Genomic DNA, 56783 nt, shown 5'->3' with positions numbered 1-56783 from the left:
GAAGCCCGGGCGGCGCAGCAGATGGGCGTGCGCCTGTTCGAGCACTCGGCCGTCACCCGCATCGACTACGGTCCCGAGGTCAAGGTGCACAGCGCCCGGGGCAGGGTTCGCGCCAAGACCCTGGTCCTGGGCTGCAATGCCTACCTCAACGACCTCAATCCGCAACTGGGGGGCAAAGTGCTCCCGGCCGGCAGCTACATCATTGCCACCGAGCCCTTGAGCCCGGCCCAGGCCCGGGAACTGCTGCCTCAGAACATGGCCGTCTGCGACCAGCGCGTGGCCCTGGACTACTACCGACTCTCGGCCGACCGGCGCCTGCTGTTCGGCGGTGCCTGCCACTACTCGGGACGCGACCCCAAGGACATCGCCGCCTACATGCGGCCAAAGATGCTGGCGGTGTTCCCGCAACTGGCCGCAGTGAAGATCGACTATCAATGGGGCGGCATGATCGGCATCGGTGCCAACCGCCTGCCGCAGATCGGCCGCCTCAAGGACCAGCCCAATGTGTATTACGCCCAGGCCTATTCCGGCCACGGCCTGAATGCCACCCACCTGGCGGGCAAACTGCTGGGCGAGGCCATCAGCGGTCAGCACGGCGGTGGCTTCGACCTGTTCGCCAAGGTGCCACACATCACCTTCCCCGGCGGCAAGCACCTGCGCTCGCCGCTGCTGGCCCTGGGCATGCTCTGGCATCGCCTGAAGGAGCTGGTCTGACGGCCAGCGCCAGCCAAGCGCCGCCGGTCACAGACGCCAGAATGGCTTGAGGCCCTCGGCCCGCGCTTGCTCAGGGTTCAATCCGACATCGCGCAGCTGCTCGGCGGTCAGCTCCAGCAATGCCTTGCGGGTGCGCAGCCGATGCCAGTACAGCCCCCAGGTGCTCAAGCCCGATGGCGCGCTGCGCGGCAGAGTCGCCGCCGATCCTTCATGCTCCGCCTCCAGCTCCTGACCGCGTAACGACAGCCGCACATCGCTCAAGCCGTTCATCTGCATCGCTCCTGTTTGCTCAAATTGCCATGAGCAGACATGATGCGTGGCGCCACAAAACCATTACAGACTCAAAACAGCGCTATTAACTCCATACAGTTTTGCCAGAAATAGCGCTGAATCCTGTATTTTTGCCCCATCTGTACTGGTTCTTAGCCACCGTCACTTCGAGCCCACGCCATGACCCTCTATGTGAACCTCGCCGAACTCCTGGGCACCCGCATCGAACAGGGCTTCTACCGCCCGGGAGATCGACTGCCCTCGGTACGCGCCCTGAGCGTCGAGCACGGGGTCAGCCTGAGCACCGTGCAGCAGGCCTATCGCTTGCTGGAAGACAACGGCTTGGCGATGCCCAAGCCCAAGTCCGGGTATTTCGTGCCGCCCAGTCGCGAGCTGCCCGCCTTGCCGGCAGTCGGGCGTCCGGCGCAAAGGCCAGTGGAAATCTCGCAATGGGACCAGGTCCTGGAGCTGATCCGCGCCGTGCCGCGCAAGGACGTGGTGCAACTGGGCCGCGGCATGCCGGACATCACCACGCCGACCATGAAGCCCCTGCTGCGGGCCCTGGCCCGGCTCAGTCGGCGCCAGGACATGCCCGGCCTGCACTACGACAACATCTACGGCGTGCTGGAGTTGCGCGAGCAGGTGGCGCGGCTGATGCTGGATTCCGGCTGTCAGCTGGGGCCCAACGACCTGGTGATCACCACCGGCTGCCACGAAGCCCTGTCTTCCAGCATTCGCGCCATATGCGAACCGGGGGATATCGTCGCCGTTGACTCGCCGAGCTTTCACGGCGCCATGCAGACCCTCAAGGGCCTGGGCATGAAGGCCCTGGAAATCCCCACCGACCCGATTACCGGGATCAGCCTGGAAGCCCTGGAGCTGGCCCTGGAACAGTGGCCGATCAAGGCCATACAGTTGACCCCCAACTGCAACAACCCGCTGGGCTACATCATGCCGGAGTCGCGCAAGCGGGCCCTCTTGACCCTGGCCCAACGCTTCGACGTGGCGATCATCGAGGACGATGTGTATGGCGAGCTGGCCTACACCTACCCGCGCCCGCGCACCATCAAGTCCTTCGACGACGACGGCCGGGTGCTGTTGTGCAGCTCCTTCTCCAAGACCCTGGCCCCCGGCCTGCGCATCGGCTGGGTCGCGCCCGGGCGCTATCTGGAGCGGGTGCTGCACATGAAGTACATCAGCACCGGCTCCACGGCGCCGCAGCCGCAGGTGGCCATCGCCGACTTTCTGAAAAACGGCCATTTCGAGCCCCACTTGCGCAAGATGCGCACTCAATACCAGCGCAATCGCGACCTGATGCTCGACTGGGTCAGCCGCTACTTTCCGGCGGGCACCCGGGCCAGCCGGCCCCAGGGCAGTTTCATGCTGTGGATCGAACTCCCCGAGGGTTTCGACGCTCTGAAGCTCAACCGCATGCTGCTGGATCAGGGGGTGCAGATCGCCGTGGGCAGCATCTTTTCCGCGTCGGGCAAGTACCGCAATTGCCTGCGGATGAACTACGCTGCCAAGCCAACCGCGCAGATCGAAGACGCGGTACGCAAAGTCGGCGCCACAGCCATCGAGCTGCTCAGCGAAACCCAGGACTGAAGCCCGGCCCCGACGCCAGCCACACCCTGCCAACCCGTGCCGTGATGCGAGATGACCTGACTTGAGCCGTATACAGGCGTTTTTCCTGCCGCTGATCCTGAGCCTCGGGCTGGGCGGCTGCAGCACCCTTGACGTGCCCTACGAGCCGAGCCAGGCACTGGCCGCCAACGACTCCAGCTTCGCCCAGTCCATCCGCGCCCAGGCCGCCCCCTACCAGGGTCGCTCGGGCTTTCGCTTGCTGCCCAACAGCACCGAAGCCTTCATGGCCCGCGCCGAGCTGATCCGCAACGCCCAGAGCAGCCTCGACCTGCAGTACTACATCGTCCACGACGGCATCAGCACCCGGATGCTGGTGCATGAACTGCTCAAGGCCGCCGACCGGGGCGTGCGGGTGCGCATCCTGCTGGACGACACCACCAGCGACGGCCTGGACCAGATCATCGCCACCCTGGCCGCCCACCCGCAGATCCAGATCCGCCTGTTCAACCCGCTGCACCTGGGCCGCAGCACCGGGCTGACCCGGGCCATGGGGCGCCTGTTCAACCTGTCGCAACAACACCGGCGCATGCACAACAAGCTGTGGCTGGCGGACAACAGCGTGGCCATCGTCGGCGGACGCAACCTGGGGGACGAGTACTTCGATGCCGAGCCGAACCTGAACTTCACCGATATCGACATGTTCAGCGTCGGCCCCGTGGCAGAGCAGCTGGGGCACAGTTTCGACCAGTACTGGAACAGCGCCCTGAGCCGGCCCATCGGCGAGTTCCTCCGCCACGCCCCCTCGACCAAGGCCCTGGACAACACGCGCCAGCGCCTGGAGGAATCGCTGCAGGACAACCGTCGACAAAACCAGGCGCTGTACCGGCAACTGAAGACCTACCAGACCCAGCCGCGCATGGAGATCTGGCGCAAGGAGCTGATCTGGGCCTGGAACCAGGCCCTGTGGGACGCACCGACCAAGGTCCTGGCCAAGGGCGATCCCGACCCGCACCTGCTGCTGACCACCCAGCTGGCGCCGGAGCTGCAAGGGGTCAACAAGGAACTGATCATGATTTCGGCCTACTTCGTGCCCGGCCAGCCAGGCCTGGTGTACCTCACCGGGCGCGCCGACGCCGGAGTGCACGTGAGCCTCCTGACCAACTCCCTGGAAGCCACCGATGTGCCGGTGGTGCACGGTGGCTACGCGCCTTACCGCAAGGCCCTGCTGGAGCACGGGGTGAGACTGTTCGAATTGCGCCGCCAGCCCGGCGACCACCGCGGCAGCGGCCCGCACCTTTTGCGCGGCACCTGGCGCGGTTCGGATTCGAGCCTGCACAGCAAGGCGATGATTTTCGACCGGCAGAAATCCTTTATCGGCTCGTTCAACTTCGACCCGCGCTCGGTGCTGTGGAACACCGAAGTCGGGGTCCTGGTGGACAGCCCGGAACTGGCCGAACACCTGCGCGCGCTGGCCGAGCAAGGGATGGCACCGGCCCTGAGCTATCAAGTCAAGCTAGAGGACGGCCGACTGGTCTGGGTCACCGAAGACCAGGGCCGACTGCACAGCCTGAGCCACGAGCCTGGCAACTGGTGGCGGCGCATCAACGCCTGGCTGAGCACCCGCGTCGGCCTGGAGCGCATGCTCTGAACGCTACTGGGGCTGCGCCTGGGCCGTGCCGAAGGCGCCCTGGCGCAGCAGCAGGAGCAACAGGCCCAAGGCGCCCGCCGCCACCAGCAGCAACATGGCGTGACCACTGACCCACTGACTTCCCGCCCCGGCCACCAGGGGACCGATCAGGCAGCCGATGCCCCAGAGTTGCGCCACATGGGCATTGGCCCGCACCAGCGCATCATCGCGATAACGCTCCCCGATCAGAATCAGCGACAAGGTGAACAAGCCGCCGGCGCTGGCGCCGAACAGCACCCACAACGGCCAGATCAGCACGCTGTCCAGCAACAGCGGAATGGCCAGGCTGGAGCCCAGCAGGATCGCCGCGCAACCGGTGAACAAACCGCGCCGGGAAATGCGATCGGCCAAGGCTCCAATTGGCAACTGCAACAACGCATCCCCCACCACCACGGTGCTGACCATGGCGAGAGCCACGTCCTCGGTGAAGCCCTGGCTCAGGCAATAAACCGGAAGCAGGGTCAGGATCAGCGCCTCGAAAGTCGCGAACAAGGCCACCGCCCAACCAATGGCCGGCAGCGCCTGACAGAAACGCCAGAGATCGATCAGGGTGACATTGCACGACTCGGTGCTCGGCGCGCCATTGCGTCCCAACAGCAGCAGAGGCGCCGCCACTAACAGCCCCACAGAAACCCAGAAACCGTAGTCCTGCTGGGTGCCCAGAACCCCCAGCAGCAGCGGACCGGCCAGCTGGCTCAGGGCATAGCCGCTGCCATACAGCGCTACCAGCCGCCCCCGCCACTGCTCCACCACCAGCTGGTTGATCCAGCTCTCCCCCAGAATAAAGATGATGGTCAGCACCACACCGAGGAGCAGGCGCAGCGCCAGCCACACCGGATAACTGGGCAACAGCGCCAGTAAACCGATGGAAATCGCCCCCGCCCACAGACACAGACGCATCAGGTTGGCGGTGCCGAAACGGGCCGCCAGGCGACTGGAAATCTTCGCGCCGAGTAACACGCCAATCGCCGGCATCGCCGCCACCACGCCAATCGCAAAGGGCCCGTAACCCCAGCTTTCCAGGCGAAAGGACACCAGGGGCATGGTCATGCCCAGGGCCAGCCCGACACTCAAGACAGCGGATAAAACGGCGAAATAGGTCGCCCAAGGCATTCCCACGCTCCTGTGGATGATTGTTCTGCAAGGCACAGACAACACAGCCGGACTCCCCTGGCGGAAAGTCCGGCTGCGCTGTGGATCGAGGGCTGTCGGCGAAAGCGCCCCTGGGGGCGCCTGGCCTCAAATCCGAAGGCTCAGAGCTTGATCCAGGTCGCTTTCAGCTCGGTGTACTTGTCGAACGCGTGCAGCGACTTGTCACGACCGTTGCCCGACTGCTTGAAGCCGCCGAAAGGCGCGGTCATGTCGCCACCGTCGTACTGGTTGACCCAGACGCTACCGGCCCGCAGGGCCTTGGCGGTCTGGTGGGCCTTGGAGATGTTCGCGGTCCACACGGCGGCCGCCAGCCCGTAAGGGGTGTCGTTGGCAATCTGGATCGCCTCTTCCACGCTGTCGAAGGCGATCACCGACAGCACCGGGCCAAAGATCTCTTCCTGGGCGATCTTCATGGCGTTGCTGACGCCATCGAAAATCGTCGGCTCCACGTAGGTGCCGCCGGTTTCCTGAAGGGTGCGCTTGCCACCGGCCACCAGCTTGGCGCCATCGGCATGACCGGCCTCGATGTAGGACAGCACGGTGTTCATCTGCTGGGTGTCCACCAGGGCGCCGACGTTGGTGGCCGGATCCAGCGGGTTGCCCGGCTTCCAGCCCTTGAGGGCCTCGATCACCAGTGGCAGGAATTTGTCCTTGATCGAGCGTTCCACCAGCAGGCGGGAACCGGCGGTGCAGACCTCACCCTGGTTGAAGGCAATGGCGCTGGCGGCGGATTCGGCGGCGGCCTGCAGGTCCGGGGCATCGGCGAACACGATGTTCGGGCTCTTGCCGCCGGCTTCCAGCCAGACACGCTTCATGTTGGATTCACCGGAGTACACCAAGAGTTGCTTGGCGATCTTGGTGGAACCGGTGAACACCAGGGTGTCCACGTCCATGTGCAGGGCCAGGGCCTTGCCCACGGTGTGGCCGTAGCCCGGCAGCACGTTGAACACGCCGGCCGGAATCCCGGCCTCGACGGCCAGGGCGGCGATGCGGATGGCGGTCAGCGGGGATTTTTCCGAAGGCTTGAGGATCACCGAGTTGCCGGTGGACAGCGCCGGGCCCAGTTTCCAGCAGGCCATCATCAGCGGGAAGTTCCACGGCACGATGGCCGCGACCACGCCCACGGGCTCGCGGGTGACAAGACCCAGCTGGTCATGGGGGGTGGCGGCGACTTCGTCGTAGATCTTGTCGATGGCCTCGCCGCTCCAGCTCAGGGCTTGCGCCGCGCCGGGAACGTCGATCTGCAGGGAGTCGCTGATGGGCTTGCCCATGTCCAGGGTTTCCAGGAGCGCCAGCTCCTCGGCGTGCTGCTTGAGCAGGCCGGCAAAACGGATCATCACGGACTTGCGCTTGGCCGGCGCCAGGCGCGACCAGACGCCGGAATTGAAGGTGGCGCGGGCATTGTCCACGGCGCGCTGGGCATCGACGGCGTCACAGCTGGCAATGCTCGCCAGTACACGGCCGTCAACCGGGCTGATGCACTCGAAAGTGTCGTTGGAAACGGCTGCGGTGTATTCACCGTTGATGTAGGCGCGGCCTTCGATTTTCAGGTCGCGGGCACGTTGTTCCCAGTCGGCACGAGTCAGGGTGGTCATACGAGTGTCCTCCTCTTATTTGAATACAAGCGCCACGCGAACTACGCCGGCACTCATGAAGAATTCTGCCCGGCCAGCCTGTTTTCGGCCAAAGGCACCCGCCACCCTAAACCAGCGACACCTGTACTTTCAATATATTTGACAAAGCCCGGGCAAACGCCATTGCTATGTGCATTTTAATAAACATAGACTTTGGCCTTCATAGCCACTCGCGCCGCAATCACGGGGGATTACAAGAATGAGCATCCACAACGTCGTCGACTTCAGCCAGGCCAACACCGAGGGCGAACGCTACCGCCCCGCTCCAGAGAAAGTCCTCAAGGGCGATCCCGAGCAAGCGGTGTTCAACCATTACGCCAGCCCCTGTGGGCAACTCAATGCCGGGATCTGGGAAGGCGCCGTGGGCCAATGGACGGTGAACTTCACCGAGCACGAATACTGCGAGATTCTTCAGGGTGTGTCGGTGCTGCGGGACCACGATGGCAACACCAAGACCCTGCGTGTCGGCGATCGCTTCGTGATCCCGGCCGGCTTCAAGGGCACCTGGGAAGTGCTGGAGCCCTGCCGCAAGGTCTACGTGGCCTTCGAACAGAAAGCCTGAATCCCAGGCACAAAAAAACCCGCTTGAAGGCGGGTTTTTTTGTCAGAAGAAAAATCAATTACTTGATTTTGCCTTCCTTGTAGATCACGTGCTTGCGAACAACCGGATCATATTTCTTGATCTCGATTTTGTCCGGAGTAGTACGCTTGTTCTTGTCGGTAGTGTAGAAGTGACCAGTACCGGCGCTCGAGATCAAACGAATCAATTCACGCATGATTAGCTCCCTTAAACCTTGCCGCCATCGCGACGGATTTCGGCCAGCACGACATCAATGCCGCGCTTGTCGATGATACGCATGCCTTTGGCAGATACGCGCAGACGCACAAAGCGTTTCTCGGACTCAACCCAGAAGCGGTGATGCTGCAGGTTCGGCAGGAAACGACGACGGGTTTTGTTGTTTGCGTGGGAAATGTTATTCCCAGTCACCGGACCCTTACCGGTAACTTGACAGACTCTAGACATGCCTCAGCCCTCTAAAACCACATGCCCAACCCGGCATGGGTTGGCCGCTTAATCTCTCAGTCATTTGGCGCCAGGCGCCGCGTTTCTTTAGGGTCTTACCGGCTACACCTACAAGCGAAGGAACCGGGCCCCTAGAAAAGAGCGCTGCTTTATACCAGAAAGACCCCATAGCAACAACAGCCGCTGTGCGCAGGATGATGAAAAGTCCTGATTTTCTCGCGCCGGACGCCTGCGGCAAAGGCTACCGCAGAAATCTACCGCTCGTCGCAGAATATATTGGCGACCTTCGCCAACAGAGAATTCGCCACGCCCAAGGCGCCGAATCGGCCAGGAATTGCCTGCGGGGCGCAGGCGCCACTCCAGGTTTTGGCCCCGGATACAAAAGGGGATAGTCATTTGATAAAGAGGTCACTAGGGTAGGGCATTTCCAGACTGCACTCGCAGATGGGCCTTCGATCTGCACAAGGAACCCGACCATGCGTCTCGCCGCCCTCCCGCTCCTGCTCGCCCCTCTTCTGAGCCCATTGGCCCAGGCCGCCGCATTGAGCGTCTGCACCGAAGCCAGCCCGGAAGGCTTCGACGTGGTGCAATACAACTCGCTGACCACCACCAACGCGTCCGCCGACGTGCTGATGAATCGCCTGGTGGAGTTCGATGCCGCCAGCGGCAAGGTGGTCCCCAGCCTGGCCGACAGCTGGGAGGTGTCCGCCGATGGCCTGAGCTATGTCTTCAAGCTGCACCCCAAGGTCAAGTTCCACCGCACCGACTACTTCAGCCCCAGCCGCGAGTTGAGCGCCGAAGACGTCAAGTTCAGCTTCGAGCGCATGCTCGATCCGGCCCACCCGTGGCACAAGGTCACCCAGAGCGGCTTCCCGCACGCCCAGTCCCTGCAACTGCCCAGCCTGATCAAGAGAATCGACGCCCTGGATCCGCTGACCGTGCGCTTCACCCTGGATCACGCCGACTCGACCTTCCTTGCCACCCTGAGCATGGGCTTTGCCTCGATCTACTCTGCGGAATACGCCGACCAACTGCTCAAGGCCGGCACCCCGGAGAAGCTCAACAGCCAGCCGATCGGCAGCGGCCCCTTTATTTTCGGACGCTTCCAGAAAGACGCGTCGATCCGCTACAAGGCCAACCGCGACTACTTTGCCGGCAAACCGGCAGTGGACTCGCTGATCTTCGCCATCACCCCGGACGCCAACGTGCGCCTGCAGAAGCTGCGACGCAACGAGTGCCAGATCGCCCTGTCACCCAAGCCCCTGGACGTCCAGGCTGCCAGTGAAGACCCCACGCTGAAGGTCGAGAAAACCGCGGCCTTCATGACTGCCTTCGTCGCGATCAACAGCCAGCATCCGCCCCTGGACAAGCCCGAAGTGCGCCAGGCAATCAACCTGGCCTTCGACAAGCCCCATTACCTCAAGGCCGTGTTCGAAGACACCGCCGAGGCCGCCAACGGCCCGTATCCGCCCAATACCTGGAGCTACGCCAAGGAACTGCCTGGCTATGCCCACGACCCGGAAAAAGCGCGCCAGCTCCTGGCCAAGGCCGGCCTGAAAAACGGTTTCGAGACCACCATCTGGACCCGCCCCTCCGGCAGCCTGCTCAATCCCAACCCCAGCCTGGGCGCCCAACTGCTGCAAGCGGACCTGGCCCAGGTGGGGATCCAGGCCGAGATCCGGGTGATCGAATGGGGCGAGCTGATCCGTCGGGCCAAAGCCGGCGAGCATGACCTGCTGTTCATGGGTTGGTCCGGCGACAACGGCGACCCGGATAACTTCCTCACACCCCAGTTCACCTGCGCCGCCGTCAAATCCGGCACCAACTTCGCCCGCTATTGCGACCAGAACCTGGACAAGCTGATCACCGCCGGCAAGACCACCAGCGAACAGGGTGTGCGCAGCAAGCTGTACCAGCAGGCCCAGACCCAGATCCAGCAGCAGGCGCTGTGGCTGCCCCTGGCCCACCCGACCGCTTTCGCCCTGACCCGCCAGCAGGTCGAGGGCTATCAAGTGAGCCCCTTCGGCCGTCAGGACTACTCGAAGGTCAGCGTGAAATGAACCGCAGGCGCGCCTCAAGGCCAGCAACGGCGTTGAGGCGTGCCACGCTCAGATCCAGCCGTACTCGGCCATGGACAACGGATCACCCTCGCCAACGATGAAGTGGTCCAGCACCCGGACATCGATCAACTCCAGCGCCTCCTGCAAGCGCCGGGTGACGATCCGGTCAGCCGGGCTGGGCTCACAGATGCCCGACGGATGGTTATGACAGAGAATCACCGCCGCCGCGTTATGCGCCAGGGTGCGCTTGAGCACCTGTCGCGGGTAAACCGTGGTGCTGTCGATCGACCCCTGAAACAACACCTCAAAGGCCAGGACCCGATGCTTGGTGTCGAGAAACAGACAGCCAAACACCTCGTGCGGCTGGTGCCGCAGCATCGACTTCAGGTAATCGCGCACCACCAGCGGGCTCTCCAGCGCGGACTGCCGGTGGAGCCTTTCCGCCAGATGCCGGCGCGCCATCTCCAGCACGGCCTGCAGCAAGGCGTACTTGGCCGGGCCTAGCCCCAGTTGCCGAGTGAAGGTCATTTGATCCGCCTCCAGCAGCCGCCGCAGGCTGCCGAAACGCTGCAACAAGTGCCGCGCCAGGTCCACAGCGCTTTTTCCGGCCACCCCGGTACGCAGGAAAATAGCCAGCAGCTCGGCGTCGGAAAGACTGACGGCGCCCTGCTCCAGAAGCCGCTCCCGCGGGCGCTCTGCCGCGGGCCAATCACGAATACTCATCACACCTCCCTGTGCATGGCGCCGCTGTTCCACAGCGGGCGCTGTGCTATCTTAGCCACCCTCTTTTTGCGTGGTATTTCACCTGGGGAGGGGGCATGCCACGCAGCAATCACTGAACGGAAAGACAGGCCTATGCAGCGGCTGTATCGGAAACGCATCGTGCTCGGCGTCGGCGGCGGCATTGCCGCCTATAAGAGCGCGGAGCTGGTTCGCCGACTCCTCGACCAGGGCGCCGAAGTGCGCGTGGTCATGACCCGGGGCGGCAGTGAATTCATCACCCCGCTGACCATGCAGGCCCTCTCCGGGCACCCTGTTCACCTCGACCTGCTGGATCCGGCCGCCGAAGCCGCCATGGGCCATATCGAGCTGGCCAAATGGGCCGACCTGGTGCTGATCGCCCCCGCCACCGCCGACCTGATTGCCCGCCTGGCCCAGGGCATTGCCGACGACCTGCTGACGACCCTGGTCCTGGCCACCGATGCCACCGTCGCCATCGCTCCTGCCATGAACCAGGCCATGTGGCGCGATCCGGCCACCCAGGCCAACACCCAACTGCTGCAAAGTCGCGGCCTGCGGGTCTTCGGCCCGGCCTCCGGAAGCCAGGCCTGTGGCGACGTCGGCCTGGGCCGCATGCTGGAAGCCAACGATCTGGCGCTGTGCGCCGCCGACTGCTTCCAGCACCAGGCACTGACCGGCAAACACCTGCTGATCACCGCCGGACCGACCCAGGAAAACATCGATCCGGTGCGCTACATCACCAACCATAGCTCAGGAAAAATGGGCTTCGCCCTGGCCGAGGCCGCTGTCGAGGCCGGTGCCCGGGTCACCCTGATCACAGGACCGGTACACCTGCCGACCCCCGACAGAGTCACGCGAATCGACGTGGTCAGCGCTCGCGACATGCTCGCGGCCTGTGAAGCAGCCATCCCGTGCGACGTTTTCATCGCCTCTGCGGCGGTCGCGGACTACCGCCCGGAAGTCGTCGCCCCACAGAAATTAAAGAAAGACCCTACGAAAGGTGATGGCCTGCTACTACAGATGGTGCGTAACCCAGACATCCTGGCCACCATCGCCAGCCGGCCGGATCGCCCTTTCAGTGTCGGTTTCGCCGCCGAGACCGAGAATCTGCTCGACTACGCTGCACGCAAATTGAAGGACAAGAACCTCGACCTGATCGTCGCCAACGACGTGGCCAACCCGAGCATTGGCTTCAACAGCGAGGAAAACGCCTGCAGCGTGATTGACCGGGAGTTGCACGCCACTCTCTTCGCCCAGACCAGCAAGGGCAAGATTGCCCGCCAACTGATCTCTTTTATCGCCGAACGGCTGAACCAGGTTTAACTCGCATGCACGCTTTACAAGCCAAGATCCTCGACCCACGCATCGGCAACGAATTCCCTCTGCCGCAGTACGCCACGCCGGGCTCCGCCGGCCTCGACCTGCGGGCCATGCTCAAGCAAGACACGATCCTGGAACCGGGCCAGACCCTGCTGATTCCAACCGGCCTGTCGGTCTACATCGGCGATCCGGGCCTGGCGGCGCTGATCCTGCCACGTTCGGGCCTGGGCCATAAGCACGGCATCGTACTGGGCAATCTGGTGGGGCTGATCGATTCGGACTACCAGGGCGAACTGATGGTGTCCTGCTGGAACCGTGGCCAGACCGCCTTCAACATCGCTGTCGGCGAGCGCATCGCCCAACTGGTGCTGGTGCCCGTGGTCCAGGCGCATTTCGAGGTGGTTGAAGCCTTTGACGAAAGCCAGCGCGGTGCTGGCGGTTTCGGTCACTCCGGCAGCCACTGATGACCCGGCCTCGGGTCGGGCCTCTCGCCCGGCCCGAGGATGACTGCCAGGGCATTACAGGGCCAACGAGCGCCGCTATCGACATCACGCTTCGGGCCCGCCAGGCCGGGCCCTTGAGCCGTCAAGGCCAGACCACCCCGGGGCAGATAGCACTTTCACAGTACGAACTCTATGCCGAAACCGCCGTCATACCCTTGAGTTTGAGCCTGCCGGCCCGCCATTTACCGGCCGTACTGCCCCCCCTTCAGATGGAGCACCCTCAGTGATGAGCAACGCAGCTAAAGTCGCCCCGACCTTTCCTGACAGCATCTTTCGCGCCTACGACATCCGCGGCGTTGTACCGCAAACCCTGACCGCCGAAACCGCCTACTGGATCGGCCGCGCCATCGGCTCCCAGAGCCTGGCCCAGGACGAGCCCAACGTCTGCGTAGGCCGGGACGGCCGCCTGTCCGGTCCGGAGCTGGTGGAGCAACTGATTCAGGGCCTGCAAGACAGCGGCTGCCACGTTTGCGATGTTGGCCTGGTGCCGACTCCAGCCCTGTACTACGCCGCCAATGTCCTGGCCGGCAAATCCGGGGTGATGCTCACCGGCAGCCACAACCCGTCGAACTACAACGGCTTCAAGATCGTCATCGCCGGCGACACCCTGGCCAACGAACAGATCCAGGCCCTGCACCAGCGCCTCAAGAGCAACAACCTGAGCAGTGCCCAGGGCAGCGTCACCCGGGTCGACATCCTGCCGCGCTACGCCGAGGAGATCACCCGCGACATCAAGCTGGCCCGCCGCCTGAAGGTCGTGGTGGACTGCGGCAACGGTGCCGCCGGGGTCATCGCTCCGCAGTTGATCGAAGCCCTGAACTGCGAAGTCATCCCGCTGTTCTGCGAGGTGGACGGCAACTTCCCCAACCACCACCCGGATCCGGGCAAGCCCGAGAACCTCGAAGATCTGATCGCCAAGGTCAAGGAAACCGGGGCCGACCTGGGCCTGGCCTTCGACGGCGACGGCGACCGCGTCGGCGTGGTGACCAACACCGGCAGCATCGTCTACCCCGATCGCCTGCTGATGCTGTTCGCCAAGGACGTGGTGGCGCGTAACCCGGACGCGGAGATCATCTTCGACGTCAAATGCACCCGCCGGCTGATTCCGCTGATCAAGGAGTACGGCGGTCGCCCGCTCATGTGGAAGACCGGTCACTCGTTGATCAAAAAGAAAATGAAACAGACCGGCGCCCTGCTCGCCGGCGAGATGAGCGGCCATGTGTTCTTCAAGGAGCGCTGGTTCGGTTTCGACGACGGCATTTATAGTGCCGCACGGTTGCTGGAGATCCTCAGCCAGGAAACATCCACTGCGGAAGAGCTGTTCGCCACCTTCCCGAACGATATTTCTACGCCAGAAATCAATATCCATGTGACCGAAGAGAGCAAATTCAGCATCATTGATGCCCTGCACGACGCGCAGTGGGGCGCAGGCGCCGACCTGACCACCATTGACGGCGTGCGAGTCGACTATGCCAAGGGCTGGGGCCTGGTTCGCGCCTCCAATACCACCCCTGTGCTGGTGCTGCGCTTCGAGGCTGATGACGAAGCCGAGCTGCAGCGGATTAAGGACGTGTTCCACGTCCAGCTGAAACGTGTTGCACCTGATCTCCAACTACCGTTTTGACTGTTTGAAGCACCGGAGCCCTGAATGACCATCGAACGCGATGCCGCCGCCAATACCGCCAAGGTCCTATCCGAAGCGCTGCCTTACATCCGCCGCTATGTCGGCAAGACCCTGGTGATCAAGTACGGCGGCAACGCTATGGAGAGCGAGGAGCTGAAAACCGGCTTCGCCCGCGACATCGTGCTGATGAAGGCTGTCGGGATCAACCCGGTGGTGGTGCACGGCGGCGGCCCGCAGATCGGCGACCTGCTCAAGCGCCTGTCGATTGAAAGCCACTTCGTCGACGGCATGCGCGTGACCGACGCGCAGACCATGGACGTGGTGGAGATGGTCCTCGGCGGCCAGGTCAACAAGGACATCGTCAACCTGATCAACCGGCATGGCGGCAGCGCCATCGGTCTGACCGGTAAAGATGCCGAGCTGATCCGTGCGAAAAAGCTCACCGTGACCCGCAAGACACCGGAAATGACCACGCCGGAAATCATCGATATCGGCCATGTGGGCGAAGTGGTGGGGATCAATACCGATCTGCTGAATCTGCTGGTCAAGGGCGATTTCATCCCGGTGATCGCACCGATTGGCGTTGGCGCCAATGGTGAGTCCTACAACATCAACGCCGATCTGGTCGCCGGCAAGGTGGCCGAAGCGCTGAAAGCCGAGAAGCTGATGCTGCTGACCAACATTGCCGGCCTGATGGACAAGTCAGGCAAGGTATTGACGGGCCTGAGCACCCAGCAGGTCGACGAACTGATCGCCGACGGCACCATCTACGGCGGCATGCTGCCGAAAATCCGCTGCGCCCTGGAAGCGGTGCAAGGCGGCGTCGGCAGCTCGCTGATCATCGACGGTCGCGTGCCCAACGCGATTCTGCTGGAGATCTTCACCGATACCGGTGTTGGCACCCTGATCAGCAATCGCAAGCGCCCTTAAGCGCCAGCGACAAAAAAGCCCCCGCCCGGGATGCCGGGCGGGGGCTTTTTTACGACGCAATCTTTGTGGGAGTTGGCTTGCGTAAGAGCGGGCTTGCCAGCGAAGGCGCTTACGCGGGCAACTCAAGACGCAAGCCGGCAAGCCGGCTCCTACGGTGTCAGATTCCGTACTGCGCGCGGTAGGCTTCCACTGCGGGCAGATGCTGCTTGAGCGCCGGGTCGTCTGCCAGGAACTGCAGGACCTGGGTCAGGGAAACGATGCTCACTACGGGAATACCGAAGTCACGCTCGACTTCCTGGATCGCCGACAGCTCGCCGTTGCCGCGCTCCTGACGGTTCAGGGCGATCAACACCCCGGCCGCCTTGGCGCCGTCCTGGGACTCGATGATCTGCATCACCTCGCGAATGGCGGTGCCTGCGGTGATCACGTCATCAATGATCAGCACGTCGCCGGTCAATGGGGCGCCTACCAGGCTGCCGCCCTCGCCGTGCGCCTTGGCTTCCTTGCGGTTGAAGCACCAAGGCAGATCGCGCTGATGATGCTCAGCCAGAGCAACGGCTGTAGCCGCTGCCAGAGGAATGCCTTTATAAGCCGGGCCAAACAGCACATCGAAGGCAATGCCGCTTTCGACGATCGCCGCGGCATAGAAACGCCCCAGCTGGGCCAGGGCCGAACCGCTGTTGAACAGGCCGGCATTGAAGAAGTAAGGACTGGTGCGCCCGGACTTCAGGGTGAACTCACCGAAGCGCAAAACCCCGCGATCGATGGCAAAACGAATGAAATCGCGCTGATACGCCTGCATGAAAAAACCCCAGATACCACGGATTTAGCTAATTAGGTAGAGCTCGGGTATCATACACGCACGTGATTTTTGGGGCCATTTATGCGGATCATCAGTGTGAACGTCAATGGTATTCAGGCTGCAGTGGAGCGTGGTTTGCTCAGTTGGCTGCAGGCACAGAATGCCGACGTCATCTGCCTGCAGGACACCCGCGCCTCTGCCTTTGAACTGGATGACCCAGCCTTCCAACTGGATGGCTACTTCCTTTATGCCTGCGATGCTGAAGTCCCTGCCCAAGGCGGCGTGGCTTTGTATTCGCGGTTGCAGCCGAAGGCGGTCATCAGCGGCCTCGGCTTCGAGACAGCCGATCGTTACGGGCGCTACCTGCAAGCCGATTTCGACAAGGTCAGCATCGCGACCTTGCTGCTTCCATCAGGGCAGAACGGCGATGAAGACTTGAACCAGAAGTTCAAGCTAATGGACGACTTCGCCCGTTATCTGGATAAACAGCGGCGCAAACGTCGCGAGTACATCTATTGTGGCTCGCTGTACGTGGCGCAACAGAAGCTGGATATCAAGAACTGGCGTGACAGCCAGCAATCTCCGGGCTTCCTGGCACCCGAGCGTGCCTGGATGGACGAGATCATTGGCAACATGGGCTATGTCGACGCACTGCGCGAAGTCAGCCGCGAAGGCGATCAGTACAGCTGGTGGCCGGACAACGAACAGGCCGAGATGCTCAACCTGGGCTGGCGCTTTGACTACCAGCTGCTGACTCCTGGCCTGCGCCGCTTTGTCCGTAGCGCTCGCCTGCCGCGTCAGCCGCGCTTCTCGCAGCACGCACCACTGATCGTGGACTATGACTGGACGCTGACCATCTAAGCGTCTTTTCAGAGCCACAAAAAAGCCGACATCGCTGTCGGCTTTTTTGTGCGTGCTCAATCTACTTGATCAGGCGCCAGGTGAAAGGATACCGATACGGCACGCCCTCACCCGCCTTGACCCCACCGATGATGGTCAGCACCAAGGCGCCAATCGCCAGCAGGCCGAACATAAAGAAACCGATCACCACGATCATCAACAGGAAGCAGACTGCCGACGCAATGGCGACCGTCAGCTGGAAGTTCAGCGCTTCCTTGCCCTGGGCATCGATAAAGGGATCCGTCTCGCGCTTCATCTGCCAGAGAATCAGCGGCCCGATCAGCGTACCGAAGGGAACCCAGATCCCCAGCAAGGCGGACAGGTGACAAAACATCGCCCATTGCCGGACTTCATGGCTCGGCGCAGGTTGTGGCAGTTGCTCATCACTCATGGTGCTCTCCTTGCTGAAGACCGGCGCCGATCAATCGGCGAGCGCCGCCTGCTGCAGTTGGAAAATCTCGTTCATGCCTTGCTGGGCCAGGGCCAGCATCGCGTTCAGTTCGGCCGGCTGGAACGGCGCGCCTTCGGCGGTGCCCTGCACTTCGATGAAACCACCGGTGCTGGTCATGACGACATTGAGGTCGGTTTCAGCGGCCGAGTCTTCCAGGTAGTCCAGGTCCAGGACCGGCTCACCCTGATACATACCCACCGATACTGCGGCAATCATCTGCTTCAACGGATCACCGCCTTTCAGGCCGCCACGCTTCTTGATCACTTTCAAGGCGTCGACCAGAGCCACCATCGCGCCAGTGATCGACGCGGTACGGGTGCCGCCATCAGCCTGGATCACATCGCAATCGACATACAGGGTGATGTCGCCCAGTTTGGACATGTCCAGCGCAGCGCGCAGGGAACGACCGATCAGGCGCTGGATCTCCAGGGTGCGGCCGCCCTGCTTGCCACGGCTGGCTTCACGCTGGTTACGCTCGCCGGTGGACCGCGGCAGCATGCCGTACTCGGCCGTCAACCAGCCTTGACCCTGGCCCTTGAGGAAGCGCGGTACACCATTCTCGACACTGACCGTGCAGATCACTTTGGTATCACCGAACTCGACCAGTACAGATCCCTCGGCGTGTTTGGTGTAGTTGCGGGTAATGCGGATCGAGCGGAGCTGATCGGCAGCGCGACCACTTGGACGTTTCATAGGGGAATACCTGTACGAGGACGGAACACTGCCGGGCATTATAAAGCCCGCAACCGCGCCAGGGCACGCCTAAAAAGGCCAAAGGCGCATTTGTACCTCAGATTGATCCTGTTGCGACGACCTGCGACCCATTGTCTGCAGCAGGGTTTGGGGACGCCTGTCGCACTGCGCTACAATCCTGCGCCTTCGCCGCCTACCGGCTTTAATTCATCTATCAGGCCTGCTCAGCCCGCTTGCGGTTGGCGTCGGCACTGAATCGGAGGTACCTCCATGGTGCATAGCATGACCGCCTTCGCACGAGTCGAACGGGCTGGAACTCGGGGCACCCTGAGCTGGGAGTTGCGCTCGGTCAACAGCCGCTACCTGGAGCCGCACCTGCGCTTGCCGGAAGCCTTCCGCGACCTCGAAGGCGCAGTCCGCGAAGCACTGCGCCAGGGTTTGTCCCGGGGCAAAGTCGAATGCACCCTGCGCTTCGCCGAGGAAACCACCGGCAAGCCATTGCAGGTCGATCGTGAGCGGGCAGCACAGCTGGTCGCAGCGGCCGAGACGGTTGCCGGCCTGATCAAGCAGCCGGCGGCCCTGAACCCGCTGGAAGTGCTGGCCTGGCCAGGCGTGCTGGTGGCCGACGCCAGCGATCCGCAAGCCTTGAACAGCGATGCCTTGGCCCTGTTCAACCAGGGCCTGAAAGAATTGAAGAGCGGTCGCGAACGCGAGGGCGCCGAGCTGGCCCGACTGATCAACGAGCGCCTGTCATCCATGGAGGAAGACGTCGCGACACTGCGCGAGCTGGTTCCGCAGATGCTCGCGACCCAGCGCCAGAAAGTCCTCGACCGTTTCGCCGACATGCAGGTCGAGCTGGACCCGACCCGCCTCGAGCAAGAGATGGTCCTGCTGGCGCAGAAAAGCGACGTCGCCGAAGAACTGGATCGCCTGAGCACCCACATCACCGAAGTACGCCGCGTGCTCAAGTCCGGCGGCGCTGCCGGTCGGCGCCTGGACTTCCTGATGCAGGAGCTCAACCGCGAAGCCAACACCCTGGGCTCCAAGGCCTTCGACCCGCGCAGCACCCAGGCTGCGGTCAACCTCAAGGTGTTGATCGAGCAGATGCGCGAACAAGTGCAGAACATTGAGTAAGGCAACTGACATGACCCACAGCACCGGCACCCTGTACATCATTTCCGCCCCATCGGGCGCAGGCAAAAGCAGCCTGGTCAAGGCTCTGACCGACGCCAACCCGGAGATCCGCGTCTCGATCTCCCACACCACCCGCGCCATGCGCCCGGGTGAAGTGAATGGCGTGAACTATCACTTCGTCGAACGCAGTGAATTCGTGAAGATGATCGAGCACGGCGACTTTCTGGAGCGCGCCGAAGTCTTCGGCAACCTCTATGGCACCTCGCAAAGCCACCTGCAGCAGACCCTGGACGAAGGCCACGACCTGATCCTGGAAATCGACTGGCAAGGCGCGGAGCAGGTGCGCAAGCTGATGCCCCAGGCGCGCTCGATCTTCATCCTGCCGCCATCCTTGCAGGCCTTGCACCAGCGCCTGACCAATCGCGGACAAGACAGCGACGAGATCATCGAAGGGCGGATGCGTGAAGCCGTCAGCGAAATGAGCCATTACGTCGACTACGACTACCTGATCATCAACGACGATTTCGCCCACGCGCTGGACGATCTGAAGGCCATTTTCCGCTCCAATCAACTGCAACAGAAACGTCAGCAGCAGCGTTTCGGCAAGTTGCTGGCCGAACTGCTGGGCTAAAACAGCACTTCCCAAAACCGCTGCAAGCGCTTTACATTGGCACTTGCAGCGCGTTGAAGAGCTTGGTCAAAAAATCAGCGCTTCCCTAAACGCTGGTGATTTTTTAAACTGTTGAGTCCGCTCGCCCATCCGGGCAGCGCGCATATTGCATTTGCTACGAGGAAGACCATGGCCCGCGTAACCGTTGAAGACTGTCTAGAACACGTGGATAACCGCTTTGAGCTGGTCATGCTCTCTACCAAGCGTGCCCGTCAACTGGCAACCGGCGGCAAAGAGCCGAAAGTAGCATGGGAAAACGACAAGCCTACCGTTGTCGCTCTGCGCGAAATCGCTGAAGGCCTGATCGACTATGCAGCTATCGCCGAAGCCGAAATCGTTGAAGACGAGCCGCTTTTTGCTGCTTTCGAGGACGAGTCCAACGAGGCAGTCTGAGCCTATGCCTGGTCGACGTAGCACGGCGCGGGATCACAGCTTACGGCAGGAGACATCATGCCGAGCATAGACGCCCTCGCCGATCGCTTATCGACCTATCTCGGCACGGACCAGGTCAATCTGGTCCGCCGAGCGTATTTCTACGCCGAACAAGCCCATGACGGTCAGCGCCGTCGCAGCGGCGAGGCGTACGTCACGCACCCACTCGCGGTAGCGAACATTCTTGCCGACATGCACATGGACCATCAGAGCCTGATGGCCGCGATGCTGCATGACGTGATCGAAGACACCGGCATCGCCAAGGAAGCGCTCAGCGCGCAGTTTGGCGAAACCGTGGCCGAACTGGTCGACGGGGTCAGCAAACTGACCCAGATGAACTTCGAGACCAAGGCCGAAGCCCAAGCGGAAAACTTCCAGAAGATGGCCATGGCCATGGCTCGCGATATTCGCGTGATCCTGGTCAAGCTGGCCGACCGCCTGCACAACATGCGCACCCTGGAAGTGCTCTCCGGCGAGAAGCGCCGGCGGATCGCCAAGGAAACCCTGGAGATCTACGCCCCCATCGCCAATCGCCTGGGCATGCACAGCATCCGCATCGAATTCGAAGACCTGGGCTTCAAGGCGATGCACCCGATGCGTTCCGCGCGGATCTACCAGGCGGTCAAGCGCGCCCGGGGCAATCGCAAGGAAATCGTCAACAAGATCGAAGAATCCCTCAGCCACTGCCTGGCCATCGACGGCATCCAGGGCGAGGTCAGCGGCCGCCAGAAGCATCTGTACGGTATCTACAAGAAGATGCGCGGCAAGCGTCGCGCCTTCAACGAGATCATGGATGTCTATGCGTTCCGCATCATCGTCGACAAGGTAGACACCTGCTATCGCGTGCTCGGTGCTGTACATAATTTGTACAAGCCACTGCCGGGACGCTTCAAGGACTACATCGCCATTCCCAAGGCCAACGGCTACCAGTCGCTGCATACCACGCTGTTCGGCATGCACGGAGTACCGATCGAGATCCAGATTCGTACCCGGGAAATGGAAGAAATGGCCAATAACGGCATCGCCGCCCACTGGCTGTACAAATCCAGCGGCGACGAACAGCCCAAAGGCACCCACGCCCGCGCCCGCCAATGGGTCAAGGGCGTCCTGGAGATGCAGCAACGCGCCGGCAACTCCCTGGAGTTCATCGAAAGCGTGAAGATCGACCTGTTCCCGGACGAGGTCTACGTGTTCACGCCCAAAGGCCGGATCATGGAGCTGCCCAAAGGCTCCACCGCGGTGGACTTCGCCTACGCGGTGCACACCGACGTGGGCAACAGTTGCATCGCCTGCCGGATCAACCGCCGCCTGGCCCCGCTGTCGGAACCCCTGCAAAGCGGCTCCACCGTGGAAATCGTCAGCGCCCCAGGGGCACGCCCAAATCCGGCCTGGCTCAACTTCGTGGTCACCGGCAAGGCCCGCACCCATATTCGTCACGCCCTCAAGCTGCAGCGCCGCTCCGAGTCCATCAGCCTCGGCGAACGCCTGCTGAACAAGGTGCTCAACGGTTTCGACAGCTCGCTGGAAAAAATCCCGGCGGAACGTGTCCAGGCGATTCTCCAGGAATACCGCCTGGAACTGATCGAGGACCTGCTGGAAGACATCGGCCTGGGCAACCGCATGGCCTACGTCGTGGCCCGCCGCCTGCTGGGCGAAGGCGAACAGTTGCCAAGCCCGGAAGGCCCGCTGGCGATCCGCGGCACCGAAGGCCTGGTGCTGAGCTACGCCAAGTGCTGCACGCCGATCCCGGGCGATCCGATCGTCGGCCACCTGTCCGCTGGCAAAGGGATGGTGGTGCACCTGGACAACTGCCGCAATATCAGCGAAATCCGCCACAACCCGGAAAAATGCATCCAGCTGTCCTGGGCCAAGGATGTCACCGGCGAATTCAACGTCGAACTGCGCGTCGAGCTGGAACACCAGCGCGGCCTGATCGCGCTGCTGGCCAGCAGCGTCAACGCCGCCGACGGCAACATCGAGAAAATCAGCATGGACGAACGCGATGGTCGCATCAGCGTGGTCCAACTGGTGGTCAGCGTGCACGACCGCGTGCACCTGGCCCGCGTGATCAAGAAACTGCGCGCCCTGACCGGGGTCATCCGCATCACCCGCATGCGCGCGTAGCCCGTCCATTACAAGGAGTCATTCATGACCAAGACCGTTATCACCAGCGAAAAGGCCCCGGCCGCCATCGGCACCTACTCCCAGGCCATCAAGGCGGGCAACACCGTCTACATGTCGGGCCAGATTCCCCTCGATCCAAAAACCATGGAACTGGTGGAAGGCTTCGAAGCCCAGACCATCCAGGTCTTCGAGAACCTCAAGTCGGTAGCCGAGGCCGCTGGCGGTTCGTTCAAGGACATCGTCAAGCTGAACATCTTCCTCACCGACCTGAGCCACTTCGCCAAGGTCAACGAGATCATGGGCAAGTACTTCCAGCAGCCTTACCCAGCCCGCGCCGCCATTGGCGTGGCCGCCCTGCCCAAGGGCGCACAGGTTGAAATGGATGCCATTCTGGTCATCGAGTAACACCCGCGGCGCAGCCCTTCAGGCTGCGCCGTTTTCGTTCTGAAAGGATTTCGTCATGCGCCAAGCGCTAGCTGTTTCGCTGCTCGCCGTATTGCTCGGCGGTTGTGCCAGCGACCCCGCCAAAAACGATGTCGGCGGCATCTGGATCAATCAGGTAGCGATCGACGCAGCCTCCAAAGGCGGCCCTTTGCGTGAAGCCCTCCAGGCTTACGGCCCGAACCTGGAATGGGAACTCAACACCAAGGCAGGCCAGGCCCGCTACACCAATGGCTTCGAGACCATCGAAGGCAAGATCGTCAGCGACGGCTCGAATACTGCAAAAGTCGAGTTCTATGGCAGCGCCGCCACGGAGCTGAAACGCAACGGCAAGCAATTGCTGCAAGTGGCCAACGACAACGAACCCGAACAGGTGTTCGTCCCGCCCAAGGACCCCGCACCTGAAGGCGCGCCACTGGGCGCCAACTTCGAGCGCGCGCTGTACTCGGCCTACCTGGGCGGCACGTGGAAAATCGTCAGCGGCCCGGGACTGGGCAACGAAGTCCAGTTCCAGGCCAACGGCGCCGTGCAAGGTTTGCCGGGGGCCGATCGCTATGCCCTGTGCCTGGCGGGCGACTGCGCCTCCATGAGCGGCGGTAACGACAGCATCTGGTTGCAGCTCAACGGCCAGGGCAATTCCTGGATCTTCGTGCGCAAGGACCAGCAACTGGAGATCTTCCAGGCAGTGAACAGCGCATTGGCGGATGAAGTGCCGTCGCTGGTGCCGGGCAACCAGCAATGGCTGCTGCAAAAGCAGTGACCCGGAGGTAGCCGCTGCCAACCGCAGCGGCTACGACCCGACTCAGCCTTGCCCCTCAAGAATCGCCGTATACCCCTGGCGATAACTCAGGTAACGCGGCACCCAGCCCAACGCCCGGGCGCGGGCATTGCTGCAGCGCTTGCTGCCGGTGCGACGCACGCTGGCATCGTCCGCCCACTCGGTCACCCCCAGGTATTCACGCAGCCAGTCGACCACCTCCGCCAGGGGCGCAGGCGCGTCATCGACCCCTATATAGCAATCCTCCAACGCCTCGCCGCGACGATCCGCCTCAAGCAGGAACCCCAGCAGGCCCGCCGCATCGTCGGCATGAATGCGATTGCCATACAACGGCGGATCAATCGCCACCCGATACCCGCGACGCACCTGGGTCAGCAGCCATTCACGGCCCGGTCCGTAGATGCCGGTGAGGCGCACCCGCGTTGCAGGCAACCCACTGTTCAAGGCCACCTGCTCGGCTTCCAGCATCAAACGGCCTGAGTAGCCAGTGGCCAGGGCCGGCGAATGCTCATCGACCCATTCGCCGCCCTGCTGCTGGTAGACACTGCTGCTGGACACGAACAACAGACGCTTGGGCTGCTGGCCATGCTGCTTGAGCCAGCTCAGCACATGCTGCAGGCCCTCGACATAGGCTGCGCGATACCCCGCCTCGTCATGCTCGGTGGCCGCCGCGCAGTACACCAGATAATCCAGGGGCGCCTGCGGCCAGTCCTTCGGGCATTGCTCGCTGAACAGGTCACCGGCGACGCCAATCACTCCCTGAGGCAGGCGCGACACCGTGCGGCGCAAGCCATAAACCCGCCATTGCTCAGCCAGCAGTTGAGTCGCCAGGCGACTCCCGACATCACCGCAACCGGCGATCAAAACAGAGGGGGAGGACATCAGAAAACTCCTTTCAGAAAGGCCAAGACTAGCCTCGGCTTTGGATGAACGGCTAGCAATCGAGGAAAAATAGTTACTGTATTACTTTTGTTAACAAGAATTAATTGCAATAATAACCGCCCATTTGTTCTCGGCCCAGCGAGGCCTAGAAGGACATTTAACCCTTTCCTCTTCTCAGGTCCGGCCAGCATGACAAGCAATCCACTCTCCGCCTCGCCAACCAAACGCCCAAGCCCACTGCGCGCCGTAAGCGCGGTTGCTGCGCTGCTGTGCAGCCTGCTGCTGGCTCCGACCGCAGCCTTCGCCGACCAGCACGCCCCGGCCACCGCGCCCGCCGCCAGCGCTCCGACCGCCGAACACGCCCAGACCGAGCCGGCAGCCCCCCTGACCACCGCGCCAGCCGCCGACCCGGCCCAGGCCGAAGGCCTTCCGGCAGCGGGCCAAGACACTCCCGAAGTCCTCGAAGCCGACAACAGCCTGGGCATGGCCCACGACCTGTCGCCCTGGGGCATGTATCAGAACGCCGACATCATCGTGAAACTGGTGATGATCGGCCTGGCCATCGCCTCGATCATCACCTGGACCATCTGGATCGCCAAAGGCTTCGAACTGCTGGGCGCCAAGCGTCGCCTGCGCAGTGAAATCGCCGCCCTGAAAAAGGCCACCACCCTCAAAGAAGCCAGCGCCTCCGCCGCCAAGGAGGGCACCCTCGCCCACCTGCTGGTCCACGACGCCCTGGAAGAAATGCGCCTGTCGGCCAACAGCCGTGAGAAAGAAGGCATCAAGGAACGGGTCAGCTTCCGCCTGGAGCGCCTGGTGGCGGCCTGCGGCCGCAACATGAGCAGCGGCACCGGGGTGCTCGCCACCATCGGTTCCACCGCGCCCTTCGTCGGCCTGTTCGGCACCGTGTGGGGCATCATGAACAGCTTCATCGGCATCGCCAAAACCCAGACCACCAACCTCGCCGTGGTTGCCCCGGGCATCGCCGAAGCCCTGCTGGCCACGGCCCTGGGCCTGGTTGCCGCGATCCCGGCGGTGGTGATCTACAACGTCTTCGCTCGCTCCATCACCGGCTACCGCGCCCAGGTGGCCGACGCCTCGGCAGAAGTCCTGCTGCTGGTCAGCCGCGACCTGGACCACCAGCCAGTCGAGCGCTCCACACAACCGCACATGGTGAAAGTGGGGTAATCAGCCATGGGCTTGCATTTGAAAGAAGGCGCAGGCGACGACCTGGCCGAAAACCACGAAATCAACGTCACGCCGTTCATCGACGTGATGCTGGTATTGCTCATCATCTTCATGGTGGCCGCCCCGCTGGCCACCGTGGACATCAAGGTCGACCTGCCCGCCTCCAGCGCCAAACCGGCGCCGCGCCCGGAAAAACCAGTGTTCCTCAGCGTCAAGGCCGACCAGCGCCTGTTCATCGGCGAAGAGGAAGTCAAGGCCGAAACCCTGGGCGCCATCCTCGACGCCCGCACCCAAGGCAAGAAGGACACGACCATCTTCTTCCAGGCCGACAAGGGCGTGAACTACGGCGATCTGATGAGCGTCATGGACAACCTGCGGGCCGCCGGCTACCTGAAAGTCGGCCTGGTCGGACTTGAGACGGCAGCCAAGAAATGATCACGACGCGCCAAAGACTGACGCGTTACAGCGGTAGCCTGGCGGTGGTGCTGGGCGTCCATGCGCTGGCGATCCTCCTCGCCCTCAACTGGTCCAAGCCACAACCAATACCCATTCCGCCCCAGGCCATGGTGGTGGAACTGGCGCCTGCCCCTGTGCCGCCTCCACCGGCACCACCGAAAGTGGTGCCTACGCCACAACCGCCTGCGCCGGTGGAAGAACTGCCGCTGCCCAAGCTCGCCGAAGCGCCGAAACCAACCATTTCGGTGCCCAAGCCGGCCAAGCCAAAGCCCAAGCCACAGCCACCAAAACCCGTGGTCAAGCCCGAGCCGCCCAAGGAAAAGCCTTCCGAGGAAAAGCCCAGCGACGCCCCGGTCACGCCCTCCCCGTCCCAGCAGCCCGCCCCCGCGACCGCTGGTCCGTCACCGGCCCAGGCCGCCGCCAAGGCCAACTGGCAGGGACTGGTGCAGGCGCACCTGGCCAAGCACAAGCGCTATCCGAGCGAGGCTCAACGTCGAGGCAAGGAAGGCACCAACTCCCTGCACTTCGTGGTTGATGCCGAAGGCAAGGTGCTGTCCTACGAGCTGACCAGCCGCTCGGGCAATGCGGATCTGGACCGGGCCACCCTGGACATGATCCGCCGCGCCCAGCCACTGCCCAAACCGCCGGCCGACATGCTCACCAATGGCACCGTGGAAGTCACCGCGCCCTTCAACTACGAAATCGACAGAAGCCGCGGTCGCCGCTGATACCCCGCCAAGGGCACCTGCAAAGGTGCCCTTGGCGTTTGCCCAGCCCGAAGCAGGCATTGGCGGGTGTCGCATTCCACCCTCCGTCTGATAACGTGCGTCTATCGATTGCAGCCGTTATGCTTGGCCGCAACCTCATGGACGCCCGCTATGACCCTCACAGAATTACGCTACATCGTCACCCTCGCCCAAGAGCAGCACTTCGGCCACGCCGCCGAGCGTTGCCATGTCAGCCAGCCGACCCTCTCGGTCGGCGTGAAAAAGCTTGAAGACGAACTCGGTGTGCTGATTTTCGAGCGCAGCAAGAGCGCGGTGCGCCTGACCCCGGTCGGCGAAACCATCGTCGCCCAGGCACAGAAGGTCCTGGAACAGGCCCAGGGCATTCGCGAACTGGCCCAGGCCGGCAAGAACCAGCTCACCGCGCCGCTCAAGGTGGGCGCCATCTATACCGTCGGCCCCTACCTGTTCCCGCACCTGATTCCCCAGCTGCACCGGGTTGCGCCGCAGATGCCGCTGTATATCGAAGAGAACTTCACCCACGTACTGCGCGACAAACTGCGCAATGGCGAGCTGGACGCGATCATCATCGCCCTGCCGTTCAACGAAGCCGATGTCCTGACCCTGCCGCTGTACGACGAGCCCTTCTACGTGCTGATGCCCAGCGGCCACTCCTGGACCAAGAAGGAAACCATCGACGCCAACCTGCTCAACGACAAGAGCCTGTTGCTGCTGGGCGAAGGCCACTGCTTCCGCGACCAGGTGCTGGAGGCCTGCCCGACCCTGACCAAGGGCAACGACGGCGCCAAGCACACCACCGTGGAATCCAGCTCCCTGGAAACCATCCGCCACATGGTCGCCTCCGGCCTGGGCATCTCGATCCTGCCGCTGTCGGCGGTGGACAGCCACCACTACGCCCCCGGGGTGATCGAAGTCCGTCCCCTGACCCCGCCGGTGCCGTTCCGCACCGTAGCCATCGCCTGGCGCGCCAGCTTCCCGCGGCCCAAGGCCATCGAGATCCTCGCCGACTCGATCCGCCTGTGCTCGGTGGCCAAGCCGCCCGCCGCGAGCTAAGCAAGCGCAATGACTGAGCTGTCGAAAGTGCCGGTCACGGCACTCAAGGGCGTCGGCGAAGCCATGGCCGAGAAGCTGGCCAAGGTCGGCCTGGAAAACCTTCAGGACGTGCTGTTCCACCTGCCCCTGCGCTACCAGGACCGCACCCGCGTGGTGCCGATCGGCGCCCTGCGCCCGGGCCAGGATGCGGTGATCGAGGGCACCGTCAGCGGCGCCGATGTGGTCATGGGCAAGCGCCGCAGCCTGCTGGTGCGCCTGCAGGACGGCACCGGCGGCCTGAGCCTGCGCTTCTACCATTTCAGCAATGCCCAGAAAGACGGCCTGAAGCGCGGCACTCGCGTGCGCTGCTACGGCGAAGCCCGCCCCGGGGCCTCGGGCCTGGAGATCTACCACCCGGAATACCGCGCCATCAGTGGCGACGAACCGCCGCCGGTGGACCAGACCCTGACCCCCATCTACCCGCTGACCGAGGGCCTGACCCAGCAGCGCCTGCGCCTGCTCTGCCAGCAGAGCCTGGCCCTGCTCGGCCCCCGCAGCCTGCCGGACTGGCTGCCGGAGGAACTGGCCCGGGACTATCAACTGGCGCCCCTGGACGATGCGATCCGCTACCTGCATCACCCGCCGGCAGACGCCGATGTCGATGAGCTGGCCCTCGGGCACCACTGGGCCCAGCACCGCCTGGCGTTCGAGGAACTGCTGACCCACCAGCTGTCCCAGCAACGCCTGCGCGACAGCCTGCGCTCCCAGCGCGCCCCAGTGCTGCCGCTGGCCCGGAACCTGCCGGCCAAGTACCTGAAGAACCTCGGCTTCGCTCCCACGGGCGCGCAACAACGGGTCGGCAACGAAATCGCCTACGACCTGAGCCAGCCGGAACCCATGCTGCGCCTGATCCAGGGCGACGTCGGCGCCGGCAAGACCGTGGTCGCCGCCCTCGCCGCCCTGCAGGCCCTGGAAGCCGGTTACCAGGTGGCGCTGATGGCGCCCACCGAGATCCTCGCCGAGCAGCACTTCATTACCTTCAAGCGCTGGCTCGAACCCCTGGGCCTGGAAGTCGCCTGGCTGGCGGGCAAGCTCAAGGGCAAGAACCGCGCGGCAGCCCTGGAACAGATCGCCGGCGGCGCGCCCATGGTGGTGGGCACCCACGCCCTGTTCCAGGACGAGGTGCAGTTCAAGAACCTGGCCCTGGTGATCATCGACGAACAGCACCGCTTCGGCGTCCAGCAGCGCCTGGCCCTGCGCCAGAAAGGCGTCGGCGGCCGCCTGTGCCCGCACCAGCTGATCATGACCGCCACTCCGATTCCGCGAACCCTGGCGATGAGCGCCTACGCCGACCTGGACACCTCGATCCTCGACGAACTGCCCCCGGGTCGCACGCCGGTCAATACCGTGCTGGTCACCGACAGCCGCCGCGTCGAGGTGATCGAACGGGTGCGCGCCGCCTGCGCCGAAGGGCGCCAGGCCTACTGGGTCTGCACCCTGATCGAAGAATCCGAGGAGCTCACCTGCCAGGCCGCCGAAACCACCTTCGAAGACCTCTCCAGCGCCCTGGGCGAACTGCGCGTGGGGCTGATCCACGGCCGCATGAAACCGGCGGAGAAAGCCGCGGTGATGGCCGAGTTCAAGGCCGGCAACCTGCAACTGCTGGTGGCCACCACGGTGATCGAAGTCGGGGTCGACGTGCCCAATGCGAGCCTGATGATCATCGAGAACCCGGAACGCCTGGGCCTGGCACAGCTGCACCAGCTGCGCGGCCGGGTCGGGCGCGGCAGCGCCGCCAGCCACTGCGTGCTGCTCTACCATCCACCGCTTTCACAAATCGGTCGCCAGCGCCTGGGCATCATGCGTGAGACCAACGACGGTTTCGTCATCGCCGAAAAGGACCTGGAACTGCGCGGCCCCGGGGAAATGCTCGGCACCCGCCAGACCGGTCTCTTGCAGTTCAAGGTCGCCGACCTGATGCGCGACGCCGACCTGCTGCCTGCGGTACGCGATGCCGCGCAGGCTCTGCTGGAGCGCTGGCCGGACCACGTCAGCCCGTTGCTGGAACGCTGGCTGCGCCATGGCCAGCAATACGGCCAAGTGTGAACCACCACTCAGTTAGTGAACCCTCGCTATAACCAAGCTGGTTATACTCGTCAAATTGTAGAAAAACGGATACCAGACCATGACAGAAGTTGCCCTCGACATTGCAACCCCACACGCTCCGTCTGTTATCCGGTTGCTGCTCGGCAAGCTGGCCATCAGCTACAACGAAGTGCTCGACCAACCGGGTCTGCCGGCTGCGCGCAAGGTCCAGGCGGTGCTGCTGGACGACGCCGTCGGCGCGCTGATGGTGCTGTTCCCGCAGAGCCAGCTACTGGACCTCAACCGCCTCGCCGAACTCACCGGCCGCCGTCTCACCGCAGTGTCCACCGAACGCCTGGAGCGCATGCTCGGCAAGCACAGCCTGAGCCTGTTGCCCGGCCTGCCGGCGCTCACCAGCTCGCCGTGCCTGTACGAAGAAAGCCTGCTGCGCGAACCCAGCCTGCTGATCAATTCCGGCGAACCCGGGGTGCTCCTGGAAATCACCAGCGAAGCCTTCAAGAGCATGCTCAACAAGGCCAGCGCCGGGCATTTCGGCGAGCCCCTGAGCAGCATCCGCCCCAACCTCGACCGCCCGGACGATGACCGCGAGGAAATCACCCAGGCCATGCAGGCCTTCACCGCGCGGCGCATCCAGCAGCGCCTGGAAGCCACCATCGAGATCCCGCCGCTGGCGGAAACCGCGCAGAAGATCATCAAGCTGCGGGTCGACCCCAACGCCACCATCGACGACATCACCGGCGTGGTGGAAACCGACCCGGCCCTGGCCGCGCAGGTCGTGAGCTGGGCAGCCTCGCCCTACTACGCCTCGCCGGGCAAGATCCGCTCGGTGGAAGACGCCATCGTCCGCGTGCTGGGCTTCGATCTGGTGATCAACCTGGCGCTGGGCCTGGCCCTGGGCAAGACCCTGAGCCTGCCCAAGGACCAGCCGCAACAGGCCACGCCCTACTGGCAGCAATCGATCTACACCGCGGCAGTGATCGAGGGCCTGACCCGCGCCATGCCTCGCGCCCAGCGTCCGGAAGCCGGCCTGACCTACCTCGCCGGCCTGCTGCACAACTTTGGCTACCTGCTGCTGGCCCACGTGTTCCCACCGCACTTCTCGCTGATCTGCCGGCACCTGGAGGTCAACCCGCACCTGTGCCACAGCTATGTCGAGCAGCACCTGCTGGGCATCAGTCGCGAACAGATCGGCTCCTGGCTGATGCGCTACTGGGACATGCCGGACGAGCTGTCCACCGCCCTGCGCTTCCAGCACGACCCGAGCTACGACGGCGCCTTCGCCGAATACCCCAACCTGGTGTGCCTGGCGGTGCGCCTGCTGCGCAGCCGGGGCATCGGTTCCGGTCCCCACGAAGAGATCCCCGACGCCCTGTTCGAGCGCCTGGGCCTGAGCCGCGACAAGGCCGAAGACGTGGTGAGCAAGGTACTGGAAGCGGAAGTGCTGCTGCGCGAACTGGCTTCGCAGTTCAGCCAGGCCTGAGCCCATTCGCCGGCAAGCCGGCTCCTACACCCGACTTGTAGGAGCCGGCTCGCCGGCGAAGCCCCACCCTCAAGCCTTGGGCTTGGCCTTTTTCGGTTTCAAATACTTGGTCAGGCCCTGGAACCAGATCACCAGCGCCGGGTTGCCCTTGATCTGAATCGACTTGTCCTGAATCCCGGTCATGAACGCCAACTGCTTGTTCTTCGCCTGCATCGTGGCGAAGCCGTAGGCGGCATCCTTGAAGGCAATGGCGAACGCAGGCTCCGGGTAGAACCCCGAGCGGCTGGTAATGCGCTGGTCCTTGACGAAGAAATGCCGAGCAACCTTGCCGTCAAGGGTCTGCAGCTGGAACACCAGCTCCTTGTCGCCCAACTGTTGCTGGAAAGCGGGATTGTTGCGGCTGGCCTTGCCCATCAACAGGCCAAGCATCCAGAGAAGAAAACGAAATTTCATGCACGGCGCCTCAGTGGAATTATTGGGTGGCCGGCGCAGTTTAACCTGTAACGTGAAGAGCGCCAGTCGATCTGGCCAATTACTCGGAGATCGACTGGCGTTCAACGCTTATCGCGACATCTTGTCAGACAATCACTGACTCAGACGTTAGGGCAAGGCACCGGTGCCCAGTCACCCAGGTCCGGGTTCTTGCACATGCTGTTGACCTGGGTCTGGCCGGTGGTAGCGACCTTGTTGCTCTCGGCCTGCTTGGTCTTGGCCTGCTGGATCGACTTCTCGGTGCTCACCGCTTCGGCCGGCACGCTCGGCAGCTTGGGTTGCTTGACCTTCTGCGCCGGCTGCTTCTTCTTGCCACCGCTGGTGGTGGTCACCGGAGTGGTATCGGCGGTGGCCACCTTGACCACGTCGGTACGCTGCACGCCCACCTGCTGCAGATCCTGCTCGTAGGCCTGGTTGTACTTGTTCAGGTCTTCGCTGGCCCGGCCGTTCACCGCAGCGATCAGGTCGTTGGACTCTTTCAGGCCGCTGACGATTTCCGCCAGGCGCTTGCGCCCTTCCACGTCATTGATGCTGTTGGCCTTGCGCGCGCTGATCAGGCTGTCGAAGGCACGCTGGTAGCAGGTTTGCGAGGCACGGGCGTAGGCGGTGCTGCGGTCGATGTCGGCCGCGCTCTTGTTGACGTCGGTGGCGTAGGAAGCGATGCGCTGATTGTCGTCGGCGATCTGTTTCTGACGCTCGGTGTAGTAACCGGCGGCGCCACCGGCCAGGGCACCGCCTGCGGCACCGATGGCGGCGTTGCGGCCACGGTGGTCGCCGTCACCGGTCAGGGCACCGAGCAGGGCGCCACCGGCGGCGCCCAGGGCGGCGCCGGTCACCACCGACTTGGTCATGTCCGAATCGGTGGCACGCAGGTGCTGTACCGGTTCGTAGCAGCTCGGGTAGTACTCGACCTTGGTGGTCGAGGCGACCTTGGACACCGGAGAGGTCGCGCAACCGGTCAATACGGTGCTGAACCCGGCGGCAACCAACAGCAGGTGACGCTTGGATGTTGAAGCAAATGGCTTGCGGGAAAAAAGCATGTTGATGATCTCGATTAGTGTTGACCTACTCGGCACGACACCAGGTCGCCCGAGCTCCTCCAGGCTCGACAGACAGCGGCCGGTCATGACTTCTGACCGGTCGATGCGAGCAGTTCCTTCAAAATCGTCGCCGGGTCGGCTCGCCGTTTCTGGCGATAATCCCCGACATGGCGGACGAATAACGTAGCGCGCGTCACCAGGCTCTTGCCGAGCACCGGCTTGCGATTGAGCTCTTCCTTGATCCGTTGAAATTGCGCCTGGATCACCGCGTCGGTGTAACGGGCGCCCGTGGCCAAGTTGTCGATGTAGATCGCCACCGCCCCGTCCAGCGCGCTGCGGCCGTTGTCGATGGCTTCGGCGAACAGCTTGGCGCTGGGTTCGTCCTTGGCATCGATGGCCTGCTGCTGGCTCTTCTTCAGGTTGGTCAGGCGGATGTTGTAGTTGTTGACGGTTTCAGCCACCAGCGCCGCGGACTGGATCAGGTTGCCGGCCGCCTCCTCGCGCTGCTGGGCGATCAGCGAAACGTTGCGCTTGAGCTCTTCATTGACCAGCCCCAGCTCCGCCTGCAGGCGCGGGTCGACACTGGTGGCAATGATGCTGTCCAGGCGCTTGGTGGGGTCCTGGGCTTCGTCGATGGCATCGGTCAGGGACGCCAGGCGACCCTCCTTCTGCCACTGGGCGAACAGTTCCTTGTAGCGCGAACGCGGGGCTGACAAGGCGCCGATGGCCACCCGGAAGCCCGTGGTTTCGTTGCTCTGCTCAGTGCCGTCGGCACCGAACAGCGGGTACTCGCGGCGCATCCCGGTGAACAGCGTGCCCTCGCCTTCCAGGTAGTTGCCGCCCTTGACCACGAAGCCGCCGTAGGTGCCCTGGCGGCGCCCGGCACGCACCAGCTGGAAGGACTCCTGGACCATCTCGGCGGCGTTGCCGATCACGTCGAACATACCGATGGGGTTGGGCAGCTTGGTGCCGATCGGCATCAGGCGCGCCGCCTGACCGGTGCCGCCGGCCACCTGGTTGAACACCGCCCAGTCCGCCAGCGGGCCGTCTTCCTCGCTGCCCTCCACACGACGCGGGAACAGCCGGCCCTCCAGCTCCTGGCGACTGACGGCCTGGCCGCCGCGAGCGGCGTACTCCCATTCGACTTCGGTGGGCAGGCGCACGAACCCCAGGCCACCGTCTTCCGAGGAACTGCCACGGCCGCTGACCGGCAGCAGGTCACGGTGATGCTTCATCAGCCAGGCGCTGTACACCGCGGCAAAACGCTCGGCCTCGAAACGCGACAGCTTGACCTTGGGCAGGCGCCCCTGCAGGCCGTCCGGCGCCTCGCAGGCCGGGGCCGGTTCGCCGCTGGCCAGGGACTGGGCCTGAGCCATGACCTGGGCGTACTGGCGGGCGGTGACTTCGTACTTGCCGATGAAATACAGCATCGGCTTGAGGGGCACCCCGCTGCCGGTTTTCGGCAAGGCCGGGCCGATGGTCTTGCCCCAGGCCGCAGGCAGGTCCTTGAGGGTGAACTGACCGTTGATGTAGTCCCGGCGATAGCCGGAAATGAACGACTGCTGATAGCCGCTCTCGCCTTCGCTGAAGGGGTAGCCGAGGTTGACCTCGCGGTCGTCCAGGGTGCCCTGGGCCAGCACGTAGACGTAGCGGAACACCATCTCGCCGTCACAGGGCAAGGGCAGGCTGACGTCGTCCGCCAGGGGCTTGGGATTGTCCATCTTGTTGCCGGGCTCTTCGGCCCACACGGCGCCGGCCAGGGTCATGGCCAGCACGGTGCCGATCAACTTATACATCGCGAATTCCTTCACAGGCTTCAATGCGCGACACCCGCCAGCCGCCCAGCGCCGCGGCCAGGGTGCTGACGCCCAGTGTCGCCAACAGGGCCAGCCCGTAATGGGCCGGCAGCAAATGACTGGCGTACTCGCCGGGCACCTGCATGAACAAATGATTCAGCCCGGCCTGGGCCAGGCCATACAGGGCGCCACTCAACAGCGCCGCAAGCCCGGCGCTGTACAGCGCCTGGGCCACCACGAACAGCAGCAGCGCGCCGGTGGAAAACCCCAGCAGGCGCAGCACCGACAACTCCCGACGCTTGCGCTCCACCGCCGCCAGGGCCCCGGCGAAGATCGCCGCGAAGGCACCGGCCAGGGCCAGCCCGGCGATCACCCAGAAGACGATGGACAGGTTGCGACTCAAGGACTGCACCTGGGCGATGGTCTGCGCCTGGGTCGCCACCAGCAGGCCGCGCTCGGCGAAATACAGCCGCAGCGGCTCGACGTCATCCAGATCGCGGGCATACAGGCGAAACGCCGGGTAGACCCGCTGCGCGGACGCGGCCTGGGCCTCGCCGAGCCAGCCCAGGGCCGCCACGGCGCGACCGTCGCGGTAATCCTCAGCGGCCTCCAGCAACGCCAGCGGAGCGAACAGCGCGTCCCGGGCAAAGGCTTCCAGGGGCAGGATGCCTTCCACCTGGACCCGGGTCCGCTGCACCTCGCTGCGCCCCGCCACCTGCCGACCAAAGCTCGCCTGCAGCCAGTCCCCCGGCCGCACCCCGAGCTTCTCGGCGGCGGTGCGGCTGAGCAGCACGCCGTTCATGCTCCGGGGGGTGGACAAGCGCCCGAGCAACGGGTCGCCCACGGCGGTCGGCACCATCTCCACGGTCAGGCCGATATCCCCGGTGCCCCGGGACAGGTCCGCGGTGGCGGCAATCTGCCGGGTGCGCGGCAAGGCGAAGGCCACGTCCGGGCGCTGGCCCAGCTCGGCAATGAACTGGGCGCTGAAGCGTCCGCCGCCCAGGGGAATGATCTCGCGCACCGCCGGGTCCTGTTCCAGGCGCTCGGTGAGGCTGGTGACCAGCCCGAACTTGAGCCCGAACAGCACCAGCAACGGCGCGATCACCGCCACCAGGGCCAGCACCGAGCAGGCCGACAGCCAGGCGTCGGCGCGGTAGTCCTGCCAGGCCAGTGCCGCGGTCAGAGAGGCACGCATCAGCAGGCCTCCCCCAGGGTCGCGGTGACCCCGCCGTCGGCATCGCGCCGGCAGGCAATACGCCGCACCTGCAGACCGTTGGCCCGGGCCAGCACCTCATCGTGGGTGGCGATCACGCAGCACACCCCCTGATCGCGGGATTGCTGCACCAGCAGTTGCATCACTCTTTGCGCGTTCAAGGGGTCCAAAGCCGCCGTCGGCTCATCCGCCAGCAACACCTGCGGGCCGTGGGCCAGGGCTCGGGCGCAACTGACCCGCTGGCGCTGGCCCACCGACAGGGCGGCGGGCTTCTTGTGCAGTTGATCGGCGATCTCCAGGCGTTCGGCCAGGCGCCGGGGAATGCCGTCGTCGGCCAGCCCCAACAGTTTGCGCGGCAGGCCGATATTCCCGCGCACATCGAGAAAGCCCAGCAGGCCGCCGGTCTGCAGCACATAGCCCAGGTGCCGGCTGCGCAATTGCGCCAGGGCACTGTGACCCGCGTCGCGCCAGATCCCGAGGATGTCGATGGGGTCTCTGGCCGGGGCGAATTCAAAACGCGCCGCCGAATCCGGCGCCAGCACCAGGGCCAGCAGATCGAGCAGCGTGCTCTTGCCACAGCCGCTGGGGCCGACCACCGCCAGCTGGTCGCCCGCGCGCAGTTGCAGCCGGGGGATCTCCAGGCTGTAGCGTTGGCGACCCTCGCCGCGGCTCTTGCGTACCTGCGCCAGATCGAGCATCACGGCAGCGTCGACAACGGAACGCGGTACAGGGCATCACCCGGCTCGGCATCGCCGAAGCGCACCCAGTTGGCCAGGTCGTTGTGGAAGGTTTCGTAGAGGCGGATCTTCGAATCCAGCTCGTCGATGAAATCTTCCTGCTCGGCGACGCTCAACGACAGCCACAGGTCCTGGGTCATGTTCAGCGACTTGCTGCGGTACGGCAGGCCTTCCAGGTATTCGCCGAGCACGCCGCCGTCGGCCAGGTTGCCGCCCTTGCGCAGGGCCGACGGGTCGCGGCTCATGTAGGCACTGGCGCTGGCGATTTCCTGGAAGAAATCCTTGGGCGAGGTCTGGGTCTTGCGCGCCGCGTCGACGATCAGTTTCAGCGACTGCTGCAAGTCGTTGAGCTGCAACTTGGTGAGCATCACGCAGACCTGGAACGCCGGCAGCGCCGGGTTGGTCAGGTCGCGGTCGGCGGTCCAGGCGCTGACCAGCTGCGGCGCCTGACTTGCGGATTTACGACCGAGAAAATCCATGTGCATGGCGTAGCCGATGGCTGCCGATTTCTGCGCGATGCTCGGCGCCGCCGCCAGCAGCGGGACTTCCTGGTGCTGGTTGCTGCGCACCTGATGCACCAGGTCGGCGAACACCGTGCCGATCTCGTCGACCCGCTCGCCGAACTTGCGCACATCGCCGCCGGGCACCGGAATGTACAGGTCGCCGATCTTCGGGTTGGCGTCGGCGGTCAGCACCCGGTACTGGGTTTCCGCCTGGGCGTGGTTCTTCTTGCCGGCATCGGTGCGCAGGTGCAGGGCGTAGATCTTGATCTGCTTGCCCAAAGCCGCCTGGCGCACCTCCGCCTCGTTCATCTGGGTACGGCTGTAGGGATCGTTCTTGCGCAGGGCCCCGGCATCGCTGACCAGCAGGATCAGGCGACCGCCATAGCCCTTCCAGTCCATGCCTTCCACCGCCTGCATCACGCCGGCGAAGGCGTCTTCGTTGAACGAGTGGCTGGAGACGTTGGTGGCCTTGACCTGGCTCACCAGTTCCTGGAAGCGCTGCGGGTCGCGGCCCTGGTCCAGGGTCACCAGGGTCTTGGTCACGTACTCCAGGCCCGGGGTCTTGCTGGTGTTGTTGCGAAAGCCCACCAGGCCGAAGCTGACGCTGTCCAGCTCGCCGCGCTCGGCGATCTTGCTCTGCAGCTCGTGCACCACGTCGCGCACCTGATCGATGTACGGCTGCATCGACACCGAGGTGTCCACCACCAGCACCACCGCCGTGCGGAAGGCATCGGCGGCCGCCGGCGGGCTGTTCGCCGGCAGCGGCTTGCCGCTGCTGTCGCTGATGCTCTGCGGGCTGTTGCCCGGATCGATCGAGGCGACGTTGAGCAACTGCACCGGCTGGCCGTTCTCGTCGAAGCTTTCCTTGGAATCGAAGATCGGCAGCAGGTAGAACTGGTCCTGGGGCACCGCGCTGGCATTGGGTTCCAGGGCCAGCACCTGCTGCTCGTCCTGGGGATTCTTCTGCGCCCTGAGCAGCAGGTTCTTGGCCGCCGCCGGGTCCGCCAGCAGGCGCTCCAGCTCGCTGGCCTGGCGCACGAACATCACCGGCGCGCGGCCGGAACGTTCGGTGAATTTCAGCACCAGGCTCTGCTTCCAGTCGCTGACCTGCTCGGCCGGCAGCCAACCGGCGCTGCGTCCATCGCTGGCGGCGCCCAGGCGCAGCCAGGAGCGGCCGTCGAGGTTCTTGCGCTGGTACACGTAAAGCACCGAGAACGCCGGCACCGGCTTGTCCGGCGTGGCCCCCGGCGCGCTGGAGAAACTCGCCCCCGGCTTGCTCAGCACCCGCTGGAACAGGGTCTTCTTGCCCGGCATCAGCAGCGGCCGCTGGCCGCCATCGACATCCGCGGCCAGCGCCTGCTCCACCGGCGGTGCCACCACGGCAGGCGGGGTGCCGACCGTGGCCGGGCTCTTGGGTTGCGGCGCCGGGCTGTCGCCGGACAACCACCAGTAACCGCCCCCCGCCACGGCCAGGGCCACCGCCACGGCAACCCCGGCCAGGGCCAGCAGCGGGCCGCGGCGCTGTTCGGACGCCCCGCTGCCGGCTGGCGGCAGGTTGGACGCGCGCGGCGGCACTGGCGGTTCCTGGGGCGGCTCGCGGCGCGGCGCCGGTTGGGGCGCCGGCGCCTGTTGCGGAATCTCGATCGACACCGGGGTCAGCCCGGCCAGGTCGTGGCTCTGAGTTACAGGCTGAGTTACAGGCTGAGTTACAGGCTGGGGGGCAGCCTGAGGGGGCAGCGGCAACGGCTGGATCAGCGTCGCCTCGACCTCGGCCGTCTCCGGCGGCAGGTTGTCCAGGGCCGCCAGCAAGGCCGCCGCGTCCGGGTAACGTTCCGCCGGGTCCTTGGCCAGCAGCTTGCGCAGGATGTGCTGGTAGCGCCCGTGGTGCAGCGGCAGCTCCGGCAAGGGCTCGGTGAGGTGGGCCAGGGCCGTGGACAGCGCGTCGGTGCCGTTGTACGGCAACTCGCCGACCAGGATTTCATACAGCACCACCCCCAGGGCATACAGGTCGGCGCGACCGTCGATGTCCTGGCCACGGGCCTGTTCCGGGCTCATGTAGCTCGGCGTGCCCACGGCAAAACCGGCCTGGGTGAACTGGGTGCGGTCGTCCAGCGACTTGGCAATGCCGAAGTCCGAGAGCACCGCCGTGCCATCGGCGCGGAACAGGATGTTGGCCGGCTTCACATCACGGTGCACCAGCCCCTGGGCGTGGGCATAACCCAGGGCCGAGGCGATCTGGCGGATGTAGGTCAGGCCCTGCTCCGGGGTCAGCCCGGCGGCGATGCGCTCTTTCAGGGTGCCGTTGGGCAGGTACTCCATGGCCATGTAGTACAGCTCGCCGACATTGCCGATGTCGTGGATGGTCACGGTGTGCGGGTGCGACAGCCGCGCCAGGGTCTTGCCCTCGCGCAAGAAGCGCTCGCAGAAGCTCGGGTCGGCGGCCAGCGCCGCGGCCATCACCTTGAGCGCCACCTTGCGCTCAAGCGAACGCTGGGTCGCCAGGTACACGCTGGCCATGGCGCCTTCGCCAATCTCGCCCTGGATGTCAAAGCCGGGAATCAGAATGTCCATGGTCAGTGTCCTGCGGCCTTGATCACGATGGCGGTGATGTTGTCCGGCGCGCCCCGGGTCAGGCCCAGGTGGATCAGGCTGCGCACCACATCGTTGGGCTCGCTGTGGCTCAGCACGTCGCGCAGTTCGAAGTCTTCGGCGGTCTTGTTCAGGCCGTCGCTGCACAGCAGGAAGGTGTCGCCGTCCTGCACCTGCAGGTCGACCTGGGACAGCTGCAGCTGGGCTTCGACGCCAATCGCCCGGGTGACGATATTGGCCCGCGGATGCACCCGCGCCTCGGCCTCGCTGAGCAGGCCGCTGTCCTGCAGGTCCTGGACGTAGCTGTGGTCCCGGGAAATGCTTTCCAGCTGCTCGTCCCGCAGCCGGTACAGGCGACTGTCGCCGGCCCACAGGCACACGCCGCGAGCGCCGCGCACCGCCAGCAGGACCACGGTGCTGCCCATCATGGTCACCCCGCGATTGGCGGTTTCCTCGCGCACCGCGGCGTTCACCGCGGCCAGGCCATTGCGCAGCGCGGCGACGTACTGCTCCAGGCTCTCGGCCGCCGGCACCGCCCGCAGGCTGTCGACGATCAGGCTGCTGACATAGTCCCCGGCGGCGTGCCCACCCATGCCGTCGGCCACCAGCCACAGGCCGGTTTCCGGGGCTTCGAGCCAGGCGTCTTCGTTGATTTTCCGCACCATGCCGACATGGCTGTAGCTGGCGGACTGGTAGGACAGTTGCGGCGCAGAACCCATTTAGACGGCACCCTCTTGTCCGAGCAAAAATTGCGCAAATTCATTGGTCGGCGGCAGGCCCTGGCAGCGCAACAGCATCGGGCTGATGTCCTGCGAACCGCGCCCCCACCAGGCACTCGATCCCGCACAGGCCTGGGCCGCGAGTACCGCGCCCCGGGCCTGTGGATCGCTGACGTAAAACCGCTGCAGGCCGGCGTAGTGGCTGCCTTCGATCCGGCTGGCCGGGCTTGGCGCGCCCAGGGCCTGCAAGCCCTCTTCCAGGGCCTCGAAACGGGCGCCCTCTTCCAGGGTCGCCAGCAACAGCTCTTCCACCTGTTCGAACCACTGCTGCGGGCCGCTGATCAACGAAGCCAGGTCAGCCTCGGGCGCCAGCAGCGCGGCCACGGTCAGGGGGAAATAACGCCCCACCCGATCGATGCTCGGCATCACCACGCCCACCGCCGCCTGGGGCCCGCAGACCCCGGGGGCCAGGGCAAAACGCCACAGCGGGCTGACCAGGTAGGCGTTGAGCCACTGTTCGCCCAGGGCGTTCTGGCTGGCCAGCAGACCCGCCGCCAGCCAGCTGTCCCAAGGGCCGATAAAACTCTGCGGCAGGCCACGGCTGACAAAATCGCCGCGGCTGGCCAACTTGCCGTACAGGCCGACCACCGTCATAGCCGCTCCGGCAGGCTGAAGCCGCTGAGCACCCGGCTCTTGAACGGGTTGAAGGCACTGCTGGCGCGCAGCTCGTAGGAAATGCTCGCGCCATCCACCCGCAGCCGCAGGTTGAAGCGGTCCGGCGAATTGGTCGCGGTCAGGTCCGATTGCTCCAGCAGGCGGAACCAGGCCCAGGGGCCGTCCAGGGTCACCCCGGAACGCCCGGTGGGCGACGGCGGCATGATCGACAGGCGCACCACGCCGATGCTTCCCGGGTTCGGCCACTGCATGGCCACCGGCCGGCTCGGGCCGTGGTCGTAGCTCAATTGCTGGCCGTCCAGGTCGAGCAGGAACTGGCTGATGTTGGCGTCCATGGCCACCGGCTTGAGCTCGAAACGCACCGCTGGCTGCGTACCGCCGCTGGAGCGGAAGAACGCATCGCGGATGTTCGCCGCGCGCTGGAAGGTTTGCAGCACACCGGGGGAGATCCCCAGTTTCTGCGCCGCCCCCGGCTGCCAGCTCCAGGTGCTGGTCGAGGTGTTGACGTAAGGCTGCAGGTACTTGCGGAAGTAGTTGTCCATCACCCCGCCGGTGCCGAAGAACTGCCCGAAGTCTTCCAGGGTCGCGTCCCGCGAGCTGCCCGGCGACAGCGGATAACGCCCGCTCAGGGACTGGCGATAGACGTTCACCACTTCGCTGACCCAGGCCGCATTCAGTTGATTGCGCACCCCGCCCATCATGGTGTTGGTGGTGGAACCGACCACCGACTTGACCAGCCCCTGGACCAGCGGCGGCTGACGCTCGGCGGTCAGGCTGACCCGCGCCGCCGCGGCGCTGGCCTGGTTCTTGGCCTCGCCCAGCAGCGCGTCGCCGCTGGCCCCGACCATGGCGCTGACCTGCACGTACAGGGCGTTCATGTCCGCCAGCAGGCCGTCGATGGCCGCCGGCTCGCCCTCGCCCTTGCTCACCAGGCTGTTGAGCTCGGCAAAGTGCGCGCTGACCGGGTCTTCGCTGCTGGCCACGGCCGCCGGATTGCCCGCCTGCTCTTGGCCCAACAACGAACCCAGGCGCTGCTTGAGCTGATCGACACCGCCCTCGACCTTCTGGCCCTGGGCCGCCAACAGGCGTTCTTCCTGTTGCAGGTCGGTTTCCTTGGCCACCGCCACCAGCAGTTTCTTCAGCGGCGAAGTGGGCCCGGACAGCACCCGCAGCACGTCCGCGGCCTGGGCCACGCTGGTGATCGGCACAAAGTCGATGTCCGCCAGCAAGGCGTCCCACTGGCGCAGGTAGTCCTGGAAGTACAGGCGGCGCACGTCGGCGGCGAGGCTGGCGACGTTCTGCTGGTCGGCCTGATCGCGGCCCAGCACCCACTGCTCTTCGGCCAGGGTGCCGGCCTGGTTGAGGCTGGCCAGGAGGAAGCCCTGGCGGTAGCCCTTGGCGGTGAACAGCCCGCTCAGGGGTTCGCTCAACGGCTTGCCGCTCTTGCGGGTGAACACCAGCGCCGCGTCGCGGCCACCGGCTTCGCTGAGGCGGAAGTCCGGCACACCGTCCGGCAGCTTGGCGCGCTTGACCCGGTCATACACGCGCTGGGCCACCGGCAGCTGTTGCAACTGGCGGCGCAGGTCGTCGATCAGGCGCTGGTCCAGCCGCGCATTGGGTGGCTGTTTTTCGAACAGCGCCTGCAGGTGCCCGGTCAGGGCCTGACGCTGGTCCGGCGGCAGATCGCGGGCCAGGGTGCGGTCCCAGTCCAGGGTGATCCAGGCCTTGATGAAGTCCGGGTCGTAATGCTCGCTGTCCGCCAGCATCAGGTAGGCCTTGAGCCCCTCGTAGAGGAAGTCCGAGTTGCCGCCGCTGTGCAGCTGCTCTTCGATGCGGGTCATCAAACGCGGGGCGAATACCGCCACCAGCAGCTTGCGATAGACGCTGGCGGCCTCGGCTTCGAGCATGTCGCCCTGATACAGGCCCAGGCCCTCGGCCCAGCCCGGTGCGTCGCCGGCCAGATGACGGGTGGCGTTGAGCAGCGGCAGCACCGCCAGCACATCGCGCTGGGCCGAGCTGAGGTTCTGCACATCCTGGCGCACCGGCGCGACCCGCTGGTCGACCTGGGCGATGTAGGCCTGGTTGGCCCGGTAGCTGATGATCCACAAGGTGCTGACCACCAGCACCAGGGCCACGGTGGCCGCCAGGGCGCCCCGGGCGATCCATTTGCGCCGCCGCTCGACCTTGGGGTTGACCCCCACCAGCCCGCGCTCGGCAAAGGCCACCGCGCTGAACAGTTTTTCGATGAAGTAGCTGCGCCCGGTGCCGGTCTGCCGCGCCAGATGCTGGCGGTCCAGGTTCATGCTCTGGGCCATGGCGCCGATCAGCCGGTCGATGGGGCTGCCTTCCTGGGTGCCGCTGGTGAAATACACCCCGCGCAGCAGCACCCGCTCTTCGAAGGCGTTGGGTTTGAACACGCCTTCGAGGAAGCCCTGCAAGGACTCCTTGAGCGCGGCGAATTGCTGCGGGAAGCCATAGATCAGGTCACGCCGCGCCGGGTCGCGTTCCTGTTGCAGGCGCTCCACCAGACGCTCGTTGAGGCGCTGCTCCAGGGCCGCCAGTTCCGCCGGCAGTTGGGCCAGGGGGCTGTCGCCGCTCTTGCCGTCATCCAGGGCGAAGGTCATGCCCCAGACCTGGGCCCGCTCTTCCTTGCTCAGGGAATCGAAGAACTCCATGAAACCCGGCACCAGATCGAGCTTGGTGAGCATCAGGTAGATCGGGAAGCGCACCCCCAGCTGGGTGTACAGCTCCTGGATCCGCAGGCGGATCGCCGCGGCATGAGCCGCGCGCTCCGCTTCGCTGCCCAGCAGCAGGTCGGAAAGGCTGATGGCAACAAAAGCCCCGTCGATCGGCCGCCGCGAGCGCTGGGTTTTCAGCAGGTCGAGAAAGCCCAGCCAGGCCGCCTTGTCCACCGTGGCGTGGCTGTCCTGGGTGGTGTAGCGCCCGGCGGTATCGAGCAATACCGCCTGATCGGTGAACCACCAGTCGCAGTTGCGGGTGCCGCCCACGCCGCGCACGGCGCCAGCGCCCAGCTGCGCGGCCAGGGGGAAATGCAGGCCGGAATTGACCAGCGCGGTGGTCTTGCCCGAGCCCGGCGGGCCGATGATCACGTACCACGGCAGCTCGTAGAGGTTGCGCCGCTCGTCACCGCCGAGCTTGGCCTTCTTCAACAGCGCCAGGGCTTCGTCCATGCGCTGGCGCAGGGCCGCCAGTTCTTCGGCGGTGGCCACGCTGTCCGGGTCCGGCGGGGTATCGGCGGCCAGGCTCTGCAACACCTTGGCCGCGTGCCGGCGGGCCTGGATGATGCGAAACACCCGGTAACCGATCCACAGCGCGAAGATCACAATGATCAACGCCCAACGCCGGCCTTCCGGCACCAGGAACTCCAGCAGCGGGCCAATGAACCAGATGATCAGGCTCAGGGCGATCAGCCCCAGCAGCGGGATCACCCAGCGAATCACAAAACTGAAAAACGCCTTCACTCGACCCCCTCCGCCAATAGGCTGATTTCGACCCGACGATTACGCGCCCGCCCTTCGGCGGTGGCGTTGCTGGCCAGCGGCTCGGTGTCGCTGCGGCCTTCGGCGCTGAAGCGCTCCGGCTGGCCGGTCTTCGCCGCAAGGATCTGCAGCACCGACTCGGCGCGGGCCTGGGACAGTTTCCAGTTGGATGGGAAGCGCAAGGTGGCGATCGGTCGGTTGTCGCTGTGGCCAGTGATGCGCACCTGGCCCTTGACCTTGCGCACCGCGTCGGCGATGCGCAGCATCAGCGGCTGGTAGTCGTCGAGGATGCTGGCGCTGGCCGAGGCGAACAGCTCGTCGCCACGGATGGTCACCACCGAACGGTCGACGGCGTCTTCCACCGCCACCCGCCCGGCCTTGATGTCTTCGGCAAGAAAGCCCGCCAGGCGCGGACGCTCGACGATCTTCGGCTGGATCACCGGGCGGTCCAGGGTCTGCACCGGGATCTCGCCCAGGGCATGGATGTTCTTGAACACCGGCTCGGCGTCCGCCGCCAGCTTCAGGCGCAGGCCGAACAGCAGCGCTAGCAGCAGCGCCACGCCAATGGCGATGCCGACCCAGGGCGGCATGAACTGGGCCAGCCGGTCACGGGCCACGCTGACCCCGCGCCAATGCGGCGACAGCTCGCGCTCATGCTCGCCACGGGCACTGCGAATGGTCGCCGCGGTGCGCTCGCGCAGGGCTTCGAGCTGGCTGCGGCCGTCGATCATCACCCGATAGCGGCCTTCGAAACCCAGGCACATGCACAGGTACAACAGCTCCAGCAGGTACAGGCGCTCGCGCGGGCTTTGCAGGCAGTGTTCCAGCAACTGGAAGACCTTCTCGCCGCCCCAGGCTTCGTTGTGCACGGTGATCAGCAGGCTCTGCTTGCCCCAATCGCTGGTGCTGCCCCAAGGGGTGCTGAGCACCGCTTCATCCAGGGCGGTGCACAACGCATAGCGCGCCAGCAGCACGTCGTTGCGCGGCACGCCGGCGGCTTCCGCGCGCTCTTCGAACTGGCGCAGGTAGGCCAGCAACTGCGCCCGCAGGCTGGCCGGCGCCGGGTGCGCCAGGGTGCTGCGCAGCCGGGTCAGCAAGGCCAGCAGCGGACCGGCGGCGCTTTCCAGCGGGTTCAGGCCCCGAGCCTGACCGGCCGGCAGCGGCGCCGCCGGCATCGCCAATGAAGGCGACGGCGCGGTCGCCGGACGCCCGGACTCGGGCGCGCGGCCACCGGGGCGCGGCATGAATTGGGTGCGGTCATTGGCCGGGGACGGCTGCCCTGCCGAATCGTCGAAAGGATGCATCGCGACTTATCCTCGAATGGCCCAGAAGGCCAGGTTCAAGCCCGGGAATTCCCCGGCGACGTGGAACGCGAAGCCGCCGGAATGAACCAGTTGCTTCCAGTGCTCGCTGCCACGGTCCAGCTCGTAGTAGGTGGAGCCCGCGTGATACGGCAGTTGCCGCGGCGCCACCGGCAGCGGCAGCAGGCCGATGCCCGGCAGCTGCAGGTTGACCAGATCGCGGATGTGCTCCACCGAGCCGACCTTGCTCTGCTGGGCGAAACGCCCGCGCAGGGTCTCCCCGGGCACGTCGGCGCGCACCACCAGGATGAAGCTGGCGCTCTCCAGCAAGGTGCGGTCGGCCAGCATCGCCACGTGCACGCCGTAGGCTTTCTCGACGATCGGGATCGGCGTCGCCTTGCTGTCGATCAGCATCGACAGCGCTTCGCGCAGGGCCTGCATCACCGGGGCGAAGCTCAGGGCCAGCTCGTCGTGCTGGTACTGCGGGAATTCGGCCGGGCGCCGCGCCGTGATGTTGGAGAAGGTCGAGAACTCACCGGCCAGGCTCACCAGCTCGCTGTACAAGCGCTCGGGGTGCAACGGGCTGATCTGGTTCAGGTGGCTGACCAGCGGCTGGGCGCGGTTGACCAGTTGCAGGAGCATGAAGTCGGCGATTTCCGAGGCGCCACCGGCGCCCGACGCCACCACCCGGCCAGCCAGGGCCTCGCCACGCTGGTGCAGCAGGCCCAGCAGCTCGCTGCGAAAGGCACTCAAGGGTTTGGACGCGGCCACGTCCAGCAGCGGCGGGATGTAGCTGTCATCCAGCACCAGGGCGCGGTCGGCGCGCTTTTCCTTGATCCGCACCACGCCGATGGCGGCGTAGTCGCTCAGGCCGTCCGCGGCCGTGAGCAGGCGCAGGGCCCGGGAGCCCACGGTCACCGGCGCACGGTTTTCGAACGGCGCGTTGTCGTCGCGCACTTCGCGCACTTGGCTCAGGTAGCGGGCGCCGCCCAGCTCCTCGCCTTCGCCCACGGTATCCCGGGCACCGGCGCGCTTGAGCGGCAGCGCCAGGTACACCAGGCCGTCGCGCAGGTGGTCGTCGATGCTCAGCGGGCTCGGTGCGAGGTCGTCATGGGGGATGTTGAACGGCGTGCCGTCGGGCAGCAGGCCACGGGCGCTGACGATGGCCAGCTTGCCCTGGGCCAGCAGGCCCTGATCGACCCGCAGTTCGGAAAAGCCCCAGGCCCCCGCCGACAACGGACGGCTGCGGGCGTCGATGAGGTTTTCCAGGTAACGGTCATGCTGCTGGAAGTGCTGGGTTCCAATGAACATGCCTTCCGACCAGACCACGCGATTGTTCCAGGACATGGTTGCTCCGATTGCCTATTGGGCAGGGCTGGATGGGGACGCCGCGAGCTCGGCGCTGACTGCGCGGACATCGAGGCCAATCTGATAGCTGTTGTTCAGGTGCGAGGCGGTATTGACGCTGACCCGCCACAGGGCCTGGTCCACTTCGCGATAGCCCACCAGCAGGCCGACCTGACGGGTGGCCGGGTCCAGGGTGCGCTTGAGGCTGAACTGGTCGCCGGGCTTGACCAGCACTTCGTCCTGGTCGATCAGGTCCGGGCCGAGGGTGGCCGGGGCCCGCTCCGCCAGGGCGAAGTAGTCGGCGCGCATGAAGGTGGCCGGGTTCTTCAGTTCGAAGATCCGCACCCGCACCGGCGTGCCCTGGCCGTCAGGGCCGGGGTTGAGTCCGGCCACCGCCTGGAAATGCAGCTCCACGGTGGTGGCGCCCGGCTGGGGTTCCTTGGCCGGCTCGGCAGGCGCCGGGGCGTCCTTGGCACAGGCCGCCAGTACCAGCATGGCGACCAATGTCAGCAATCGTTGAATCATCCTGCGTCCTCAATGACGTATCAGCTGTCCGTGTATCCGTGGGTTCGGTGGGTTCCAGGCGCGCTCAGGAGCGGCGCAGGCGCTGGGTGTGTTCTTCGTAGGCGCGACTGAACTCGCGACCGAAAAGGTCCTGGAAGTCGTCCTGGGCCTCTTGGGAAATCTGCTTGTAGAGCGCGGTGAACTGCTGCCAGTTCTGCGCCTGGCGCGAACCGCTGAACAGGTTGCCCAGGCCACCGGGACGGGCCATGCGCGCTTCCAGTTCGGCCGGTTCGAAACGCCCCAGCAAGTGCTTGATGGCCGCTTCCACGCCGGCCATCACGGCCAGCTGGTGGGCCCGCAGGTCGTCGAAGCTGTCCTGCACCGCCTGGTCCGGGGCCATGAACGCCTGGTTGCTGTGGCGCAACAGCAGGAGCATGGCTTCGTCGACATTGGGGGCGAACTTCAGCGGGTTGTTTTCCACCGGGCGGATCATGGTCTGCTGCATGCGGAACTCGCCCTTGAGGCTGCTGCGGGCGCGCAGCACATCGATCAGGCCCTCGACCATCAAGCGGTAGCTGCGCCCCAGGCTCTCCATCTGCGCCTGGGCCTGCTGCGGGTCGATGCGCAACTGGTCCAGCCCGGCGCCGCGCAGAAAGGCTTGCAACAGGTCGGCCTGCGGCGCGACCGGCGCCGGGGCGGGTGCCGCGACCGGGGCTTGCGGTGCCGCGGCCGTGGGCAGCGGAGCAACCGGAGCAGCAGGCACCTGCGGCGCCGCGACCTCGAACGGCTGCGGCTGCGGCTGCGGCTGCGGCTGCGGCTGCGGCGGTTCTGCACTGAACAGGCCGATGCCGGCAAACGGGTCCGGCGCGGCCTGCGGCACGGGCGTCGAAACCGGAATCGGAGCCGGCGCTGGAGCTGGAGCTGGAGCTGGAGCAGGGCGCGCCGGCGTGTCGCCGAACAGGTCCCAGTCTTCCGGAATCAGGGCCCCACCCTGGGGAGCCTGAGGCGCTGGCGCTTGCACGGGCTGGGGCGCGGCGGTGGGCGTCGGCGGGCGAAAATCGTGCTGCTCGGCGGGCACATGGTCCGGCTGAGTGGCCGGAGGCGTGGCGCTCGGCGTCAGGAAGTCGAACAGGTCGGGAAAGGTGTCCTGGGCCGAGGCGCCCTGGAAATGCGCCACGGGCGCCATGGCGAGCGGCTCGATCGGGGTCGGGGCTGCCGCCTGTCGGCCCATCAACGCTTCGAAACTGTTGGAGCTGTCCCCGGAAAAGGCCTCAGCCTGCGCACGATTGAGGCTGAAATCGATCCGTGCGCTGATCTCGTAATCGCCAATGCGAATAACCTCGCCATCTTCCAGCGGCTCGCTGTTACCCCGGCGCATGCGAATACCGGCACGGACTAACTCCACACCGTTAGTACTGTTATCGGTCAAGTAATAACGGCCATTCTTGTATTGGATGACACAATGTCGCGCCGAAACTAAGCGCTCGGGATCAGGAAGTACCCAGTCATTATCGGAACTGCGGCCAATTGCCATCACACCCTGATCCATTAGTTTCTCAGGGCATTGACCAGGGGTGATCTTGTGATAACTAGTGATAGTCAAACACAGCGACATCTCGCCTCCTTGCTGTACTTCCGCGTGCGAACCGGTGCCGGGAAAAAAGTTCCGTAAAAAAATGAAAAGTCCGCAAAAAATCCTTTAAACAGCACCGTTCACAGCATGATCGCTCAACTTAAACCACACAGATGACAAACACACCGCGCCCCGCCTCATTCTGACTCACCGGTCAAGGAACTAAGTAAGTCGACATAACAGTGTCACGCGGGGCGAATAGCTTACCTTGACAAGCCACAACTACTACACCAAAAATGCACAACTTCTTGAACACGGATGATGGCTCAGCAATATCAATGAGTCCATGTTTACCAAGAAATGTGCACGAGTTCACAAACAACTAGTGCATTAATTGCCTGACTGTCCTGCAGGCTGATAGGGAGATCGAACCAGGTGGATGTACCGATGTTGCTCGCCGCGATTTCAGCAACTTCGCCTTGTGGCGAAGATCTGGAATATGACGCGGATTTCTTGCACTTGGAGCGGGCCGCGCAAGGTCAGCCCGAGCGCAGCATGGGCGACTCGATCCTCCCGGCCGAACCGCCGGACTGGCGCAGCATCCAGCAGCAGAGCCTGGACTTGCTGGCCCGCAGCAAAGACCTGCGCATCACCCATTTTCTCGTGCAGAGCACCCTGGCCCTTGAAGGCCTGCCGGGCCTGGCCACCTGCCTCGAACTGATCAACGGCCTGCTCCGCGATTACTGGGCGGACCTGCACCCGCGCCTGGACGCCGATGACGACAACGACCCCACGGTGCGCATCAACGCCCTGGCCGGTCTCGCCGCCGACACCACCATCGGCCTGCTGCGCGAAGCCCAGCTGACCCGCTCGCGGACCTTCGGCCCGGTGACCGTGCGGGCCGCGCTGAACGCCGCCGGCCTGCAGCATTTCTCCGGTGAGAGCCTGGGCTCCGACCACCTGGCCGGCGCCCTGCAAGACAGCGACCCCGAACACCTGGAGGCCATTCGCACCGCCTTGAGCAACGCCCGCTCGGCCGTCGAAGCCATCGAAAAGCAGGTCAGCGAACAAGTGGGGTCCGCCAGCGGCGTGGACCTCAGCGCCCTCAAGCAACCGCTGCGCCTGGCGCTGCAGGTGCTGAGCCAGCACGCCCCGCAAACCAGCGATAGCCCGGTCGACGAGCCCGCCGACGCCCCCGCGAGCGAGGCCGGCAACGCGCCCGTGGCACCAGCCGCAGCGCGGATTTCCGGCGAGATCAACAGCCGCGACGACGTGCTGCGCAGCCTCGACCGGCTGCTGGCCTACTACAGCCGTCACGAGCCTTCGAGCCCGCTGCCGGTGTTGCTCAACCGGGCCAAGAATCTGGTCAACGCCGACTTCGCGGCCATCGTGCGCAATCTGATCCCCGATGGCATGTCCCAATTTGAAAACCTGCGCGGCCCCGAATCCGACTAACCCCGAAGCGGCCGAACAGTATCGTCAGCGGCAATCACCGACCGACGCCAACACCGTCGCAGCAGCGACCAGGAGCACAACGTGGCGAAGCAAAGTTCTCAAAAGTTCATCGCGCGCAACCGCGCGCCCCGGGTGCAGATCGAGTACGACGTCGAACTCTACGGCGCCGAGAAAAAGGTCCAGCTGCCCTTCGTCATGGGCGTGATGGCTGACCTGGCCGGCAAGCCCGCCGAGCCCCTGGCGCCGGTGGCCGATCGCAAGTTCCTGGAAATCGACGTCGACAACTTCGACTCGCGCCTCAAGGCCATGCAGCCTCGGGTGGCCTTCCACGTGCCCAACGAGCTGACCGGCGAAGGCAACCTGAGCCTGGACATCACCTTCGAGAGCATGGACGACTTCAGCCCTGCCGCGGTGGCGCGCAAGGTCGATTCGCTGAACCAGCTGCTGGAGGCCCGCACCCAGCTGGCCAACCTGCTGACCTACATGGACGGCAAGACCGGCGCCGAAGAAATCATCATGAAAGCCATCAAGGATCCGGCGTTGCTCCAGGCCCTGGCCAGTGCGCCAAAGCCTGCTGACTCCGAGCCGAACGCGTAACTCAGGACCAACGATCATGACCGAATTGATGCGTGACAATCAGGCCCAACCCGGCGCCACCGAGCAGGCCAGCGAATTCGCCTCGCTGCTGCTGCAGGAATTCAAGCCCAAGACCGAGCGCGCTCGCGAAGCCGTGGAAACCGCCGTGCGGACCCTGGCCGAGCAGGCCCTGGCGCAGACCGACCTGGTGTCCAACGACGCCATCAAGTCGATCGAATCGATCATCGCCGCCATCGACGCCAAGCTCACCGCCCAGGTCAACCAGGTGATCCATCACCCGGAATTCCAGAAACTGGAAAGCGCCTGGCGTGGCCTGCACTACCTGGTCAACAACACCGAGACCGACGAGCAGCTGAAGATCCGCGTGCTCAACATCTCCAAGCCGGAGCTGCACAAGACCCTGAAGAAGTTCAAGGGCACGGCCTGGGACCAGAGCCCGATCTTCAAGAAGATGTACGAAGAGGAATACGGCCAGTTCGGCGGCGAGCCTTACGGCTGCCTGGTGGGCGACTACTATTTCGACCAGTCGCCACCGGACGTGGAACTGCTGGGTGAGCTGTCCAAGGTCTGCGCGGCCATGCACGCCCCGTTCATCGCCGCGGCCTCGCCGACCGTGATGGGCATGGGCTCGTGGCAGGAACTGTCCAACCCGCGCGACCTGACCAAGATCTTCACCACCCCGGAATACGCCGGCTGGCGCTCCCTGCGTGAATCGGAAGACTCGCGCTACATCGGCCTGACCATGCCGCGCTTCCTGGCGCGCCTGCCGTATGGCGCCAAGACCGACCCGGTGGAAGCCTTCGCCTTCGAAGAGAACACCGACGGCGCCGACAGCTCCAAGTACACCTGGGCCAACGCCGCCTACGCCATGGCGGTGAACATCAACCGCTCGTTCAAGCATTTCGGCTGGTGCTCGCGGATCCGCGGCGTGGAATCCGGTGGCGAGGTGGAAAACCTCCCGGCCCACACCTTCCCCACCGACGACGGTGGCGTGGACATGAAGTGCCCGACCGAGATCGCCATCTCCGACCGCCGTGAAGCGGAACTGGCGAAGAACGGCTTCATGCCGCTGCTGCACAAGAAGAACACCGACTTCGCCGCCTTCATCGGCGCCCAGTCGCTGCAGAAACCGGCCGAGTACGACGACCCGGACGCCACCGCCAACGCCAACCTGGCCGCGCGCCTGCCGTACCTGTTCGCCACCTGCCGCTTCGCCCATTACCTGAAGTGCATCGTGCGCGACAAGATCGGCTCCTTCAAAGAGAAGGACGAAATGCAGCGCTGGTTGCAGGACTGGATCCTCAACTACGTCGACGGTGACCCGGCGCACTCCACCGAAACCACCAAGGCCCAGCACCCGCTGGCCGCGGCGGAAGTGGTGGTCGAGGAAGTCGAAGGCAACCCGGGCTACTACAACTCGAAGTTCTTCCTGCGCCCGCACTACCAGCTCGAAGGGCTGACCGTGTCGTTGCGCCTGGTATCCAAACTGCCGTCCGCCAAGGGCGCCTGACCCATAACCGACTCAAACCTGGCGCCGCGACCATAGCCGCACGAGGTCCCCAGGGCCTCGCGCAGCGGCGCCAGACGCTGAATCAACATCGTGGCAAGTGCCACACAGGGAGAAAACATGGCTGTTGATATTTTCATCAAGATCGGTGACATCAAGGGCGAGTCCATGGACAAAGCCCACAAGGACGAGATCGACGTGCTGAACTGGAGCTGGGGCATGTCCCAGTCCGGCAACATGCACGTCGGCGGTGGCGGCGGCGCGGGCAAGGTGAACATCCAGGACCTGTCGCTGACCAAGTACGTCGACAAGGCCTCGCCGAACCTGATGATGCATTGCTCCAGCGGCAAGCACATCGACAAGGTGCGCCTGACCGTGCGCAAGGCCGGCGGCGAAAGCCAGGTCGAGTACATGATCATCGACCTGGAAGAAGTGCTGATCACCTCCCTGAGCACCGGCGGCTCGGGCAGCGATGACCGCCTGACCGAAAACATCACCCTGAACTTCGCCCAGGTGATGGTCGAGTACCAGCCACAGAAAGCCGACGGCACCAAGGACGGCGGCCCGATCAAGTACGGCTGGAACATCCGCTCGAACACCAAGCGCTGATCCGCTGCGGTCGCGCCGCGGCGGCGAAAGATCCGGGCCATGCTGCATGCGTAGCCCGGGTTGCGAGGACGTTGTCCTCGTTCGCAGCCTGCGGCAGCGGCTACAGGGGTGAGCGCCTGCGCCCCTTTTCGTGACGTCATGCCTGCGCCATCCGATCCTGGAGCGAACCCTTTGGTAACCGACATCGCCGCCCGCGATCGCTTGCAACCCTCTTTGCTGGATCGTCTGACCGACGATGAGCCCGGCAACCTGAAAGAAAGCCCGGACAAACGCGTGCTGTCCCTGAGCCAGCTCAAGGCCTCGGTGCTGCGCGACCTGGCCTGGCTGCTCAATACCACGTCGCTGCTGGAAGCCGATGCCACCCTGCACACCCCCGCCGGTACTTCGGTGGTCAACTACGGCCTGCCGGCCCTGGCCGGGTACAGCGCATCGAGCATCGACATCCCGGCCCTGGAGGCGCTGATCCACCAGGCCATCGCCACCTTCGAACCGCGCATCCTGCGCAGCACCCTGCGGGTCCGCGCGCGCACCGCGCCCGGCGAGATGAACCACAACGCCCTGAGCTTCGAGATCGAGGGCGATCTGTGGGCCCAGCCGATGCCCCTGCGCCTGCTGCTGCAAACCGACATGGACCTGGAATCCGGCCATGTGCGGGTGGTGCACGCCGATTCCCGGAGGCGCCCATGAATCCGCGCCTGTTGGAGCTGTACAACCAGGAACTGCACCACGTGCGCGAAAGCGCCGCGGAGTTCGCCAAGGAATACCCGAAGATCGCCAGCCGCCTGACCCTGTCGGGCATGGACTGCGCCGACCCCTATGTCGAGCGCCTGCTGGAAGGCTTCGCCTACCTGACGGCCCGGGTGCAGCTCAAGCTCGATGCCGAGTACCCGACCTTCACCCACAACCTGCTGGAGATCGCCTACCCGCACTACCTGGCGCCGACCCCGTCGATGACCGTGGTGCAATTGCAGGCCGATCCCGACGAAGGCTCCCTGAGCAGCGGCTTCACCCTGGAGCGCAACACCAGCCTGCGCGCCGCCCTGGGCCGCGACACCCAGACCTGCTGCGAATACCGCACCGCGCACCCGGTGACCCTGTGGCCGCTGCAAGTCACCCAGGCCGAGTACTTCGGCAACCCGGCGGCGGTGCTCGGGCGCCTGGCCGCCAGCGAGCCCAAGGCCAAGGCCGGGCTGCGCCTGACCCTGCGCACCGGCGCCGAGCTGCCGTTCAACAGCCTGGCTCTGGACAGCTTGCCGCTGTACCTGAACGGCAACGACGAATTGCCGTTCCGCCTCTACGAACAACTCTTGGGCAACGCCTGCGCGGTGTACGCCCGGGCTCCGGGTGGCGACTGGGTCGAGCGCCTGCCCCAGGACGCCCTGCGCTCTCGCGGTTTCGACGACCGCGACGCGGCGCTGCCGGTGGTGCCCCAGGCGTTCCAGGGCTACCGCCTGCTGCAGGAATACTTCGCCCTGCCCAACCGCTTCCTGTTCGTCGAGTTCGCCCAGCTGGGCCGCGCGGTGCAACGTTGCGCCGGCCAGGAACTGGAACTGATCGTGCTCTTCGAGCGTTTCGAGCAGAGCCTGGAAGGCAGCGTCGGCGCCGCCCAGTTCGTGCCCTTCTGCACCCCGGCGATCAACCTGTTTCCCAAGCGCCTGGACCGCATCCACCTGTCCGATCGGGTCAACGAGCACCATGTGATCGCCGACCGCACCCGGCCGATGGATTTCGAAGTGCACTCGCTGACCGCCATCAGCGGCCACGGCACCGGGCCGGAACAGCCATTCCTGCCGTTCTACGCGGTGCGCGACCCGTCCCGCTACGGCCGCGACCAGGCTTACTACATCGTGCGCCGCGAGCCGCGGGTGCTGTCCAGCGACCAGCGCCGCAACGGTCCCCGCTCGACCTACATCGGCAGCGAGTCGTTCGTCAGCCTGGTGGACAGCCGACAGGCGCCCTATCGCCACGACCTGCGCCAGCTCGGGGTCAGCGCCCTGTGCACCAACCGCGACCTGCCGCTGTTCATGAACGTGGGCAGCGGCAAGACCGACTTCACCCTGGCCGACAGCGCCCCGGTGCAGGCCATCCGCTGCCTGGCCGGCCCCAGCCGGCCCCGCCCCAGCCATGCCCACGACGGCAAGGCCTGGCGCCTGATCAGCCAGCTGTCGCTGAACTACCTGTCTCTGGCCGAACAGGGCCAGGGCGCGGCGGCCCTGCGCGAACTGCTGCGGTTGTACGGCGACAGCAACGACGCGGCCCTGCAATTGCAGATCGAGGGCCTGCGGGACGTCAGCAGCAAGGCGGTGACAAGGCGCCTGCCGATGCCCGGGCCGATCGTCTTTGGCCGGGGCCTGGAGATCACCCTGGAATTCGATGAAAACGCGTTTCGCGGCACCGGGGTGTTCCTCCTCGGTGCGGTCTTCGAGCGCTTCCTGGCACGTTACGTGTCGATCAACAGTTTTACCGAGACGGTGATCCGTACCACCGAACGCGGCGAGATCATGCGATGGAAAGCCCAGCCCGGACGGCGTCCGACTCTTTGAATACGCTGACGGCGATGCACGCCGAGCCCTGGGAGTACGACTTCTTCCAGGCCTTGCGGCGTATCGAATGCCTGTCGCCGCAACTGCCGCGCTTCGGCCACTCCCTGCGCCTGGCGGACGACCCCCTGCGCCTGGGCCAGCAGGCCGACTGCACCTTCGCGCCCTCGACCCTGGCTTCGGTCACCCCCGGCAGCGAGGGCGCGGCGACGCGCCTGGAGCAGTTCTTCTTTGGCCTGGGCGGGCCCAACGGGCCGCTGCCGCTGCACATCACCGAGTACGTGCGCGAGCGCCAGCGCAACAACGCCGACAGCACCAGCAAGCGCTTTCTCGATGTGTTCCACCACCGCCTGCTGAGCCTGTTCTACCGGGCCTGGGCCGAAGCCCGGCCGACGGTGAGCCACGACCGCCCGGACGACGACTACTGGTCCGCGCGCCTGGCCGCCCTGAGTGGCCGGGGCATGCCCAGCCTGCTCAAGCAGGGGCTGATCCCCGACACCGCCAAGCTGCACTACAGCGGCCACCTGG

General features: G+C 64.9%; 51 protein-coding genes and 1 pseudogene (2 of these 52 only partly in view). 29 read left to right on the top strand and 23 right to left on the bottom strand.

The features are described from left to right. Positions 1-714 carry the 3' portion of an FAD-binding oxidoreductase gene (locus GWQ44_RS06670; protein ID WP_275926919.1) on the top strand. 579 nt of this gene lie to the left of the window's left edge, so only the last 714 of its 1293 coding nucleotides appear in the window; its start codon lies off the left edge, out of view; the stop codon is at positions 712-714. 27 nt (positions 715-741) lie between these two features. On the opposite strand, the gene GWQ44_RS06665 is transcribed toward GWQ44_RS06670, so the two are convergent. Next, positions 742-984: a DUF1127 domain-containing protein gene (locus GWQ44_RS06665; protein ID WP_199012099.1), complete on the bottom strand. Its 243-nt coding sequence runs from the start codon at positions 982-984 to the stop codon at positions 742-744. Positions 985-1164: 180 nt separating this feature from the next. Between GWQ44_RS06665 and GWQ44_RS06660 the strand changes: the two genes are divergently transcribed. Together GWQ44_RS06660 and GWQ44_RS06655 are read left to right on the top strand one after the other, a co-directional pair. After that, positions 1165-2589 carry a PLP-dependent aminotransferase family protein gene (locus tag GWQ44_RS06660; RefSeq protein ID WP_047306612.1) on the top strand — a complete coding sequence of 475 codons (1425 nt, stop codon included), beginning with the start codon at positions 1165-1167 and terminating at the stop codon, positions 2587-2589. A gap of 61 nt (positions 2590-2650) precedes the next feature. After that, on the top strand, positions 2651-4216 hold the full coding sequence (locus tag GWQ44_RS06655) for a phospholipase D family protein (RefSeq protein ID WP_016968062.1): 1566 nt from the start codon (positions 2651-2653) through the stop codon (positions 4214-4216). Positions 4217-4219: 3 nt separating this feature from the next. Here the strand turns inward: GWQ44_RS06655 and GWQ44_RS06650 are convergent, their stop codons facing one another. Both GWQ44_RS06650 and GWQ44_RS06645 read right to left on the bottom strand, forming a co-directional pair. Then, positions 4220-5368, bottom strand: coding sequence for an MFS transporter (locus tag GWQ44_RS06650; protein WP_275926918.1), 1149 nt, complete (start codon positions 5366-5368; stop codon positions 4220-4222). A gap of 140 nt (positions 5369-5508) precedes the next feature. Then, on the bottom strand, positions 5509-7002 hold the full coding sequence (locus GWQ44_RS06645) for an aldehyde dehydrogenase (RefSeq protein ID WP_047306615.1): 1494 nt from the start codon (positions 7000-7002) through the stop codon (positions 5509-5511). Between the two features lie 238 nt (positions 7003-7240). Here GWQ44_RS06645 and GWQ44_RS06640 point away from each other — a divergent pair, with 238 nt between their 5' ends. Continuing rightward, positions 7241-7603, top strand: a complete 363-nt coding sequence (locus GWQ44_RS06640; protein ID WP_016963403.1) for a cupin domain-containing protein — start codon at positions 7241-7243, stop codon at positions 7601-7603. Between the two features lie 58 nt (positions 7604-7661). On the opposite strand, the gene rpmG is transcribed toward GWQ44_RS06640, so the two are convergent. Further along, positions 7662-7817 carry a 50S ribosomal protein L33 gene (gene rpmG / locus GWQ44_RS06635; RefSeq protein WP_003177274.1) on the bottom strand — a complete coding sequence of 52 codons (156 nt, stop codon included), beginning with the start codon at positions 7815-7817 and terminating at the stop codon, positions 7662-7664. A gap of 11 nt (positions 7818-7828) precedes the next feature. Then, complete coding sequence (gene rpmB / locus GWQ44_RS06630) at positions 7829-8065, bottom strand: 50S ribosomal protein L28 (RefSeq protein WP_011064219.1); 237 nt, start codon at positions 8063-8065, stop codon at positions 7829-7831. A gap of 476 nt (positions 8066-8541) precedes the next feature. Here rpmB and GWQ44_RS06625 point away from each other — a divergent pair, with 476 nt between their 5' ends. Further along, on the top strand, positions 8542-10125 hold the full coding sequence (locus tag GWQ44_RS06625; RefSeq protein WP_253128601.1) for an ABC transporter substrate-binding protein: 1584 nt from the start codon (positions 8542-8544) through the stop codon (positions 10123-10125). A gap of 48 nt (positions 10126-10173) precedes the next feature. On the opposite strand, the gene radC is transcribed toward GWQ44_RS06625, so the two are convergent. Continuing rightward, positions 10174-10848: a DNA repair protein RadC gene (gene radC / locus GWQ44_RS06620; RefSeq protein ID WP_253128602.1), complete on the bottom strand. Its 675-nt coding sequence runs from the start codon at positions 10846-10848 to the stop codon at positions 10174-10176. A gap of 132 nt (positions 10849-10980) precedes the next feature. Between radC and coaBC the strand changes: the two genes are divergently transcribed. The 4 genes and pseudogenes from coaBC (at position 10981) to argB (ending at position 15243) form a co-directional block, all read left to right on the top strand. Further along, positions 10981-12189, top strand: coding sequence for a bifunctional phosphopantothenoylcysteine decarboxylase/phosphopantothenate--cysteine ligase CoaBC (gene coaBC / locus GWQ44_RS06615; RefSeq protein ID WP_060841715.1), 1209 nt, complete (start codon positions 10981-10983; stop codon positions 12187-12189). A gap of 5 nt (positions 12190-12194) precedes the next feature. Continuing rightward, a complete protein-coding gene (gene dut / locus GWQ44_RS06610) occupies positions 12195-12650 on the top strand; it encodes a dUTP diphosphatase (RefSeq protein WP_016703155.1) in 456 nt (151 codons plus the stop codon). Positions 12651-12912: 262 nt separating this feature from the next. Next, a pseudogene (locus GWQ44_RS06605) lies at positions 12913-14313 on the top strand (phosphomannomutase/phosphoglucomutase); the annotation flags it as partial. 24 nt (positions 14314-14337) lie between these two features. Beyond that, entirely contained in the window at positions 14338-15243 is a 906-nt protein-coding gene (gene argB, locus GWQ44_RS06600) for an acetylglutamate kinase (RefSeq protein ID WP_016967157.1), read from the top strand. Between the two features lie 157 nt (positions 15244-15400). Here argB and pyrE read toward each other — a convergent pair whose 3' ends face one another. Then, complete coding sequence (gene pyrE / locus GWQ44_RS06595; protein ID WP_103741875.1) at positions 15401-16045, bottom strand: orotate phosphoribosyltransferase; 645 nt, start codon at positions 16043-16045, stop codon at positions 15401-15403. A gap of 81 nt (positions 16046-16126) precedes the next feature. Between pyrE and GWQ44_RS06590 the strand changes: the two genes are divergently transcribed. Beyond that, positions 16127-16906: an exodeoxyribonuclease III gene (locus GWQ44_RS06590; protein ID WP_011064227.1), complete on the top strand. Its 780-nt coding sequence runs from the start codon at positions 16127-16129 to the stop codon at positions 16904-16906. 61 nt (positions 16907-16967) lie between these two features. Here the strand turns inward: GWQ44_RS06590 and GWQ44_RS06585 are convergent, their stop codons facing one another. Together GWQ44_RS06585 and rph are read right to left on the bottom strand one after the other, a co-directional pair. Then, the gene (locus tag GWQ44_RS06585; RefSeq protein WP_016964144.1) at positions 16968-17336 is read right to left on the bottom strand and encodes a DUF4870 domain-containing protein; all 369 of its coding nucleotides are present in this window, start codon (positions 17334-17336) and stop codon (positions 16968-16970) included. A gap of 30 nt (positions 17337-17366) precedes the next feature. Continuing rightward, positions 17367-18089 (bottom strand): ribonuclease PH, encoded by a 723-nt coding sequence (gene rph / locus GWQ44_RS06580; protein ID WP_016964145.1) that lies wholly within the window; start codon positions 18087-18089, stop codon positions 17367-17369. Between the two features lie 270 nt (positions 18090-18359). Here rph and GWQ44_RS06575 point away from each other — a divergent pair, with 270 nt between their 5' ends. The 6 genes from GWQ44_RS06575 to GWQ44_RS06550 all read left to right on the top strand — a co-directional run bounded on the left by GWQ44_RS06575 (position 18360) and on the right by GWQ44_RS06550 (position 23650). Beyond that, on the top strand, positions 18360-19223 hold the full coding sequence (locus tag GWQ44_RS06575; RefSeq protein WP_016964146.1) for a YicC/YloC family endoribonuclease: 864 nt from the start codon (positions 18360-18362) through the stop codon (positions 19221-19223). Positions 19224-19233: 10 nt separating this feature from the next. Then, positions 19234-19854: a guanylate kinase gene (gmk, locus tag GWQ44_RS06570; protein ID WP_016964147.1), complete on the top strand. Its 621-nt coding sequence runs from the start codon at positions 19234-19236 to the stop codon at positions 19852-19854. Between the two features lie 168 nt (positions 19855-20022). Next, positions 20023-20286, top strand: coding sequence for a DNA-directed RNA polymerase subunit omega (gene rpoZ / locus GWQ44_RS06565; RefSeq protein ID WP_007921129.1), 264 nt, complete (start codon positions 20023-20025; stop codon positions 20284-20286). A gap of 57 nt (positions 20287-20343) precedes the next feature. Next, positions 20344-22449 carry a bifunctional GTP diphosphokinase/guanosine-3',5'-bis pyrophosphate 3'-pyrophosphohydrolase gene (gene spoT / locus GWQ44_RS06560; RefSeq protein ID WP_047306619.1) on the top strand — a complete coding sequence of 702 codons (2106 nt, stop codon included), beginning with the start codon at positions 20344-20346 and terminating at the stop codon, positions 22447-22449. Positions 22450-22473: 24 nt separating this feature from the next. Further along, a complete protein-coding gene (locus GWQ44_RS06555; protein ID WP_016964149.1) occupies positions 22474-22854 on the top strand; it encodes a RidA family protein in 381 nt (126 codons plus the stop codon). Positions 22855-22909: 55 nt separating this feature from the next. Beyond that, positions 22910-23650 carry a hypothetical protein gene (locus GWQ44_RS06550; protein WP_103741877.1) on the top strand — a complete coding sequence of 247 codons (741 nt, stop codon included), beginning with the start codon at positions 22910-22912 and terminating at the stop codon, positions 23648-23650. 42 nt (positions 23651-23692) lie between these two features. On the opposite strand, the gene GWQ44_RS06545 is transcribed toward GWQ44_RS06550, so the two are convergent. Then, positions 23693-24550, bottom strand: a complete 858-nt coding sequence (locus GWQ44_RS06545) for an NAD-dependent epimerase/dehydratase family protein (RefSeq protein WP_016963806.1) — start codon at positions 24548-24550, stop codon at positions 23693-23695. A 189-nt stretch (positions 24551-24739) separates the two neighbouring features. On the opposite strand from GWQ44_RS06545, the gene exbB reads away from it, so the two are divergent. From exbB to GWQ44_RS06515, 6 genes are all read left to right on the top strand, one after another. After that, a complete protein-coding gene (gene exbB / locus GWQ44_RS06540) occupies positions 24740-25738 on the top strand; it encodes a tonB-system energizer ExbB (RefSeq protein WP_275926917.1) in 999 nt (332 codons plus the stop codon). A gap of 6 nt (positions 25739-25744) precedes the next feature. Further along, on the top strand, positions 25745-26173 hold the full coding sequence (gene exbD, locus GWQ44_RS06535; protein ID WP_016963705.1) for a TonB system transport protein ExbD: 429 nt from the start codon (positions 25745-25747) through the stop codon (positions 26171-26173). Next, positions 26170-26922 carry an energy transducer TonB gene (locus tag GWQ44_RS06530; protein WP_016963704.1) on the top strand — a complete coding sequence of 251 codons (753 nt, stop codon included), beginning with the start codon at positions 26170-26172 and terminating at the stop codon, positions 26920-26922. The genes exbD and GWQ44_RS06530 overlap by 4 nt, the downstream gene beginning before the upstream one ends. A gap of 150 nt (positions 26923-27072) precedes the next feature. Further along, positions 27073-27993, top strand: coding sequence for a hydrogen peroxide-inducible genes activator (locus GWQ44_RS06525; protein WP_016963703.1), 921 nt, complete (start codon positions 27073-27075; stop codon positions 27991-27993). Between the two features lie 9 nt (positions 27994-28002). After that, the gene (gene recG / locus GWQ44_RS06520; protein ID WP_060844966.1) at positions 28003-30078 is read left to right on the top strand and encodes an ATP-dependent DNA helicase RecG; all 2076 of its coding nucleotides are present in this window, start codon (positions 28003-28005) and stop codon (positions 30076-30078) included. Positions 30079-30157: 79 nt separating this feature from the next. Then, a complete protein-coding gene (locus GWQ44_RS06515) occupies positions 30158-31558 on the top strand; it encodes an aminoacyl-tRNA deacylase and HDOD domain-containing protein (RefSeq protein ID WP_275926916.1) in 1401 nt (466 codons plus the stop codon). Positions 31559-31627: 69 nt separating this feature from the next. On the opposite strand, the gene GWQ44_RS06510 is transcribed toward GWQ44_RS06515, so the two are convergent. From GWQ44_RS06510 to tagH, 13 genes are all read right to left on the bottom strand, one after another. Beyond that, positions 31628-32011, bottom strand: a complete 384-nt coding sequence (locus GWQ44_RS06510; RefSeq protein WP_042940722.1) for a hypothetical protein — start codon at positions 32009-32011, stop codon at positions 31628-31630. Positions 32012-32151: 140 nt separating this feature from the next. Further along, positions 32152-33090, bottom strand: coding sequence for a type VI secretion system-associated lipoprotein TagQ (tagQ, locus tag GWQ44_RS06505; protein WP_060841728.1), 939 nt, complete (start codon positions 33088-33090; stop codon positions 32152-32154). A gap of 83 nt (positions 33091-33173) precedes the next feature. Next, the gene (locus GWQ44_RS06500; protein ID WP_275927064.1) at positions 33174-34901 is read right to left on the bottom strand and encodes an SUMF1/EgtB/PvdO family nonheme iron enzyme; all 1728 of its coding nucleotides are present in this window, start codon (positions 34899-34901) and stop codon (positions 33174-33176) included. Further along, positions 34879-36081 (bottom strand): ABC transporter permease, encoded by a 1203-nt coding sequence (locus GWQ44_RS06495; RefSeq protein WP_275926915.1) that lies wholly within the window; start codon positions 36079-36081, stop codon positions 34879-34881. The genes GWQ44_RS06500 and GWQ44_RS06495 overlap by 23 nt, the downstream gene beginning before the upstream one ends. Further along, a complete protein-coding gene (locus GWQ44_RS06490; protein WP_047306626.1) occupies positions 36081-36797 on the bottom strand; it encodes an ABC transporter ATP-binding protein in 717 nt (238 codons plus the stop codon). The genes GWQ44_RS06495 and GWQ44_RS06490 overlap by 1 nt, the downstream gene beginning before the upstream one ends. Then, entirely contained in the window at positions 36797-39910 is a 3114-nt protein-coding gene (locus GWQ44_RS06485) for a serine/threonine-protein kinase (RefSeq protein ID WP_275926914.1), read from the bottom strand. The genes GWQ44_RS06490 and GWQ44_RS06485 overlap by 1 nt, the downstream gene beginning before the upstream one ends. Positions 39911-39912: 2 nt before the next feature. Next, positions 39913-40647 (bottom strand): protein phosphatase 2C domain-containing protein, encoded by a 735-nt coding sequence (locus GWQ44_RS06480; protein ID WP_016963872.1) that lies wholly within the window; start codon positions 40645-40647, stop codon positions 39913-39915. After that, on the bottom strand, positions 40648-41301 hold the full coding sequence (tagF, locus tag GWQ44_RS06475; RefSeq protein WP_047306634.1) for a type VI secretion system-associated protein TagF: 654 nt from the start codon (positions 41299-41301) through the stop codon (positions 40648-40650). Beyond that, on the bottom strand, positions 41298-44804 hold the full coding sequence (gene tssM, locus GWQ44_RS06470; protein ID WP_275926913.1) for a type VI secretion system membrane subunit TssM: 3507 nt from the start codon (positions 44802-44804) through the stop codon (positions 41298-41300). Before tssM ends, tagF begins: the two co-directional genes overlap by 4 nt. Further along, positions 44801-46126 (bottom strand): DotU family type VI secretion system protein, encoded by a 1326-nt coding sequence (locus GWQ44_RS06465; protein ID WP_275926912.1) that lies wholly within the window; start codon positions 46124-46126, stop codon positions 44801-44803. Before GWQ44_RS06465 ends, tssM begins: the two co-directional genes overlap by 4 nt. A gap of 6 nt (positions 46127-46132) precedes the next feature. Beyond that, positions 46133-47470 (bottom strand): type VI secretion system baseplate subunit TssK, encoded by a 1338-nt coding sequence (tssK, locus tag GWQ44_RS06460; RefSeq protein WP_275926911.1) that lies wholly within the window; start codon positions 47468-47470, stop codon positions 46133-46135. A gap of 15 nt (positions 47471-47485) precedes the next feature. Next, a complete protein-coding gene (tssJ, locus tag GWQ44_RS06455) occupies positions 47486-47995 on the bottom strand; it encodes a type VI secretion system lipoprotein TssJ (RefSeq protein WP_275926910.1) in 510 nt (169 codons plus the stop codon). A 64-nt stretch (positions 47996-48059) separates the two neighbouring features. Continuing rightward, the gene (gene tagH, locus GWQ44_RS06450; RefSeq protein ID WP_275926909.1) at positions 48060-49589 is read right to left on the bottom strand and encodes a type VI secretion system-associated FHA domain protein TagH; all 1530 of its coding nucleotides are present in this window, start codon (positions 49587-49589) and stop codon (positions 48060-48062) included. Between the two features lie 393 nt (positions 49590-49982). Between tagH and tssA the strand changes: the two genes are divergently transcribed. From tssA to tssG, 7 genes are all read left to right on the top strand, one after another. Then, positions 49983-51002 carry a type VI secretion system protein TssA gene (gene tssA, locus GWQ44_RS06445; protein WP_103741889.1) on the top strand — a complete coding sequence of 340 codons (1020 nt, stop codon included), beginning with the start codon at positions 49983-49985 and terminating at the stop codon, positions 51000-51002. 81 nt (positions 51003-51083) lie between these two features. After that, positions 51084-51599 (top strand): type VI secretion system contractile sheath small subunit, encoded by a 516-nt coding sequence (gene tssB, locus GWQ44_RS06440; RefSeq protein ID WP_016963865.1) that lies wholly within the window; start codon positions 51084-51086, stop codon positions 51597-51599. A 16-nt stretch (positions 51600-51615) separates the two neighbouring features. Continuing rightward, a complete protein-coding gene (tssC, locus tag GWQ44_RS06435) occupies positions 51616-53109 on the top strand; it encodes a type VI secretion system contractile sheath large subunit (RefSeq protein WP_016963864.1) in 1494 nt (497 codons plus the stop codon). Between the two features lie 117 nt (positions 53110-53226). After that, positions 53227-53715, top strand: a complete 489-nt coding sequence (locus GWQ44_RS06430) for a type VI secretion system tube protein Hcp (RefSeq protein WP_011064257.1) — start codon at positions 53227-53229, stop codon at positions 53713-53715. 171 nt (positions 53716-53886) lie between these two features. Then, entirely contained in the window at positions 53887-54402 is a 516-nt protein-coding gene (gene tssE, locus GWQ44_RS06425) for a type VI secretion system baseplate subunit TssE (protein ID WP_016963863.1), read from the top strand. Further along, complete coding sequence (gene tssF, locus GWQ44_RS06420) at positions 54399-56258, top strand: type VI secretion system baseplate subunit TssF (protein WP_275926908.1); 1860 nt, start codon at positions 54399-54401, stop codon at positions 56256-56258. Before tssE ends, tssF begins: the two co-directional genes overlap by 4 nt. Further along, positions 56222-56783, top strand: partial view of a type VI secretion system baseplate subunit TssG gene (tssG, locus tag GWQ44_RS06415; RefSeq protein WP_103741890.1) — the 5' portion only. 491 nt of this gene lie beyond the right edge of the window; 562 of the gene's 1053 nt are visible here — the first part of the coding sequence; its start codon is at positions 56222-56224; the stop codon falls past the right edge of the window. The genes tssF and tssG overlap by 37 nt, the downstream gene beginning before the upstream one ends.

Origin of the sequence: Pseudomonas sp. 3MA1 (assembly GCF_029237275.1) — a bacterium.
In the GTDB taxonomy this organism is placed as follows: Bacteria; Pseudomonadota; Gammaproteobacteria; order Pseudomonadales; family Pseudomonadaceae; genus Aquipseudomonas; species Aquipseudomonas fluorescens_AP.
Note: the sequence above shows the minus strand (reverse complement) of the source record. Positions and strands in the feature narration are given on the sequence as shown.

Coding starts and splice junctions, on each gene's coding strand:
- GWQ44_RS06665 (WP_199012099.1), bottom strand. CDS start 984: ATGAACGGCTTGAGCGATGTGCGGCTGTCGTTACGCGGTCAGGAGCTG.
- GWQ44_RS06660 (WP_047306612.1), top strand. CDS start 1,165: ATGACCCTCTATGTGAACCTCGCCGAACTCCTGGGCACCCGCATCGAA.
- GWQ44_RS06650 (WP_275926918.1), bottom strand. CDS start 5,368: ATGCCTTGGGCGACCTATTTCGCCGTTTTATCCGCTGTCTTGAGTGTC.
- GWQ44_RS06645 (WP_047306615.1), bottom strand. CDS start 7,002: ATGACCACCCTGACTCGTGCCGACTGGGAACAACGTGCCCGCGACCTG.
- GWQ44_RS06640 (WP_016963403.1), top strand. CDS start 7,241: ATGAGCATCCACAACGTCGTCGACTTCAGCCAGGCCAACACCGAGGGC.
- rpmG (WP_003177274.1), bottom strand. CDS start 7,817: ATGCGTGAATTGATTCGTTTGATCTCGAGCGCCGGTACTGGTCACTTC.
- rpmB (WP_011064219.1), bottom strand. CDS start 8,065: ATGTCTAGAGTCTGTCAAGTTACCGGTAAGGGTCCGGTGACTGGGAAT.
- GWQ44_RS06625 (WP_253128601.1), top strand. CDS start 8,542: ATGCGTCTCGCCGCCCTCCCGCTCCTGCTCGCCCCTCTTCTGAGCCCA.
- radC (WP_253128602.1), bottom strand. CDS start 10,848: ATGAGTATTCGTGATTGGCCCGCGGCAGAGCGCCCGCGGGAGCGGCTT.
- coaBC (WP_060841715.1), top strand. CDS start 10,981: ATGCAGCGGCTGTATCGGAAACGCATCGTGCTCGGCGTCGGCGGCGGC.
- dut (WP_016703155.1), top strand. CDS start 12,195: ATGCACGCTTTACAAGCCAAGATCCTCGACCCACGCATCGGCAACGAA.
- argB (WP_016967157.1), top strand. CDS start 14,338: ATGACCATCGAACGCGATGCCGCCGCCAATACCGCCAAGGTCCTATCC.
- pyrE (WP_103741875.1), bottom strand. CDS start 16,045: ATGCAGGCGTATCAGCGCGATTTCATTCGTTTTGCCATCGATCGCGGG.
- GWQ44_RS06590 (WP_011064227.1), top strand. CDS start 16,127: ATGCGGATCATCAGTGTGAACGTCAATGGTATTCAGGCTGCAGTGGAG.
- GWQ44_RS06585 (WP_016964144.1), bottom strand. CDS start 17,336: ATGAGTGATGAGCAACTGCCACAACCTGCGCCGAGCCATGAAGTCCGG.
- rph (WP_016964145.1), bottom strand. CDS start 18,089: ATGAAACGTCCAAGTGGTCGCGCTGCCGATCAGCTCCGCTCGATCCGC.
- GWQ44_RS06575 (WP_016964146.1), top strand. CDS start 18,360: ATGGTGCATAGCATGACCGCCTTCGCACGAGTCGAACGGGCTGGAACT.
- gmk (WP_016964147.1), top strand. CDS start 19,234: ATGACCCACAGCACCGGCACCCTGTACATCATTTCCGCCCCATCGGGC.
- rpoZ (WP_007921129.1), top strand. CDS start 20,023: ATGGCCCGCGTAACCGTTGAAGACTGTCTAGAACACGTGGATAACCGC.
- spoT (WP_047306619.1), top strand. CDS start 20,344: ATGCCGAGCATAGACGCCCTCGCCGATCGCTTATCGACCTATCTCGGC.
- GWQ44_RS06555 (WP_016964149.1), top strand. CDS start 22,474: ATGACCAAGACCGTTATCACCAGCGAAAAGGCCCCGGCCGCCATCGGC.
- GWQ44_RS06550 (WP_103741877.1), top strand. CDS start 22,910: ATGCGCCAAGCGCTAGCTGTTTCGCTGCTCGCCGTATTGCTCGGCGGT.
- GWQ44_RS06545 (WP_016963806.1), bottom strand. CDS start 24,550: ATGTCCTCCCCCTCTGTTTTGATCGCCGGTTGCGGTGATGTCGGGAGT.
- exbB (WP_275926917.1), top strand. CDS start 24,740: ATGACAAGCAATCCACTCTCCGCCTCGCCAACCAAACGCCCAAGCCCA.
- exbD (WP_016963705.1), top strand. CDS start 25,745: ATGGGCTTGCATTTGAAAGAAGGCGCAGGCGACGACCTGGCCGAAAAC.
- GWQ44_RS06530 (WP_016963704.1), top strand. CDS start 26,170: ATGATCACGACGCGCCAAAGACTGACGCGTTACAGCGGTAGCCTGGCG.
- GWQ44_RS06525 (WP_016963703.1), top strand. CDS start 27,073: ATGACCCTCACAGAATTACGCTACATCGTCACCCTCGCCCAAGAGCAG.
- recG (WP_060844966.1), top strand. CDS start 28,003: ATGACTGAGCTGTCGAAAGTGCCGGTCACGGCACTCAAGGGCGTCGGC.
- GWQ44_RS06515 (WP_275926916.1), top strand. CDS start 30,158: ATGACAGAAGTTGCCCTCGACATTGCAACCCCACACGCTCCGTCTGTT.
- GWQ44_RS06510 (WP_042940722.1), bottom strand. CDS start 32,011: ATGAAATTTCGTTTTCTTCTCTGGATGCTTGGCCTGTTGATGGGCAAG.
- tagQ (WP_060841728.1), bottom strand. CDS start 33,090: ATGCTTTTTTCCCGCAAGCCATTTGCTTCAACATCCAAGCGTCACCTG.
- GWQ44_RS06495 (WP_275926915.1), bottom strand. CDS start 36,081: ATGCGTGCCTCTCTGACCGCGGCACTGGCCTGGCAGGACTACCGCGCC.
- GWQ44_RS06490 (WP_047306626.1), bottom strand. CDS start 36,797: ATGCTCGATCTGGCGCAGGTACGCAAGAGCCGCGGCGAGGGTCGCCAA.
- GWQ44_RS06485 (WP_275926914.1), bottom strand. CDS start 39,910: ATGGACATTCTGATTCCCGGCTTTGACATCCAGGGCGAGATTGGCGAA.
- GWQ44_RS06480 (WP_016963872.1), bottom strand. CDS start 40,647: ATGGGTTCTGCGCCGCAACTGTCCTACCAGTCCGCCAGCTACAGCCAT.
- tagF (WP_047306634.1), bottom strand. CDS start 41,301: ATGACGGTGGTCGGCCTGTACGGCAAGTTGGCCAGCCGCGGCGATTTT.
- GWQ44_RS06465 (WP_275926912.1), bottom strand. CDS start 46,126: ATGCATCCTTTCGACGATTCGGCAGGGCAGCCGTCCCCGGCCAATGAC.
- tssK (WP_275926911.1), bottom strand. CDS start 47,470: ATGTCCTGGAACAATCGCGTGGTCTGGTCGGAAGGCATGTTCATTGGA.
- tssJ (WP_275926910.1), bottom strand. CDS start 47,995: ATGATTCAACGATTGCTGACATTGGTCGCCATGCTGGTACTGGCGGCC.
- tagH (WP_275926909.1), bottom strand. CDS start 49,589: ATGTCGCTGTGTTTGACTATCACTAGTTATCACAAGATCACCCCTGGT.
- tssC (WP_016963864.1), top strand. CDS start 51,616: ATGACCGAATTGATGCGTGACAATCAGGCCCAACCCGGCGCCACCGAG.
- GWQ44_RS06430 (WP_011064257.1), top strand. CDS start 53,227: ATGGCTGTTGATATTTTCATCAAGATCGGTGACATCAAGGGCGAGTCC.
- tssF (WP_275926908.1), top strand. CDS start 54,399: ATGAATCCGCGCCTGTTGGAGCTGTACAACCAGGAACTGCACCACGTG.